The 45,587-nt window shown below is 69.7% G+C and carries 45 protein-coding genes; 19 read left to right on the forward strand and 26 right to left on the reverse strand.

Annotated elements, in window-relative coordinates; genetic code table 11:
• The 8 genes from N4P33_RS06755 to N4P33_RS06790 all read right to left on the reverse strand — a co-directional run.
• A partial coding sequence (locus tag N4P33_RS06755) for a histidinol-phosphate transaminase (RefSeq protein WP_260825357.1) occupies positions 1-1,245 on the reverse strand: 1,245 nt, incomplete at its 3' end.
• Between the two features lie 147 nt (positions 1,246-1,392).
• Positions 1,393-2,541 carry an aldose epimerase family protein gene (locus tag N4P33_RS06760; protein ID WP_260825358.1) on the reverse strand — a complete coding sequence of 383 codons (1,149 nt, stop codon included), beginning with the start codon at positions 2,539-2,541 and terminating at the stop codon, positions 1,393-1,395.
• A 133-nt stretch (positions 2,542-2,674) separates the two neighbouring features.
• On the reverse strand, positions 2,675-3,919 hold the full coding sequence (gene mmsB, locus N4P33_RS06765) for a multiple monosaccharide ABC transporter permease (RefSeq protein WP_260825359.1): 1,245 nt from the start codon (positions 3,917-3,919) through the stop codon (positions 2,675-2,677).
• Complete coding sequence (gene mmsA, locus N4P33_RS06770) at positions 3,916-5,466, reverse strand: multiple monosaccharide ABC transporter ATP-binding protein (RefSeq protein ID WP_260825361.1); 1,551 nt, start codon at positions 5,464-5,466, stop codon at positions 3,916-3,918. Before mmsA ends, mmsB begins: the two co-directional genes overlap by 4 nt.
• A gap of 43 nt (positions 5,467-5,509) precedes the next feature.
• The gene (chvE, locus tag N4P33_RS06775; protein WP_399028824.1) at positions 5,510-6,622 is read right to left on the reverse strand and encodes a multiple monosaccharide ABC transporter substrate-binding protein; all 1,113 of its coding nucleotides are present in this window, start codon (positions 6,620-6,622) and stop codon (positions 5,510-5,512) included.
• Between the two features lie 88 nt (positions 6,623-6,710).
• Entirely contained in the window at positions 6,711-7,679 is a 969-nt protein-coding gene (locus N4P33_RS06780; protein ID WP_260825363.1) for a hypothetical protein, read from the reverse strand.
• A gap of 172 nt (positions 7,680-7,851) precedes the next feature.
• Positions 7,852-8,856 carry a zinc-binding dehydrogenase gene (locus N4P33_RS06785; RefSeq protein WP_260825364.1) on the reverse strand — a complete coding sequence of 335 codons (1,005 nt, stop codon included), beginning with the start codon at positions 8,854-8,856 and terminating at the stop codon, positions 7,852-7,854.
• Positions 8,853-10,016 (reverse strand): mandelate racemase/muconate lactonizing enzyme family protein, encoded by a 1,164-nt coding sequence (locus tag N4P33_RS06790; RefSeq protein WP_260825366.1) that lies wholly within the window; start codon positions 10,014-10,016, stop codon positions 8,853-8,855. The genes N4P33_RS06785 and N4P33_RS06790 overlap by 4 nt, the downstream gene beginning before the upstream one ends.
• Before the next feature lie 459 nt (positions 10,017-10,475).
• Between N4P33_RS06790 and N4P33_RS35535 the strand changes: the two genes are divergently transcribed.
• Complete coding sequence (locus tag N4P33_RS35535) at positions 10,476-10,901, forward strand: hypothetical protein (protein WP_313904464.1); 426 nt, start codon at positions 10,476-10,478, stop codon at positions 10,899-10,901.
• 473 nt (positions 10,902-11,374) lie between these two features.
• On the opposite strand, the gene N4P33_RS06800 is transcribed toward N4P33_RS35535, so the two are convergent.
• Positions 11,375-11,806, reverse strand: a complete 432-nt coding sequence (locus N4P33_RS06800) for a MarR family winged helix-turn-helix transcriptional regulator (RefSeq protein ID WP_260825370.1) — start codon at positions 11,804-11,806, stop codon at positions 11,375-11,377.
• 103 nt (positions 11,807-11,909) lie between these two features.
• Here N4P33_RS06800 and N4P33_RS06805 point away from each other — a divergent pair, with 103 nt between their 5' ends.
• Positions 11,910-12,932: an NADP-dependent oxidoreductase gene (locus tag N4P33_RS06805; RefSeq protein ID WP_260825372.1), complete on the forward strand. Its 1,023-nt coding sequence runs from the start codon at positions 11,910-11,912 to the stop codon at positions 12,930-12,932.
• Positions 12,933-13,026: 94 nt separating this feature from the next.
• Complete coding sequence (locus N4P33_RS06810) at positions 13,027-13,446, forward strand: organic hydroperoxide resistance protein (RefSeq protein WP_260825374.1); 420 nt, start codon at positions 13,027-13,029, stop codon at positions 13,444-13,446.
• A gap of 49 nt (positions 13,447-13,495) precedes the next feature.
• Here the strand turns inward: N4P33_RS06810 and N4P33_RS06815 are convergent, their stop codons facing one another.
• Positions 13,496-14,647: a serine hydrolase domain-containing protein gene (locus N4P33_RS06815; protein WP_260825376.1), complete on the reverse strand. Its 1,152-nt coding sequence runs from the start codon at positions 14,645-14,647 to the stop codon at positions 13,496-13,498.
• 71 nt (positions 14,648-14,718) lie between these two features.
• Here N4P33_RS06815 and N4P33_RS06820 point away from each other — a divergent pair, with 71 nt between their 5' ends.
• Both N4P33_RS06820 and N4P33_RS06825 read left to right on the forward strand, forming a co-directional pair.
• Positions 14,719-15,510, forward strand: a complete 792-nt coding sequence (locus N4P33_RS06820; RefSeq protein ID WP_260825378.1) for an EI24 domain-containing protein — start codon at positions 14,719-14,721, stop codon at positions 15,508-15,510.
• Positions 15,507-16,121, forward strand: coding sequence for a LysE family translocator (locus N4P33_RS06825; RefSeq protein ID WP_260825380.1), 615 nt, complete (start codon positions 15,507-15,509; stop codon positions 16,119-16,121). Before N4P33_RS06820 ends, N4P33_RS06825 begins: the two co-directional genes overlap by 4 nt.
• On the opposite strand, the gene N4P33_RS06830 is transcribed toward N4P33_RS06825, so the two are convergent.
• The 3 genes from N4P33_RS06830 to N4P33_RS06840 form a co-directional block, all read right to left on the reverse strand.
• Entirely contained in the window at positions 16,093-17,346 is a 1,254-nt protein-coding gene (locus N4P33_RS06830; RefSeq protein ID WP_260825381.1) for a pyroglutamyl peptidase, read from the reverse strand. The genes N4P33_RS06825 and N4P33_RS06830 overlap by 29 nt on opposite strands.
• Positions 17,347-17,398: 52 nt before the next feature.
• Positions 17,399-17,980 carry a TetR/AcrR family transcriptional regulator gene (locus tag N4P33_RS06835; protein WP_260825382.1) on the reverse strand — a complete coding sequence of 194 codons (582 nt, stop codon included), beginning with the start codon at positions 17,978-17,980 and terminating at the stop codon, positions 17,399-17,401.
• 193 nt (positions 17,981-18,173) lie between these two features.
• Positions 18,174-19,091 carry an SGNH/GDSL hydrolase family protein gene (locus N4P33_RS06840; protein ID WP_260825383.1) on the reverse strand — a complete coding sequence of 306 codons (918 nt, stop codon included), beginning with the start codon at positions 19,089-19,091 and terminating at the stop codon, positions 18,174-18,176.
• Between the two features lie 259 nt (positions 19,092-19,350).
• Here N4P33_RS06840 and N4P33_RS06845 point away from each other — a divergent pair, with 259 nt between their 5' ends.
• A complete protein-coding gene (locus N4P33_RS06845) occupies positions 19,351-19,845 on the forward strand; it encodes a DUF3145 domain-containing protein (RefSeq protein WP_260825384.1) in 495 nt (164 codons plus the stop codon).
• A gap of 156 nt (positions 19,846-20,001) precedes the next feature.
• Here N4P33_RS06845 and fabF read toward each other — a convergent pair whose 3' ends face one another.
• The 5 genes from fabF to fasR form a co-directional block, all read right to left on the reverse strand.
• The gene (gene fabF, locus N4P33_RS06850; protein ID WP_260825385.1) at positions 20,002-21,273 is read right to left on the reverse strand and encodes a beta-ketoacyl-ACP synthase II; all 1,272 of its coding nucleotides are present in this window, start codon (positions 21,271-21,273) and stop codon (positions 20,002-20,004) included.
• Between the two features lie 87 nt (positions 21,274-21,360).
• Positions 21,361-21,609 (reverse strand): acyl carrier protein, encoded by a 249-nt coding sequence (locus N4P33_RS06855; RefSeq protein WP_004931691.1) that lies wholly within the window; start codon positions 21,607-21,609, stop codon positions 21,361-21,363.
• Between the two features lie 102 nt (positions 21,610-21,711).
• Positions 21,712-22,713 (reverse strand): ketoacyl-ACP synthase III, encoded by a 1,002-nt coding sequence (locus N4P33_RS06860; RefSeq protein ID WP_260825390.1) that lies wholly within the window; start codon positions 22,711-22,713, stop codon positions 21,712-21,714.
• Between the two features lie 22 nt (positions 22,714-22,735).
• Complete coding sequence (locus N4P33_RS06865; protein ID WP_260825391.1) at positions 22,736-23,659, reverse strand: ACP S-malonyltransferase; 924 nt, start codon at positions 23,657-23,659, stop codon at positions 22,736-22,738.
• Positions 23,660-23,748: 89 nt separating this feature from the next.
• Positions 23,749-24,954 (reverse strand): fatty acid biosynthesis transcriptional regulator FasR, encoded by a 1,206-nt coding sequence (fasR, locus tag N4P33_RS06870; RefSeq protein WP_260825393.1) that lies wholly within the window; start codon positions 24,952-24,954, stop codon positions 23,749-23,751.
• Positions 24,955-25,215: 261 nt separating this feature from the next.
• On the opposite strand from fasR, the gene N4P33_RS06875 reads away from it, so the two are divergent.
• The gene (locus tag N4P33_RS06875; protein ID WP_260825395.1) at positions 25,216-25,869 is read left to right on the forward strand and encodes a pirin family protein; all 654 of its coding nucleotides are present in this window, start codon (positions 25,216-25,218) and stop codon (positions 25,867-25,869) included.
• Here N4P33_RS06875 and N4P33_RS06880 read toward each other — a convergent pair.
• Positions 25,866-26,684 (reverse strand): serine hydrolase, encoded by an 819-nt coding sequence (locus N4P33_RS06880; protein WP_260825397.1) that lies wholly within the window; start codon positions 26,682-26,684, stop codon positions 25,866-25,868. The genes N4P33_RS06875 and N4P33_RS06880 overlap by 4 nt on opposite strands.
• 18 nt (positions 26,685-26,702) lie before the next feature.
• A complete protein-coding gene (locus N4P33_RS06885; protein ID WP_260825399.1) occupies positions 26,703-27,173 on the reverse strand; it encodes a GNAT family N-acetyltransferase in 471 nt (156 codons plus the stop codon).
• 97 nt (positions 27,174-27,270) lie between these two features.
• Here N4P33_RS06885 and N4P33_RS06890 point away from each other — a divergent pair, with 97 nt between their 5' ends.
• Both N4P33_RS06890 and N4P33_RS06895 read left to right on the forward strand, forming a co-directional pair.
• Entirely contained in the window at positions 27,271-27,738 is a 468-nt protein-coding gene (locus N4P33_RS06890) for a MerR family transcriptional regulator (RefSeq protein ID WP_260825400.1), read from the forward strand.
• Positions 27,735-28,751 carry an aldo/keto reductase gene (locus N4P33_RS06895; protein ID WP_260825401.1) on the forward strand — a complete coding sequence of 339 codons (1,017 nt, stop codon included), beginning with the start codon at positions 27,735-27,737 and terminating at the stop codon, positions 28,749-28,751. The genes N4P33_RS06890 and N4P33_RS06895 overlap by 4 nt, the downstream gene beginning before the upstream one ends.
• Before the next feature lie 77 nt (positions 28,752-28,828).
• Here N4P33_RS06895 and N4P33_RS06900 read toward each other — a convergent pair whose 3' ends face one another.
• The 3 genes from N4P33_RS06900 to N4P33_RS06910 all read right to left on the reverse strand — a co-directional run bounded on the left by N4P33_RS06900 (position 28,829) and on the right by N4P33_RS06910 (position 31,717).
• The gene (locus N4P33_RS06900) at positions 28,829-29,677 is read right to left on the reverse strand and encodes a DUF4429 domain-containing protein (protein ID WP_260825402.1); all 849 of its coding nucleotides are present in this window, start codon (positions 29,675-29,677) and stop codon (positions 28,829-28,831) included.
• 66 nt (positions 29,678-29,743) lie between these two features.
• Positions 29,744-30,973, reverse strand: coding sequence for an alpha/beta hydrolase family protein (locus tag N4P33_RS06905; RefSeq protein ID WP_260825403.1), 1,230 nt, complete (start codon positions 30,971-30,973; stop codon positions 29,744-29,746).
• A gap of 81 nt (positions 30,974-31,054) precedes the next feature.
• The gene (locus N4P33_RS06910; RefSeq protein ID WP_260825405.1) at positions 31,055-31,717 is read right to left on the reverse strand and encodes a TetR family transcriptional regulator; all 663 of its coding nucleotides are present in this window, start codon (positions 31,715-31,717) and stop codon (positions 31,055-31,057) included.
• A gap of 111 nt (positions 31,718-31,828) precedes the next feature.
• Between N4P33_RS06910 and N4P33_RS06915 the strand changes: the two genes are divergently transcribed.
• Together N4P33_RS06915 and N4P33_RS06920 are read left to right on the forward strand one after the other, a co-directional pair.
• A complete protein-coding gene (locus N4P33_RS06915) occupies positions 31,829-33,448 on the forward strand; it encodes an MFS transporter (RefSeq protein ID WP_260825407.1) in 1,620 nt (539 codons plus the stop codon).
• A gap of 280 nt (positions 33,449-33,728) precedes the next feature.
• Positions 33,729-34,037 (forward strand): small hydrophobic protein, encoded by a 309-nt coding sequence (locus tag N4P33_RS06920; RefSeq protein ID WP_260825408.1) that lies wholly within the window; start codon positions 33,729-33,731, stop codon positions 34,035-34,037.
• Here N4P33_RS06920 and N4P33_RS06925 read toward each other — a convergent pair.
• Positions 34,022-34,762 (reverse strand): potassium channel family protein, encoded by a 741-nt coding sequence (locus N4P33_RS06925; protein ID WP_260825409.1) that lies wholly within the window; start codon positions 34,760-34,762, stop codon positions 34,022-34,024. The two genes, N4P33_RS06920 and N4P33_RS06925, sit on opposite strands and share 16 nt — an antisense overlap.
• Positions 34,763-34,844: 82 nt before the next feature.
• On the reverse strand, positions 34,845-37,592 hold the full coding sequence (gene aceE, locus N4P33_RS06930) for a pyruvate dehydrogenase (acetyl-transferring), homodimeric type (protein ID WP_260825410.1): 2,748 nt from the start codon (positions 37,590-37,592) through the stop codon (positions 34,845-34,847).
• Positions 37,593-38,013: 421 nt separating this feature from the next.
• Between aceE and N4P33_RS06935 the strand changes: the two genes are divergently transcribed.
• The 6 genes from N4P33_RS06935 to N4P33_RS06960 all read left to right on the forward strand — a co-directional run bounded on the left by N4P33_RS06935 (position 38,014) and on the right by N4P33_RS06960 (position 42,375).
• Positions 38,014-38,451: a DUF3052 domain-containing protein gene (locus N4P33_RS06935; protein WP_016826463.1), complete on the forward strand. Its 438-nt coding sequence runs from the start codon at positions 38,014-38,016 to the stop codon at positions 38,449-38,451.
• A 121-nt stretch (positions 38,452-38,572) separates the two neighbouring features.
• Positions 38,573-39,031, forward strand: coding sequence for a peroxiredoxin (locus tag N4P33_RS06940; protein WP_260825418.1), 459 nt, complete (start codon positions 38,573-38,575; stop codon positions 39,029-39,031).
• Between the two features lie 113 nt (positions 39,032-39,144).
• On the forward strand, positions 39,145-39,720 hold the full coding sequence (locus tag N4P33_RS06945) for a calcium homeostasis/redox stress adaptation protein (protein WP_159532298.1): 576 nt from the start codon (positions 39,145-39,147) through the stop codon (positions 39,718-39,720).
• A 93-nt stretch (positions 39,721-39,813) separates the two neighbouring features.
• Positions 39,814-40,389, forward strand: a complete 576-nt coding sequence (locus tag N4P33_RS06950) for a TerD family protein (protein WP_260825412.1) — start codon at positions 39,814-39,816, stop codon at positions 40,387-40,389.
• Between the two features lie 50 nt (positions 40,390-40,439).
• Positions 40,440-41,579: a DUF475 domain-containing protein gene (locus tag N4P33_RS06955; protein ID WP_260825413.1), complete on the forward strand. Its 1,140-nt coding sequence runs from the start codon at positions 40,440-40,442 to the stop codon at positions 41,577-41,579.
• 58 nt (positions 41,580-41,637) lie between these two features.
• On the forward strand, positions 41,638-42,375 hold the full coding sequence (locus N4P33_RS06960) for a Tellurium resistance (RefSeq protein ID WP_260825414.1): 738 nt from the start codon (positions 41,638-41,640) through the stop codon (positions 42,373-42,375).
• Between the two features lie 118 nt (positions 42,376-42,493).
• On the opposite strand, the gene N4P33_RS06965 is transcribed toward N4P33_RS06960, so the two are convergent.
• Positions 42,494-43,288 carry a TerD family protein gene (locus N4P33_RS06965; protein ID WP_260825415.1) on the reverse strand — a complete coding sequence of 265 codons (795 nt, stop codon included), beginning with the start codon at positions 43,286-43,288 and terminating at the stop codon, positions 42,494-42,496.
• A gap of 155 nt (positions 43,289-43,443) precedes the next feature.
• Between N4P33_RS06965 and N4P33_RS06970 the strand changes: the two genes are divergently transcribed.
• The gene (locus tag N4P33_RS06970) at positions 43,444-44,610 is read left to right on the forward strand and encodes an HpcH/HpaI aldolase/citrate lyase family protein (RefSeq protein ID WP_260825416.1); all 1,167 of its coding nucleotides are present in this window, start codon (positions 43,444-43,446) and stop codon (positions 44,608-44,610) included.
• Between the two features lie 43 nt (positions 44,611-44,653).
• Positions 44,654-45,587 (forward strand): phosphoribosyltransferase domain-containing protein (locus N4P33_RS06975; RefSeq protein WP_399028846.1); only part of this gene is annotated, 934 nt, incomplete at its 3' end.

Raw genomic sequence — 45,587 nt, forward strand, 5'->3', positions numbered from 1 at the left:
GCCGGCACCGGCGGTCTGTGCGATGCCCCGCAGGCCGCCTCCGTTGGTCTCGCTCACCAGGCGGTCCACCGCCGCCGTGCCCGAGCTGTAGCCGGTCCCTGTGGCCGGCTCGGGCACGGCGGCTCCCCTCCTGGACGTCCCGTAGAGCACCTGTTCCAGGCCGGACACCAGGCGACGCACGTCCACCTGGGGGCGCACCACGAGCCGCAGGAAGCGACTGGAGGAACCGATCTTGTTGCCGCACTCGCGGACCAGGATCCGGTGCTCGGTGAGCATGCGGTCCCGGACCACCGTCCCCTCCGCGCCCACGGGCAGGCGTACGAAGAGGAAGTTGCCCTGCGAGGGGTAGACCGTCAGACCGGGCAGGGAGGACAGCTGCCCGGACATGTCCATACGGTCCCGGCGCACCTGGTGCAGGCTCTGCGCGTACTCGGCGCCGTGCTCCTTCAGCATGAACACCACATGCTCGGCGAAGGAGTTGAGGTTCCACTTGGGCAGCATCGAGCGCACGCGGCCCGCGAGGGCCGGGTTGGCGACCAGGTAGCCGAAGCGAACCCCGTGCAGGCCGAAGTTCTTGCCGAGGCTGCGCAGCACGATCACGTTGGGCCGCAGCATCGCCTCCTGCACCACCGACGGCTCCGCCTCAGCGTCGGCGAACTCCAGGAAGCTCTCGTCGATCACCACCAGATCGAGGTCGGCCATCGCGTCCATGAACTGCACGATCGCGTGCTTGTGCAGAAAGCCGCCGTCGGGGTTGTTCGGGTTGCAGATGACCGCGACCCGGGTGCCGCGCGCTCGGATGAACTCGGCGTACTGCGCGAGGTCGAGGGCGAAACCGCTGGACTCCTGGAGCGGGAACATGTCGACCCGCTTGCCGGTCTCCATGGGCTGGTCGGTCCAGCGGCCGAAGGTGGGGACGGGCACGGCGAGGGACTCCCGGACCAGCAGATGGTCGATCCAGGTGATCAGCTCCGTCGAGCCGTTGCCCATCGCCACGCACTGCGGCGGGAGTTGGAGCAGGCTGCACAGCTCGGCCGTGATGGTGTCGGCGCTGCTCGGGTAGTACGTGATGATGTCCCGCAGCCGGACCGCCATCTCCTCGAACATCGCCGGGGTGGGGAAGTACGGATTGCAGGGGATGCAGAAGTCCACCGGTCCGGCCCCGTCGCTCTCCCGTGCCAGCGCCGCCATCGACGGGCTGTGCGCCGCCGTGGTGCGGAACAGCGAGGTGACGTTGTCGGCCAAGGGAACCTCCGTGGGCGGCGGGCCCGCTGGGGAGGAACGGGCCCGTCATGCGTGGGTGGCCCGCGCGGGGGAGCACGGGCCACCCAGGAGTACGGAGTCGGCCGAGAAGCCGTTCAACTCATGTGAGGAAAATGTGACGGCCGTGGCTCACGAGCCGAACGCGTGAACCGTCGTCGTCCGGTACGTCTCGCCCGGCCGCAGCACCGTTGACGGGAACGACGGCTGGTTGGGCGAGTCCGGGAAGTGCTGCGTCTCCAGGCACAGCCCGTCGCCCTGCCGGTAGACGCGCCCGCCGGTGCCCACGAGGGTGCCGTCGAGGAAGTTGCCGGAGTAGAACTGCAGCCCCGGCTCGTTGGTGCTGACCCGCAGGGTCCGGCCCGAGGACGGGTCGCGCAGGGTCGCCGCGTGCTCCGGACGGTCGGTGATGCCCTTGTCGAGCACCCAGTTGTGGTCGAAGCCCTGCCCGTACAGCACCTGCTCGTGCGGGGTGCGGATGTCCCGGCCCACCGGCTTGGCCCGCCGGAAGTCGAACGGCGTGCCCGCGACCTTGGCCAGCTCGCCCGTGGGGATCAGCCCCTTGTCGACCGGCGTGAACCGCGACGCGGCGATGGACAGCTCGTGGTCGTGGATGGTGCCGCTGCCTTCGCCGGCGAGGTTCCAGTACACGTGGCTGGTGAGGTTGACGACGGTGACCTTGTCGGTGGTCGCCTCGTAGTCGATCCGCCAGTCGCCGTGCCGGGTCAGCGTGTACGTCACCGTCGCCTTCAGCGTGCCCGGGTAGCCCATCTCCCCGTCCACGCTGGTGTGGTGCAGCCGCAGCCCGACGTCCGCGCCCTCGGTGAACGGCTCGACGTCCCACACCCGCTTGTCGAAGCCCTGCGCCCCGCCGTGCAGGCTGTTCTCACCGTCGTTGACCGACAGCTGGTAGGCCGTGCCGTCCAGGGTGAAGCGGCCCTTGTCGATGCGGTTGCCGTACCGGCCGATCAGGGCGCCGAAGTACGGGCTGGAGGCGACGTAGTCCTCGAGGTTGTCGAAGCCGAGCGAGACGTTGGCGTACCGCCCGCGTCGGTCGGGGACCTCCAGCGACTGCACGATGCCGCCGTAGGACAGGACCTTCATCCGGGTCCCGCCGTTCTCCAGCGACCACCGGTACACCTTCGTACCGTCGCCGAGCTTCCCGAAGAGTTCCTTCACCGGCTTCCTGCCTCCAGAGGCGTATGCGGTGCCACCGAGGGTGGCAGCAGTGAGACCGGCGGCGGCTGCCCCGGCGATAACGGTGCGTCTGCTCAGTTCCATACGGCAGCTCCTAAAGAGGGAGTGGGACAACACCCCTAGGGGCGCGGGGCAGGGCCGATATGCGGCTCCGCCGCGTGGGCGCGACCAGCCACAACGGACCCGCAGTCACCCCACGACCGAAGCGACCTGCCCCCTATGAACCGACCTTGCGCTTGTTCCACACGTCGAACCCGACCGCCGCCAGCAACACAAGCCCCTTGATGACCTGCTGCCAGTCCGTGCCGATCCCGACGAGATTCATACCGTTGTTCAGCACACCCAGGACCAGACCGCCGATGATCGCCCCGAGCACGGTGCCGACCCCGCCGCTCATCGACGCACCGCCGATGAAGGACGCCGCGATCGCCTCCAGCTCGAAGTTCAGGCCGGCCTTGGGAGAGGCCGCGTTGAAGCGGGCGGCGAACACCAGCCCCGCCAGGGCCGCGAGCATGCCCATGTTCAGGAAGACCAGGAAGGTCACCTTCTTGTCCCGCACACCCGACAGCTTCGCCGCGGGCAGGTTGCCGCCGATGGCGTAGATGTGGCGGCCGATGACGGCGTTGCGCATCACATAGCCGAAGCCGACGAGCAGCACACCCAGGATCAGCAGCACGATCGGCGTGCCCTTGTAGCTGGCCAGCAGCAGCGTCACCGTGAGGATCGCCGCCCCGAGCGCGACCAGCTTCAGCAGGAACAGCTTGACGGGCAGCACCTCCAGCGCGAACTCCTGCTGCCGGCGCCGGTCCCGCACCTCCTGGAACACCACGAACGCGATCAGCGCGAAGCCCAGCAGCAAGGTGAGGTTGTGATAGTTGGTCTCCGGCCCGACCTCCGGCAGGAACCCGTTGGCGACCTTCTGTAGGCCCTTGGGGAACGGGCCGAGGGTCTGGCCCTCCAGGAAGATCTCCGTCAGACCGCGGAAGGTCAGCATGCCCGCCAGGGTCACGATGAACGACGGTATGCCGCCGTACGCGATGAAGAACCCTTGTATCGCGCCCGCGAGGGCGCCCACCGCCAGGCACAGCACCACGGCCACCGGCCACGGCATGTCGTTCCTGACCATGAACACCGCGGCCATCGAGCCGACGAACGCCGTCAGCGACCCCACCGACAGATCGATGTGCCCGGCGATGATCACCAGCATCATGCCGATCGCCAGGATCAGGATGTAGCTGTTCTGCAGCACCAGGTTGGAGACGTTCCGCGGCAGCAGCAGGTCACCGTCGGTCCACACCGCGAACAGCGCCACGATCAGACCGAGGGCGATCAGCATGCCGTACTGCCGCATGTTGCGGCGCATGCCGTCCAGCATCAGCCGCAGCAGGCCGTCGCCGCCGGCCGGCCCGCCCTTCCCGGCCGGCGCGGGAGCCGGCGTCTCGGCGGTCACATCCGTACTCATCGCGATACCTCTTTGTCCTTCGTCATCTGACGCATCAGCGCTTCCTGGGAGGCCTCGGCCCGCGAGAACTCACCCGTCAGCCGCCCGGCGGCCATCGTGTAGATGCGGTCGCACATGCCGAGCAGCTCGGGCAGCTCGGAGGAGATGAAGACGACCGCCTTGCCCTGGGCGGCCAGCTGGTCGATGACCGTGTAGATCTCGTACTTGGCCCCGACATCGATGCCACGCGTCGGCTCGTCGAGGATCAGCACATCGGGACCCGCGAAGATCCACTTGCTGAGGACGACCTTCTGCTGGTTGCCGCCGGACAGCTTGCCCACCGGCTCGAAGACCGTCGGCGCCTTGATGTTCATGGACTTGCGGAAGCCCTCGGCGACCTGCCGCTCCTCGTGCTCGTCCACCACGCCCCGCCGCGCGACCTTCTTCAGGGCGCTGAGGGAGATGTTGCGGTTGATGGTGTCGATGAGGTTCAGGCCGTAGTGCTTGCGGTCCTCGGTGACGTACGCGATGCCGTGCGCGACCGCCTCCGGGACGGTCTTCGTGCGGATCTCCCTGCCGTCCTTGAGGACCGTGCCCGCCGCGTACCGGCCGTAGGTGCGGCCGAAGACGCTCATGGCGAGTTCCGTGCGGCCCGCGCCCATCAGGCCCGCGATGCCGACGATCTCCCCGCGCCGGACGGTCAGCGACACGTCGTCGACGACCTTGCGCTGCTGGTCGATCGGGTGGTGCACGGTCCAGCCGCGGATCTCCAGCGCCGGGGCGGCGCCCTCCTCCGGGTGGTGCGGGGTGCGCTCCGGGAAGCGGTGCTCCAGATCGCGGCCCACCATGCCGCTGATGATCCGGTCCTCGGTGGTCTCCGGGGCCTTCACGTCCAGCGTCTCGATGGTCCGCCCGTCGCGCAGGATCGTCACCGAGTCGGCGACCCGGCGGATCTCGTTCAGCTTGTGGGAGATGATGATCGAGGTGATGCCCTGGTTCTTCAACTGCAGGATCAGGTCGAGGAGTTTGCCGCTGTCCTCGTCGTTGAGCGCCGCGGTCGGCTCGTCGAGGATGAGCAGCTTCACCTTCTTGGAGAGCGCCTTCGCGATCTCCACGAGCTGCTGCTTGCCGACGCCGATGTCGGCGACCCGGGTCTCCGGGTGCTCGTCGAGGCCGACGCGGCGCAGCAGTTCGGTGGCGTGCCTGAGCGTCTCGTTCCAGTCGATCAGGCCGCGGGTGGCGTGCTCGTTGCCGAGGAAGATGTTCTCCGCGATGGAGAGGTAGGGCACCAGGGCCAGCTCCTGGTGGATGATCACGATGCCGTGCTGCTCGCTGGCCCGGATGTCCTTGAAGTGACAGACCTCCCCCTCGAAGAGGATCTCCCCTTCGTAGGTGCCGTGCGGGTGGACGCCGGAGAGGACCTTCATCAGGGTCGACTTGCCGGCGCCGTTCTCCCCGCAGATGGCGTGGACCTCGCCCTGCCGGACGGTCAGGCTGACGTCCGACAGCGCCTTGACGCCGGGAAAGGTCTTGACGATCGAGCGCATGTCCAGGACGGGTCCCGCCATGGTCGTGCCTTCCAGTCAGTGGTGAATCGTCGGGTGGCGGCGGTTACTTGAGGTCCGACTCCTTGATGTAGCCGGAGTCGACGACGACCTTCTGGTAGTTCGCCTTGTCCACGGCGACCGGCTCCAGCAGGTAGGCGGGCACGACCTTGGCGCCGTTGTCATACGTCTTGGTGTCGTTGACCTCGGGCTTCTTGTCGTTGAGCAGCGCGTCGACCATGTTCGAGGCCACCTTGGCGAGTTCGCGGGTGTCCTTGTAGACGGTCATCGACTGCTCGTCGGCGATGATCGACTTCACCGAGGCGACCTCGGCGTCCTGGCCGGTGACGATCGGCAGCGGCTTGGCCTTGGAGCCGTAGTCGTCCGACTTCAGCGCCGACAGGATGCCGATGGAGATGCCGTCGTAGGGCGAGAGCACCGCGTCGACCCGGTCGGTCTTGTAGGCGGAGGTCAGGATGTCGTCCATGCGCTTCTGGGCGGTGCCGCCGTCCCAGCGCAGGGTGGTGACCTGGTTGAGCTCGGTCTGGCCGGACTTGACGACGAGCTGCTTCTTGTCGATGTAGGGCTGCAGGACCTTCATGGCGCCCTGGAAGAAGTAGCGGGTGTTGTTGTCGTCGTTGGAGCCGGCGAACAGCTCGATGTTGAAGGGGCCCTTCTCGCTGCCGTCCTTCAGGCCCAGCTTGTCGACGATGTAGTCGCCCTGGAGCTCGCCGACCTTCTCGTTGTCGAAGGAGGCGTAGTAGTCGACGTTCTCGGTGCCGAGGATCAGGCGGTCGTAGGAGATGACCGGGATGTCGGCGTCCTTGGCCTGCTGGAGGACGTTGTTCATCGACTTGTTGTCGATCGCGGCGACGATCAGCGCCTTGACGCCCTGCGTGATCAGGTTCTCCACCTGGGAGACCTGCTGGTCGGGGTCGTCCTCGCCGTAGACCAGCTTGGTCTTGTAGCCCTTGGACTCCAGGTCCTTCTTGACGTTGTTGCCGTCGGCGATCCAGCGCTCGGAGGACTTGGTCGGCATCGCGATGCCGATGGTCGCCCCCTCCGAGCTGCCCTTCCCCTCCTCGCTGCCGCCCTCACTGCTCTGGCCGCAGGCGGTCAGGGTGAGGGCGAGGGAGGCGGCGGTGGCTATGGCGGCGAGTGCGGCTCTGCGGTTGCGCATGGTCATCATCCTTGATGAGAGGCCGAGAAGAGATGTGTGGGATTGTGCGCGGCTGTGTCTGGTTCTGTGAAGTCCAGTTTCCGGAACGTTATGACGAGGTTCCGAACCTGCACAGGTCGCCCGGAAGCCGTGATCCGAGCGGGGCCATGTAGCCGTCCGCGCCGTGGCGGGCCAGCAGGTCCAGGGCGAGCCGGCCGCGCCGCACCCGCTCCTTCGCGGTCGCCAGCGTCAGCTCGCGCAGATGGTGGCCGTACGGGTAGATCCCGGGCGTCTTGGACAGTCCGAACTTCAGATACAGCGGCGCGCCCCGCCGGATGAGCTCGGCGACCTCGTACATCCGCACATAGCCGCCGAGGTCGTCCGGCGCCTCGATGTACATGTCCATCGGGGCGGCCGAGACGCGCCGGATCTCGGTGACATGGTCGAGCGTCAGATCGCTGGGCACATTGACCGAGTCGGCGCCGAGCCGCTCGTACACCGCGTACGCCGCCGGATTGACCGGGCCGACGAGCGCGGAGACCTTGAGAGTGGTGTCGGCCGGGATGAGCCCGGCCGTGCGCGCCCGGTGCAGCGTCCACAGCACGCCCTCGTCCGCCACGAGCAGGCACTTCACGCCCAGCTCCGTGGCCCGTACGGCGTCCTCCACGCAGCCGGCCACCGCGTCGTGGCCGCGGGCGCGCAGACCCGCGCCGCGCGAGTCCGTACGGGTCGAGCCGCCGATGTCCCAGGTGCCGCGCGGGCCGGTGAACAGGCACAGCTCGATGTCCCGTTCGGCGGTCGCCTCCACCATCTCGGTGATCTCGGCGTCGGTCAGCATCCACACACCGCTGCCCTGGCTGATCCGGTGGATCGGTACGTCCAGGCGAGAGGACTCCTTGAGCACGACGGCCAGCGCCTCGGGGCCCTCGCACGAGGGGATCTCGGTGCGCCAGCGGCCGCCGCCGGGGAAGGTGTGCGGCGAGGCGTCGGCGGGATCGGGGGCGGGGGCGCCCAGGCCGAGCGCGGAGAGCACCTGCTCACCGGGCCTGCGGGGCGCCGTGGCGGAAGGGTCGGTCACAGGGAGTCCTTCGTGGTCGTGTCGTCGATGTGCCGCGATCGGCCATGTTCGGTATGTCGGACGAGGTTCGTGGCTGCGGGTGCGCGGGTGCGCGGGTGCGCGGGTGCTGGGTGTACGCCGGTACGGAGGCCGTCAGGTCGCCCCCGTACCGGCGTACGGCTCGGGGTCGGAGCTACGGACGCAGCAGGACCTTGCCCACCTTCGGATCGCCCGACCCCACCAGCTCGATGGCGTGCGGGAACTCGGTGAGCGGCAGCTCGTGCGTGACGAGCGGCAGGGGGTCGAGGAGCCCCGCCGCGAACACGCGGACCGTGTGCGCCCAGGCGTCCGGCGGTGCGCCGAAGACGGAGTGCACCTCCAGCTGCCGTACGACCAGATCGGTGGGGTCGAGTCCGTCCGCGCCCGGGGCCGGGATGCCGGTGAGGACCAGCCGGCCGCCGCGGCGCAGCAGGGCGGCGGCGGTGCGGGCCGCGTCCGCGGAGCCGGCGGTCTCGACGACGACATCGAAGCCGCCCGGGAGATCCTCGTCCTTGGTACGGAAAGCCGTGGCGCCGAACTGGTGGGACAGGGGCTCGCGGTCGCGTCGGGTGCCTACGACCAGGAGTTCGGCGGGGGAGTTCGCCTTGAGGAACTGCACGGCGAACATGCCGAGGGTGCCCGTGCCGACCACGGCCACGCGCTCGCCGGGGCGGGCGTTCGCCTTCAGCGCCGCCGCCGCGATACAGGCGGCCGGTTCGAGGAGGGCGGCGGCGGTGAGGTCGGCGTCGTCGGGGAGGACGTGCAGGAGACGGGCCGGGAGGGTGAGCGTGGGCGCCATCGCGCCGGGCTGGGTGAAGCCGGTCTCCTCGTAGCCCGCGCCGCACAGGGTCGTCTCGCCCGCGTGACAGCGGTCGCAGACCTGGCAGTTGCGGAAGCCCTCGCCGACGACCTTGCGGTGCAGCAGGGTCGAGGGGACGCCGGGGCCGACCTTCTCGACGGTGCCGGACCACTCGTGGCCGGGGGTGAGCGGGTAACGGACGTAGCCCTCGGGGCGGTTGCCCTGGTACACCTCGCGGTCGCTGCCGCAGATGCCGGCGGCGTGCACACGGACCAGAGCCTCGCCGGGGCCCGGGTCGCGGGGGGTGTGCGGGGCGAGGCGGTGGACGCCGGGGGCCTCGATCAGGACCTGGGAACTCACTTCGTGCCCCTCGGCTTGCGCTGTTCCCAGCCCTCGGCCCACAGGTCGAAACGGGCCTGCTGCTGCGGGAACTCGGCGGCGGCGTCCACGTCCAGCTCCACGCCGAGGCCGGGGGCGTCGGAGAGGTGGAAGCAGCCGTCCTCCGGGTTCACCTGCGGGGCGCCCTTGACGACCTTCTTGATCTCCGCGTCCGCGAAGTCGTTGAAGTGCTCCAGGATCTTGAAGTTCGGGCTGGTGAAGCCGACCTGGAGGGAGGCGGCGGTGAGGACCGAGCCGCCTACGTTGTGCGGCGCGACCAGCATGTAGTGGGTCTCGGCGGTCGCGGCGAGCTTGCGGGTCTCCCAGATGCCGCCGATGTGACCGACGTCCGGCTGGATGATGTCGACGGCCTGGTTCTCGAACAGCTCGCGGAACTCGATGCGGTCGTGGATGCGTTCACCGGTGGCGATCGGCATGTCGACCTTCGCGGCGACCTTTTCGAGGGCCTTGAGGTTCTCCGGCGGGACCGGCTCCTCGAGCCAGGCCGGGTTGAAGGGGGCGAGCTCGCGGGCGAGGCGGACGGCCGTGGCGGGGGAGAAGCGGCCGTGCATCTCCAGCATCAGCTCCGCCTCGGGGCCGATGGCGTCGCGGACCGCCTCGATGAGGGAGACGGCGTACAGGGTCTGCTGGTGGTCGAGTTCGAAGTGGCCCGTGCCGAAGGGGTCGATCTTCAGGGCGCGGTAGCCGCGCTCCATCACCTGCTGGGCGGCCTTGTGATACGCCTCCGGGGTGCGCTCGGTGGTGTACCAACCGTTCGCGTACGCCTTGACCTTGTCGGTCACCCTGCCGCCGAGGAGCTGCCACACGGGGACGCCGAGCGCCTTGCCCTTGATGTCCCAGCAGGCCATCTCGACGACCGCGACACCGGACATCACGATCTCGCCGGCGCGGCCGTAGTCGCCGTACTTCATGCGCTTGACGAGGTCCTCGACGGCGAAGGGGTCGGAGCCGAGAATGTGGTTGACCTCGGCTTCCTTGAGGTAACCGAGGAGGGCGTCGGTGTGGCCGAGCATCCGGGTCTCGCCGACACCGGTGAGGCCCTCGTCGGTGTGCACCTGGACGTAGGTCAGGTTGCGCCAGGGCGTTCCGACCACGTGGGTGCTGATTCCGGTGATGCGCACGGTTGTTTGCCCCTTTGGGTGTTCGATATTTCGGCACACGTTCGAAATGCTGGCGTGACAGTAAGTCGGGGTGGTGGGGGTGTCAATGGGTCACGCGCAGAACGGTCGTCCCTACGAAACTTTCACAGCAGGGGCTAGGTGGGGGACGTGAGCGGAATCTAATCTTCCCGCGTCATGGACTACTGCCAGCCGTGCCGACGGCATCTGAATGGCGCGCTTGCCTGTCCGGGGTGTGGTGCGCCGGCGCCGGTTTCGGTTTATCCGACGGGGCCGGGGTATGAGCCGGTGCCGGATTTTGGGCGTGAGCCTGTTGTTGAGCCTGTGGCTGATGTTGAGCCGGAGCCGGAGTTGGAGCCTGAGCCCCGTGAGGGGGAGGGGCGGGCGTTCAGTCGGCGGGACCGGAAGGCGGCGGCGCATCGGCGTCGTCGTCGGCGGACAGCGATGGTGGCCGCGGGGTTTGTGCTGGCTGCCGGTGGGTTGAGTCTGGCGGAGCTGGGGATCGACGCGCCGGGGTCGTCGCCGGAGCCGGCGGCGGCGGGGGCGGACGAGACGGCGGACGGTGGAGCGGCGGAGGTGGACTCGGAGGAGTCGCCTTCGGCGGCGCGGGCGGGTGGACGCGCGGCGGAGGCGACGTCGGCTTCGCCTTCGGTGTCGGCGTCGGAGTCCGCGGAGGATGAGGAGTCGAAGAAGCCGGAGAAGGAAGCGCTGTCGGCTTCGCCGACGGTGGCGCCGGAACCGGTCCCGACGACGACGGCGCCGGCTCAGCCGCAGCCGACGGAGGCTCCGCCGGAGGCCGCACCGGAGCCGGACCCCACGACGAAGAAGCCGGACCCGAAACCGACCCCGACGGAGACGTGCGACCGCTTCCTGTGGTGGTGCACGTAGCCGCGGGTGCGGGTCCGGTGGGTGGATGCCTGCGGCGCCAGTGCGGGTCCGGTGGGGGCTTGTGTAGCGCCTACGGTGGGTGGGTGAGTCGGGGCCGGGGCGGTGGTGTCCGTCCTCGGTCTGGCGCGAAGTAGGTAACTCAACGGAGTACGGGCGCGGACGCGCCAGCCGCTGCGGGCAGACACCACCGCCCCGTCCCCTCCCCGCCGTGGGCGTCTGCGGCCCGCCCACGGTGCGCTGCGCTTGCACGCCGTACGCGTCTGCGGGCAGTCGACGTCGCTCATCCCGCGGGCAGTCGTGCCTCCCCCAGTGCCTTAAGGGCCTGGGAGGTGCCCCCAGGGCGATGGGGGTCCCCCCGCGCGAGCGAAGCCGAGAGTGGGGGAGGGTGGGCGCGGACGGCGCCCCGTTAGCGCCGGGCTGCGCGACCTGGGCCGGCCCGCACCAGCACCGGGGCGCCATGCGACCGGCGTTCACTACGACCCGGCCAGCATCCTCCGCAGCGCATCCCGCAGAGCAACCCGCTCTGCCTCCGACAACCCCGCCAACGGCTCCCGAGCGAACCGCAGTGACTCCTGCAGACTCCGCGCCACCCTCCGCCCCTCCTCCGTCGCCACCGCCACCTTCACCCGGCGGTCCGAAGGATCCGGCCGGCGTTCCACCAGACCCCGCGCCTCCAGGCGGTCCACGATCCCGGTGACATTCGACGGCTCACACTTCAGCCGCTGCGCCAGCCTCCGCATCGGCAGCGGCTCCAGCGACAGCAGGCTCAGCAACCTCGCCTGCGCCCCCGTCAGCGCATGTCCCGCCGCCGCCGACTCGTACTCCTCGTGGTAGCGGGCCACGACCGAGCCGATGAGGTCGACGACCTCCAGGGTGAGGGGATCGGGGATGCGTGATGTGGGCATGCTCTCCAGCGTACCCACTTACTTGACAGCATGAAATATTCAGGCGCATCGTTGTTTCAGGTAATGAAGTATCTGCGTGATCCGCTAGAGGAAGGCACCCCCCATGTCCGACAGCCCCGTACTCCCCGCCCGCGGCCGCGAATGGCACCTGCTGAGCCGGCCCGTCGGCTGGCCGAAGCCCGAGGACTTCGCGCTGGTCGAGGCGGAGATCCCCGCGCCCGGTGAGGGGCAGGTGCTGGTGCGGAACGCGTTCCTCTCGGTCGACCCGTACATGCGCGGGCGCATGAGCGCCGCCAAGTCCTACATCGCCCCCTTCGAGCTCGGCAAGGTCATGCAGGGTGGTGCGGTCGGCGAGGTCATCGCGTCCAACGCGGAGGGGATCGCCGTCGGCGACCACGTGCTGCACTTCTTCGGCTGGCGCGAGTACGCCGTCGTCGCCGCGAAGAACGCCGTCAAGGTGGACCCCGAGGTCGCGCCGCTGTCGGCGTACCTCGGTGTGCTCGGGATGACCGGGCTCACGGCGTATGCGGGGCTGCTGCGCACCGCCTCCTTCAAGGAGGGGGACTCGGTGTTCGTGTCCGGTGCGGCGGGGGCCGTGGGCAGTCAGGTGGGGCAGATCGCCAAGCTCAAGGGGGCTTCCCGGGTCATCGGGTCGGCCGGGTCCGACGAGAAGGTGAAGCTGCTGGTGGAGGAGTACGGGTTCGACGCCGCGTTCAACTACAAGAACGGACCGGTGAGCGAGCAGCTGCGGGCTGCCGCGCCGGACGGTGTCGATGTGTACTTCGACAATGTGGGCGGCGATCATCTGGAGGCCGCCATCGGCGCCCTCAACGAGGGTGGGCGGATCGCCGTGTGCGGGATGATCTCCGTCTACAACAACACCGAGCCGGCGCCGGGACCGCGCAACCTCGCCCGGCTCATTCAGACGCGCGGCCGGATCGAGGGCTTCCTCGTCGGGGATCACTACGACCTTCAGCCGCGGTTCGTGGAGGAGGTCGGCGGCTGGGTGCGGTCCGGGGAGCTGAAGTACCGGGAGACCGTGGTCGAGGGGATCGAGAACAACCTCGAGGCGTTCCTCGGTGTGCTGCGCGGTGACAACACCGGGAAGATGATCGTCAAGCTCTGACTGCTTCCCGGGGTTTTCGGTATGCGGTAAGTTCTTTCCGGAATCGTCGTGATCGTGGGCGCGAGTCACGGCGCACCTAGGAGGAACGCACCGTATGCCCATTACGCAGTCCGACGTCCTGTACACCGCCGTCGCCACCGCCGAGAACGGCCGGGACGGGCGGGTCGCCACCGATGACGGCAAGCTCGACGTGATCGTGAACCCGCCCAAGGAGATGGGCGGCAGCGGCACCGGCACCAACCCGGAGCAGTTGTTCGCCGCCGGATACAGCGCCTGCTTCCAGGGCGCCCTCGGCGTCGTCGCCCGCCAGGAGGGCGCCGACATCTCCGGCTCGACCGTCACCGCCAAGGTCGGCATCGGCAAGAACGACGACGGGTTCGGGATCATCGTCGAGATCGAGGCCAATATTCCGGGCGTGGACGCCGAGGTCGCTCGCGCGCTCGTCGAGAAGGCGCACCAGGTGTGCCCGTACTCCAAGGCCACGCGCGGCAACATCAGCGTCACGCTGGTCTGAGCGTGCGGTCAGGTGTGAGGGCCGCTCTCCGGGTATCGGAGGGCGGCCCTCATGTGTGCGCGACGGCCGCCCGGTGGATCGCCTGTGCCAGGCGGTCGTTCTCCGGGGCCGCGCCGGCCGGGTACGCGCAGCGGCGCCTGGTGTAGCCGTAGGCCAGGCCGCTGCGGGGGTCCGCGAAGGCCTGGGACCCCGCGGTGCCGCTGTGGCCGAAGGAGCCGGCGCCCAGGAACGGGTGCCAGGTCTCGGCGGTGGCCTGGAAGCCCAGGGCGTACGTCCGGTGCGTGCCGGCCACCAGGTCGTGGCCGGTCGCGTGCAGCTGGCCCAGCTCCGCGATCGTGTCCGGTTTCAGCAGCGGCTCCCGTTCCTCGGACGCGCTGATCGCCGCCGCGTACAGCCCCGCGAGCCCGCGCGCCGAGGCGACGCCGCCCACCGACGCCGGGCCGCGCGTGCGGATCAGCGGGTCGTTCGGGAGGGTTGCCAGGTCGGTGGGCAGGGGCGCGTTGCGGTTGTAGGCGATCGAGTTCAGGGTGTGGGGACCCCTCGGGCTCGCGTCGAGTTCGATCTGCTGGGTGGGCGTCGGGTCCAGGGGGCGGGTCGGGCGGAAGCGGGGCTCGTGGGCCGCGGGCAGGCCCAGGTGGAGGTCCAGGGCGTACGGGGTTCGTATGCGGTCCTCGTAGACCTGCTGGAGTGTGTGGCCCGTGGCGCGGCGCACGACCTCGCCGGCCAGCGCGCCGATGACCAGGGCGTGGTAGCCGAAGGCCGTGCCGGGGCGCCAGAACGGGCGCTGGTCGGCCAGGCGTTCGGCGAGGGCGCGGTCGTCGGCCAGCTCGGCGAGCGTGAAGCCGGTGTCCGTGCCGACCACGCCCGCACGGTGGGTGAGCAGGTCCCGCAGCGTGAGCATGCCCTTGCCCTCGGCGGCGAACTCCGGCCAGTAGTACGTCACCTTGCGGTCCAGCTCCAGCGTGCCGTCCTGGACGAGCACGGCGACCACCAGGAAGGCGGCCCCCTTGGTGGAGCCGTGGACGCCGTAGAGGGTGTCGGGCCCGCTCCCGGCCGACCACAGGTCGACCACTCTCCTGCCGTGCAGGTAGGCGCACAACTGGCCCTCGTAGTCCGGGCGTTCGGCCGCCACGACCGCCGCGAACTCCTCCCGTACCCCTTCGAAGCCGCCGGCCACGGTGCCATGGATCTCCTGCGTCATCCGCTACCTCCTGGGCTCTGTACACAGCGGTACGGAGGCGAGAGGCCGTTCGACTCACATATGGTTTGTCCATGCGCGATCTTGGGGTGGGTTTCGGGTATCTGCTCAGGGGCCAGCGGTGGGTGGCCCGGCACGGGAAGCAGTTCGGGTTCGGGCTGCTGCCCGGGCTGATCACCCTGGTGTTGTACGCGGCGGCGCTGGTCGGGCTGGCGCTGTGGGGCGAGGACTTCGTCGCCTGGGCGACGCCGTTCGCCGACGACTGGTCCAGCCCGTGGCTGGGGCTGTTCCGCGGTTTCCTCACCGCCGTGCTGTTCGCCCTGGGCCTGCTGCTGTCCGTGCTCACCTTCACCGCGGTGACGCTGCTCATCGGGCAGCCCTTCTACGAGAACCTGTCGGAGAAGGTCGACGAGGACGTGTCGCCCGACGGGCATGCCCCGGAGTCGGGGCTGCCGCTGTGGCGGGAGCTGTGGATCTCCGGGCGGGACAGCCTGCGGATCGTCCTGCGGGCGCTGCTCTGGGGGATGCTGCTCTTCGCGCTGGGCTTCATCCCTGTGGCGGGGCAGACGGTCGTGCCCGTGATCGGCTTCTTCGTCACCGGCTTCTTCCTCACCGAGGAGCTCACCTCCGTCGCCCTGCAGCGGCGGGGCGTCGAGCTGCGGGACCGGCTCGCTCTGCTGCGGGGCCGCAAGACGCTGGTGTGGGGCTTCGGTACGCCGCTGGCGCTGGCCTTTCTCGTTCCGCTCGTCGCCGTCTTCCTGATGCCGGGGGCGGTCGCCGGGGCCACGCTGATGGCGCGCGACCTGCTCGGTGAGGAGATCGCCGAGGACGCCGAGGAGGCGGAGGAGGAGGGGGTCGCCCCGTGACCGAGGTGCTCGCCGTCGCCGTCATCACCGTCCTGGCCGTCATCGCGCCCGGCGCCGACTTCGCCATGGTGGTGCGCAACAGCTACCTCTACGGCCGGCGGACGGGGCTGCTCGGCGCGGTCGGTGTCGCCGCCGGTGTCCTCGTGCACGTCACGTACACGATGCTCGGCGTCGGACTGCTGATCGCCTCGTCGACCTTCCTGTTCACGGTCATCAAGCTGGTCGGCGCGGCCTACCTGGTGTACATCGGCGTCCGCACCTTCCGGACCCGGGGTGAGGTCACCGTCGATCTGGAGGACAGGGGCGGGCTGACACCGTTCGCCGCGCTGCGCACCGGGTTTCTGACCAACGTGCTCAATCCGAAGACGACCCTGTTCGTCGTCTCCACGTTCGCGCAGGTCGTCAGCCCGGGCACGCCGGTCGTCCAGCAGGTGGGCTACGGGCTGTTCATGGCGCTGGCCCACCTGCTGTGGTTCGGTGTCGTCGCGGTGTTCTTCTCGCACGACCGCATGCGCACCCTGATGCTGCGCGGCCAGAAGGTCCTCAACAAGGTCATCGGATCCGCCCTGGCCAGCCTGGGCATCAGCCTCGCGTTCGCTCCGTCGCACTAGCCGACGCGGCCACGGTCACGATCGAGCGCACCTGCGCGATGATGTCGAGCCGGTTGCGCACGAACTCCGGGTCGGTGACCTCGGTCGTGTTCCCCGCGCCGAACTGCAGCACGGGCGTGTGCACATGGCCCCCTGGCAGCGTGGCGTGCAGACCGAGGCGGTCGCGCAGGAGGGTGGCCCGGTAGGCGATCTCGTTGGAGAGGTAGTCACCGCCGCCGCCCGCGCGGGCCGTCGAGCCGGGTGTGGGTCCGCCGGGGCGGACGACGGGTTCCGTGCCGCCCGCCGGGATCTCGGTCACGCTGGTGTTGTCGTAGACCGGGAAGCGGCCCGTGTGCGCGGCCGCGATGTCCGCGTACGGCAGGGTGGTCGTCGTCCACTGCGGCTGCGTGGCCGGGTCGGTGACCGGGATCGTCTCGGTGCGGGAGACGTTCTCGTTGTCCGGGAAGCCGCCCCGCCAGGCCCCGTTGGTGCGCTCCACGTCGAAGCGGCCGACCCGGCCCTGGCTGACCGTGGTGAACAGGTCCACGCGCGGCAGATACGGCCGCAGCGTCCGCTCCACGGTCCCTTCGGCGAAGTCCCGCCAGCGCACCGGGAACATGGCCGTCTCGATACGCGCCGGCCCTTGCGCCGTCTCCACCACGGTGCCGTCGAGGGCGAGCGCGGTGGCGCCGGACGGGTTGGAGATCCGGATGTCCCGGTCCAGGGTGAACGGGTCGAATCCGGTGAGCAGGACGCGGCGCATGCCGTCGCCGTGCGGGTAGCGGAGGGTGCTCTGCCCGCGCGAGGTGCGCTCCAACTCCTCGATCAGACGCGACCGCTGCTCGTCCGTGAGCCCGAAGCGCGGCTCCCACGTGCGTACTTCACGCGTCATGCTCAGCCGCGCCCAGTACAGCGGCCGGTCGTCGTCCCGGCTGAGGTCCCCGCCCGCCGGACCCCGCCCCTGCGCCCGCGCGACCGCCCGGCGCCACAGCTCCGTCCCCTCCCGTACGACGAGCCGGCGGGCCTCGGCGTAGGACGGCGCGCGGTCCAGCGCCCGCGTGAACTCCCGTGTCACCGCGTCGAATCCGGAGCGCCGCAGGATCTCCTGCGGGGCGGCTCGGTCCAGGCGCTGTTCCTCGACGGTGGGGGAGGGCGCGGCCGGCCGGGCGGCGGCGGTCGTGGGGGCGGTGAGCGAGGTCAGCAGGGCCAGGCCGAGCACACCGATGCCAACGCGCACGGATATCACGTCAGTTGGGCCTTCCGTCGTCGTGGGGTACGTACCGGAGGCCCGCAGTATGTCAGTCGCCCGGCTCCCCGAGCAGGGTCAGGAAGTCACGGAAGGCGCCGGGCATGTCCACCGACTCGGGGTCGAGCAGCCACTGGTACTGGAGCCCGTCCAGCAGGGCCACCAGCAGCGGCGCGGCCCGCTCCGGGGTCAGGCCGCTCGGGAGACGGTCGCCGTACTCGGCGCGCAGCACCTCCGCCATCCCGGCGCGGACCTGGACGTAGCGCTCGGTGAAGTACGCCCGCGCCGGATGTCCCTCGGTGACACTCTCGCCGAGCAGGGCGGAGAAGGTCTGGATGATGCCGGGGCGCATCGCGTTGTACTCGACGAGCGAGGCCAGCAGGTCCAGCCGGAACTGATGGGCGGGCAGCGCGTCCCAGCGGTCGCGTTCCTCCAGGACGGCGACGAGCAGCGCCTCCTTGGTGGGGAAGTAGTGCAGCAGCCCCTGCTGGGTGAGCCCGACCCGCTCCGCGACCGCCGCCAGACTCGCCGCCCGGTAACCGCGCTCGGCGATCACCTCCAGGGCGGCCTGCACGATCTCCGCACGCCGCGCCTCGCTCCTGGCCCTGGTCGTCATGCCGTCACCGTACGGCATTCCAGGACGGCCCATGTTACGCGTGCATAACGAAACCTACCGCCTCACTGTGGACATGTGTGTGAAGGGTTCGTACGGAGTCCCGGCCAGGACGCCGATCCCGGGCCGCGGGCCCCTGGCGGCGATTAACGTCGGAGCCCCGGGGGCATCCCCTGAGCAGCCCCGGTCCGGGACCCTGACCCCGGGCCGGGGCTCAGGGACGCGGCGGCTGCTTCGCCGTCACCGTGCGGTACGCGATCTCTGCGAGCCGCGCCTGGCCGTCGATGCTGGGGTGGAACCAGTCCCAGCGGCTCAATTGCGCCGTCCCGAAGCGGTACGCGTGCACCGCGCCGCCGTCGAAGCGGCACCGCCGGTCCTTCGCGCAGACCTCCGCCAGCACCTCGTTGTAGTCCTCCACCCGCTGGGCGACCGTCTCGCGCCGCGTGGTCGCCGCCGCGTCCAGCGCGTCCGGGTCGCCCAGCATCGACGGGCAGATGCCGAGCTTCCACACCTGCTTGCCCAGCGCACTGGTCCGCCCCTGCGACCACAGCCGCTTCAGATCGGGCACGCTCGCCACGTACACCTGCGCCTTGGGCAGCGCCTCGCGCAGCGTGCGCATCGCCTCCTCGAAGTCCGCGCGGAAGTCCGCCACCGGTGTCATCGCCGAGGTGCTCGCCCGGCAGGCGTCGTTCGCCCCGGCCATCACCGCCACCAGCTGCGGATCGCGCCGCACCGCCCGGGCCATCTGCGCGGGCAGATCCGCCATCCGCGCCCCGGTCACCGCGTAGTTCCAGCTCCGCTCGGCCGCCCCCGCCTTCCCCAGCAGCCGCACCGCCAGCGAGTCCACCCGCTCACTGCTGCCCGTCGCCCACGACACCTCCGGACAGTCCGTCAGCACCGCACAGGCATCAAAACCCCGCGTGATGGAGTCACCCACCGCCGCCACCGACGCCGGGCTGGTGTCCCACACCGGCGTCGGCTTCGGCGAGGGCCTGCCCCGCTTCGCCTCCGTACCCGACGGGGCCGGCGCGTCCCCGCCGACGGCATCGCAGCCCGCCACGCCCAGCACACCGGCCGTCAGCGCGGCGAGCACGGCCGCCCACGAGCGGCGCCTCCGCGTCCCCTGGTGCACTTCCGTCGCCTCCCCGCGCGTCGTGACATCACCGTCCCCCACCCATGAACAACGCACAGGGGTTCCCGCGCGACCGCAGGGAACGTCCCGCACCCGTACAAGCGTCCTGCCGGGTGAATGGTGAAAGTTTCCCGGCACCGGGACCGACGGTACGTCACACTCCTTGCGCCGCCGCAGGGTAGCCTCGCCATCAACGTGGCCTGCCCGGCCACCACCGTCCGCCCGTTGTCAAGATGTCCCGCTCAGCCCGGAGGTTCCGGTGACGACACGTGGAGTTCTGTACGTGCACTCCGCGCCGCGCGCGCTGTGCCCGCACGTCGAGTGGGCCGTCGCCGGGGTGCTCGGCACGCGCGTGAGCCTGGACTGGATCCGCCAGCCCGCCGCCCCCGGCACCTGGCGCGCGGAGTTCTCCTGGCAGGGCCAGCCCGGCACCGCCTCCAAACTCGCCTCCGCCCTGCGCGGCTGGCATCTGCTCCGCTTCGAGGTCACCGCCGAGCCGTCCCCCAGCGCCGAGGGCGAGCGCTACAGCTGCACCCCCGACCTCGGCATCTTCCACGCGGTCACGGGCATCCATGGCGACATCCTCATCCCCGAGGACCGCCTCCGCGCAGCACTGCAACGCTCCAGGACCGACGAAACAGACCTGGAAGCGGAGATCGCCCGCCTCCTCGGCAAGCCCTGGGACGACGAACTGGAACCCTTCCGCTACGCAGGCGAGGGAGCCCCGGTCCGCTGGTTGCACCAGGTGGTCTGACAGCCCCTCCTCAACAGGCGCGAGGTCAGCCCCCTAGGGGCGCGGGGAACTGCGCGACCAGTCACAAACGGCCCGCACTCGGCAGACCACAGACCCCCAACGGCGATGGCCCGAACTCCACCACGGAGTCCGGGCCATTCTCAGCCAACGGCGCTGTCACACAGTACGGAACGCCAGAACGACGTTGTGCCCACCGAAGCCGAACGAGTCATTGAGGGCAGCGATCCTGCCCTCAACCGGCAGCTTCCGAGCCTCACCGCGCACCACATCCGCATGCGCCTCAGCCTCAGGATCGATGTTCTCCACATTGATCGTCGGCGGAGCCACCCGGTGATACAGCGCGAGCACGGTCGCCACCGACTCGACACCCCCCGCACCACCGAGCAGATGTCCGGTCATCGACTTCGTCGCCGACACCGCCATGTGGTCGGCGTCGTCACCGAACACCTTCCGCAGCGCCTTCAGCTCAGCGATGTCACCCGCCGGCGTAGACGTAGCGTGAGCGTTGACGTGCACGATCTCCGCCGGATCCAGGTCGGTCCGCTCCAGCAGGTTCTGCAGGGCGTGCGAGATGCCCCGCCCCTCCGGCTCCGGCTGCACGATGTCGTGGCTGTCGGCGGAGATACCCTGCCCGACCGCCTCCGCGTACACCCGCGCCCCGCGCTTCGCCGCGTGCTCGGCGGACTCCAGGACGATCACACCGGCGCCCTCGCCGAGGACGAAGCCGTCGCGGGCCACGTCGTACGGACGCGACGCGCCCTGCGGGTCGTCGTTGTTCTTGCTCATCGCCATCATGTTGCCGAACGCGGCGATCGGCAGCGGGTGGATCGCCGCCTCCGTACCACCCGCGACGACGACGTCGGCGCGGCCGGTGCGGATCATCTCGATGGCGTAGCCGATGGCCTCCGCGCCCGACGCGCACGCCGAGACCGGCGTGTGCACGCCCGCGCGGGCGCCCACGAACAGGCCCACGTTGGCCGAGGGGCTGTTCGGCATGAGCATCGGCACGGTGTGCGGGGAGACGCGGCGGACGCCCTTCTCCTTCAGCACGTCGTACTGGTCCAGCAGCGTCGTCACGCCGCCGATGCCGGAGGCGATGACCGCGCCCAGACGGTCGGGGTCGACGTCCGCGCCCTCACCGGCCTTCGCCTCGAAACCGGCGTCGGCCCACGCCTCCTTCGCCGCGACCAGCGCGAACTGCGCCGAGCGGTCCAGGCGGCGGGCCTGCGGCCGGGGGATGACCTCGGTGGGTTCCACGGCCACGGGGGCCGCGATACGGACCGCCTGCTCGGCGGCCCACTCCTGCTCCAGGGGCTTGACGCCGGAACGTCCGGCGACCAGGCCCTCCCAGGTAGAGGCTGCGTCGCCACCCAGCGGTGTGGTTGCGCCGATACCGGTGACGACCACGGTGCGATTGGTCGAGCTCACGGGAATTCTTTCTCCAACGGATACGAGGATTCGTACGGCGCCACCGCCGGGTGGCGGGGCAGTCAGCCCAGAGGCTTGATCGGGTGATCAGGCCTGGTGCTTGAGGATGTAGTCGGTCGCGTCGCCGACGGTCTTGAGGTTCTTGACGTCGTCGTCCGGGATCTTGACGTCGAAGCGCTCTTCGGCGGCGACGACGACCTCGACCATGGACAGCGAGTCGACGTCCAGGTCGTCGGTGAAGGACTTGTCCAGCTGGACGTCCTCAACCGGGATGCCGGCGATCTCGTTCACGATCTCCGCGAGACCGGCGACGATCTCTTCCTGAGTGGCGGCCATGTCGGCGCTCCTTCGTTGTGATTCCAGAGGGTGTGGCGCCCGCCGCGTCAGCGGCAGGTGTTGCGGTGACCGTGCCGAACCGAATGATCCGGCACGGAGTGCCTAGGGGAGGGTAACGACAGTCGCGGCGTAGACGAGACCCGCCCCGAAGCCGATGACGAGCGCGGTGTCGCCGCTCTTCGCCTCGCCGGTCGCCAGGAGCCGCTCCATCGCGAGCGGGATCGAGGCGGCCGAGGTGTTGCCGGTGGTGCGGATGTCACGGGCGACCGTGACGTGCTCCGGCAGTTTGAGGGTCTTCACCATCGAGTCGATGATCCGCACGTTGGCCTGGTGCGGGATGAAGACGTCCAGGTCGTCCGGGGCGATACCGGCCGCGTCCAGCGCCTGCTGGGCGACCTTCGCCATCTCGAACACGGCCCAGCGGAACACCGCCTGGCCCTCCTGCGTGATCGCAGGGAACTTGTCGACCGTGCCGGTGCGGTAGTCCGTCCACGGAACGGTCTGCTTGATGGTGTCGGACTTGTCGCCCTCCGAGCCCCACACGGTCGGGCCGATCGCGGGCTCCTGCGAGGGGCCGACGACGACCGCGCCGGCGCCGTCACCGAACAGGAAGGCCGTCGCCCGGTCCTCCAGGTCGGTCAGGTCGCTCAGCCGCTCCACGCCGATGACGAGGACGTACTCCGCCGAACCCTCGACGATCATGCCCTTGGCGAGGGTGAGGCCGTAGCCGAAGCCCGCGCAGCCCGCCGAGATGTCGAACGCGGCGGCCTTGTCCGTGCCCAGCTTGTCGGCGATCTCGGTGGCGACCGCCGGGGTCTGCTGGAAGTGCGAGACCGTGGAGACGATCACGCCGCCGATCTGCTCGGCGGAGATGCCCGCGTCGGCGAGGGCCTTGCCGGACGCCTCCAGCGACATCGCGGTGACGGTCTCCTCGTCGGACGCCCAGTGCCGGGTCTCGATGCCGGAACGGGAGCGGATCCACTCGTCGGAGGAGTCGATCGTCTCGAGGATCACCTCGTTCGGCACGACCCGGGTGGGCCGGTAGCCGCCCACGCCGAGAATGCGCGCGTACGGGGCGCCCTTGCTGGGCTTGATCTTCGCCATGCGGGTGGGCTCCTTAAGGCGATCAGGCGGCGTGCTCGGCGATGAGCTCGCGGGCCGCGTCGAGGTCGGCGGGGGTCTTCAGGGCCAGCGTCTTCACGCCGGGCAGCGCACGCTTGGCGAGGCCGGTCAGGGTGCCGCCCGGGCAGACCTCGAGCAGCGCGGTGACCCCGAGCTCCTTGAACGTCTCCATGCACAGGTCCCAGCGCACCGGGTTCGCCACCTGGCCGACCAGACGCTGAAGCACCTCGGCGCCGGTCGCGACGGCCTGGCCGTCCTTGTTCGACACGTAGGTGACCTGCGGGTCGCCCGGGGTGAGGTCCGCGGCGGCCTTCGCCAGCGTGTCGACCGCCGGGGCCATGTGGTGCGTGTGGAAGGCACCGGCGACCTTCAGCGCGACGACCTTGCGCACACCCTCGGGCTTGTCCGCCTCCAGCGCGGCCAGCTGCTCCTTGGTGCCGGCCGCGACGATCTGGCCCGCGCCGTTGATGTTCGCCGGGGTCAGGCCCAGCTTCTCCAGATGCGGCACGGTCACCTCGGGGGCGCCGCCGAGCAGCGCCGCCATGCCGGTCTCCGTGATCGCGGCGGCGTCGGCCATGGCCAGACCCCGCTTGCGGACCAGGCTCAGCGCGGACTTGTCGTCCAGGACGCCCGCGAAGGCGGCGGCGGTGATCTCACCGACGCTGTGACCGGCGACGGCGCCCGGGGCGATCTGGGCGATGTCACCGAGTGCCGACGCCGACAGCAGTCCGGCCGCGACCAGCAGCGGCTGGGCGATTGCCGTGTCGCGGATCGCGTCCGCGTCGGCCCGCGTGCCGTAGTGGGCGAGGTCGAGGCCGATGACGTCGGACCACGCGGCGACGCGGTCGGCGGCGCCGGGGAGTTCGAGCCATTCAGTCAGGAAGCCGGGCGTCTGGGCGCCCTGGCCGGGAGCGACGAGTACGAGCACTCTCACACTCTCTCTTGGGGACGGCCGAAGCCGCCCGTGAGGACAAGGACGAAGAACACGAAGGGGTTTTGTGGAGCCCCGACAAAAGACTAGAGCTGGAGATCACCGTCGACCAGACGCCCCAGGATCAGGGCGATGCGCAGTGTGAAGGCAGAGCGTACGTCAGAGGGTGACCAGCCGGTGACGTCAGTCACACGTCGGAGCCGGTAGCGGACGGTGTTGGGGTGAACGAACAGCATCCGCGCGGCGCCCTCCAGGCTGCTCGCCTGCTCCAGATAGACGCTCAGCGTTTCCAGGAGCGCCGCCCCGGCCTCCTCCAGCGGTCTGTAGATCTCCTCCACCAGCTGCTCGCGGGCGCTCGGGTCTCCGGCGATCGCGCGCTCCGGCAGCAGATCGTCCGCCAGCACCGGGCGCGGGGCGTCCTGCCAGGCCGAACACGCTTTCAGGCCCGCGGCGGCGGCCTGCGCGGAGCGGGTCGCGGCCAGCAGATCCGGCACCACCGGGCCCGCCACGACCGGGCCCGGGGCGTACGGCCCGATCAGCGACTTGGCGACGGCCAGCGGATTGTCGCTGCCGCCCGCGATCACCACGAGCCGGTCGCCGAGCACCCCGGTCAGCACCTGGAGCTTGGCGTGCCGGGCGGCCCGCCGGATCGCCTCCACCGTCAGCTCCGAGTCACCGTCGGGTGCCGTGCCCAGCACCACGCACACGTGCTCGGGCGAGTTCCAGCCCAGCGCCGCCGCCCGCGACACGGCCCCCTCGTCGGCCTCACCGCTCAGCACGGCGTTCACGACCAGCGACTCCAGCCGCGCGTCCCAGGCACCCCGTGCCTCGGCGGCCTGCGCGTACACCTGCGCGGTGGCGAAGGCGATCTCCCGCGCGTACACGAGGAGGGCCTCGCGGAGGATGGACTCGTCGCCGGGGGCGGCGACCTCGTCGATGGCCGACTCCATGACCTCGATCGTGGTGCGCACCATCTCCACGGTCTGCCGCAGCGTGATCGCCCGGGTCAGCTCACGCGGCGCGGTGCCGAAGACGTCGGTGGAGATCGCCTGCGGGGCGTCCGGGCGCCGGAACCACTCGGTGAACGCGGCGATGCCCGCCTGGGCGACCAGCCCGATCCAGGAACGGTTCTCCGGTGGCATAGCCCGGTACCAGGGCAGCGTCTCGTCCATCCGCGCGATCGCCTGCGCGGCGAGAGAGCCGGACGACTTCTCCAGCCGCTTCAGCGTCGCGGCATGCGGATGAGCCGGGCGTGCGGCGCCATGAGTCTTGCTGGTTTCGGGTTCGGGCACGGGACAAGACTGCCTTATCGGGACGGCCGAGCGGATAGCAGGGCTGTGCTTGATGGCTCGGTCGCCTCCGGGGGCGCTTTGTGCCGGTGTCGAGACGGCGACCGTGCTCGACCCTTCGGGCCTCCGCGCGCTCACCGTCTCGACACCGGCGCGCCCCCTGCGGCTCCCTCGCGGCCGGCGCCGGGGGACAGCGGGCCTTGGTGGGCCCTTGCCCTATGGCGGTCCGGGCCGGGCCTCGGCGGGGCTACCGTGGGTCGGGTGATGGACGTATGGCGTGGGCGTGAGCGGTATCGGGGCGGGGATGCGGGGGCCGGGATCGAGTCCTGGCACGCGTTTTCCTTCGGGCCCCACTACGACCCGGACAATCTGCGGTTCGGGGCGGTGATCGCCTGCAACGAGGAGCGGCTGGCGCCCGGGGCCGGGTTCGACGAGCATCCGCACAGCCACACCGAGATCGTGACCTGGGTGGTCGAGGGGGAGCTGACCCACCGGGACTCCGCGGGGAACGAGAACGTGGTGCGCGCCGGGGACGTGCAGCGGCTCAGCGCGGCGTCCGGGGTGCGGCACGTGGAGCGCAACGACGGCACCGAGCCACTGACCTTCCTGCAGATGTGGCTGGCCCCGCTGGAGCCCGGCGGGGAGCCCTGCTACGAGGTCGTCCACGGCATCGCGGACTCCACGCCGTACGCCCTCCCCGAGGCCGGCGCCATGCTCCATGTGCGCCGGCTCCGGGCAGGGGAGCGGACCGCCGTACCCGATGCCGCGTACGTGTACGCCCACGTCGTACGGGGTGACATCCGCCTGGACGGCGAGACGCTGAGCGCGGGCGACGCGGCGCGCATCACCGACGCGAAAGACGTCGAGGCGGTCGGCGTGAGCGCTGCCGAGCTCCTGCTCTGGGAGATGCGCGGCTAATCGATCTCGGCCAGCACCGCGTCCGTGAACGGCGGCCACGCCTCGATCGCCCACGGCCCGAAGGCACGGTCCGTCAGCGCCACGCAGGCCGCGCCCGCGTCCGGGTCGATCCACAGGAACGTGCCCGACTGGCCGAAGTGCCCGAAGGTACGCGGGGAGGACGAAGAGCCCGTCCAGTGCGGCGACTTGGAGTCACGGATCTCGAAGCCGAGACCCCAGTCGTTGGGGTTCTGGTGGCCGTAGCCCGGCAGCACGCCCTTCGTGCCCGCGTACTGGACCGTCATCGCCTCCGCGACCGTCCGCGGATCCAGCAGCCGCGGCGCCTGCACCTCCGCCGCGAACCGCAGCAGATCCTCCACCGTCGACACCCCGTCCTTCGCGGGCGAGCCCTCGAGCGACGTCGACGTCATCCCCAGCGGCTCCAGCACCGCCTGCCGCAGATACTCGCCGAACGGGATCTCCGTCGCCTTCGCGACATGATCGCCCAGCTGCTCGAACCCGGCGTTGGAGTACAGCCGGCGCTCACCCGGCGCGGACGTCACCCGGTGCTCGTCGAAGGCGAGCCCCGAGGTGTGCGCGAGCAGATGCCGCACCGTGGAGCCCCGCGGCCCCGCCGGCTCGTCCAGCTCGATCGCGCCCTCCTCGTACGCCACCAGCACCGCGTACGCGGCCAGCGGCTTGGTGACCGAGGCCAGCGGGAAGCGCCGGCCGACAGGCCCGTGGCTGCCCAGGACGGTCCCGTCCGCCCGCACGACACCCGCCGCGGCGGCGGGAACCGGCCAGTTCTCGATCAAGGCAAGACTCTTCAGCGACATGCCGACGAGCCTAAGCGCTCACAGACGCAGCTCCAGCAAAGGGTCGGGCTTGGGCTCGAAGCCCATCGACACGTACAGCGGCTCCGCCGCCGCGGACGCGGTTAGACGCACCCGTCGCACCCCGCGTTCCCGGAACCACTCGAGAAGCGTCTCCATGCAGGCCCGCGCGTACCCCCGCCGCCGGGCGTCCGGATCGGTCGCCACGCTGAAGACGAAACCCGCCGAGCCGTACGGATCGCGGGCGTTCCCGATCCGGTAGTCGACCGTGCCCGCGACCAGCGAGGCCAGCGCCCCCACCCGCTCCGGATGGTCGACCACGAACGCCGCGAAACTCCCGTCCGCCTCCGCGAGCCTGGCCCGCAGTCCCGGCAGCGACTCGCTGTGCCACTGAGTGGACGTGTCCCCCCTCGCCATCGAGTCGAGCATCACCTGACGCAGCCGCAGCACTTCCTCCGCGTCCCCGGGCACCGCACGCCGTACAAGACTCATGCCCCGCACGGTAGCCACCCGGCGTCCGCCGGGTCCTGCCGATTTCTTACCGCCGTCGCTTGCTTGGAGTGCACTCAAGGGATCTAGCGTTGAGGTCATGACGGTGACGGAGACCACGGGTACCAGGACCGACACCTGCGCAGGACCGCCGGAGCGCGGCAGCCGACGGCCGGACGGCGCGGACAAGTACACGATCAGCGAGGTCGCCGCCCTCACCGGGCTCTCGGCGCACACCCTGCGCTGGTACGAGCGCATCGGGCTGATGCCGCACATCGACCGCTCCCACACGGGCCAGCGCCGCTACACCAACCGCGACCTCGACTGGCTCGCGCTCGTCGGCAAGCTCCGCCTGACCGGAATGCCGGTCGCCGACATGGTGCGCTACGCCGAACTGGTGCGCGAGGGCGACCACACGTACGCCGAGCGCTGCGCACTGCTCAAGGCGACCCGCGAGGACGTCCTCGCCCGGATCGCCGAACTCCAGGGCACCCTCGCGGTGCTCGACCACAAGATCAGCATCTACGCGGACGCCGGGCAGCCCCTGGCGTCGGAGAGGTCCCGATGACCGACGGCAGGATCAGCACGGCACGACTCGGCACCGACGGCCCCGAGGTGGGCGTACAGGGCCTCGGCTGCATGGGGATGAGCTTCGCCTACGGCCCCGTGGACACGGACGCCTCCCGCGCGACCCTCGAGCGCGCCCTGGAACTCGGCGTCACCCTCTACGACACGGCCGACATGTACGGCGCGGGCGAGAACGAGCGCTTCCTCTCCCCGTTCTTCAAGGCCCACCGCGACGAACTCCTCATCGCCACCAAGTTCGCCCTGTCCCTCGACCCGGACAACCCGACCCGCCGCGTCATCCGCAACGACGAGCCCTACATCCGCCAGGCCGTCGAGGCGAGCCTGAAGCGCCTCGACGTCGACGTGATCGACCTCTACTACATGCACCGGCGCGACGTGAACGTCCCGATCGAGGAGACCGTCGGGGTGATGGCCGACCTGATCCGCGAGGGCAAGGTCAAGCAACTGGGCCTGAGCGAGGTCACCGCCGACGAACTCCGCGCCGCCCACGCCGTGCACCCCATCGCGGCGGTGCAGTCGGAGTGGTCCCTGTTCAGCCGCGACATCGAGGCGAAGGTCGTCCCGGCCGCCCGCGACCTCGGCGTCACCCTGGTCCCGTACTCCCCCCTGGGCCGGGGCTTCCTGACCGGCTCCTTCACCAACGCCGAGCAGGACCTCACCCCCGACGACTTCCGCCGTCAACAGCCCCGCTACACAGGCGAGAACGCCACGACCAACGCGGCCCTGCTCGCTCCGCTGCGTGAGATCGCCGCATCCCACGGAGCCACTCTCGGCCAGATCGCCCTGGCCTGGGTCCACCACCAGTCCCAGCTCCACAACCTCCCAGTCATCCCCATCCCGGGCACCCGCAAGCCCCAAAGGGTGGAGGAGAACACGGCGGCAACCCACATCAAACTCACGCAGGAGGAACTGGCCCTCCTGGACCCGCTAGCAACAAAGGTCGCAGGCAACCGCTACGCAGACATGCGCTTCACTTCTGCCGGACGCGAGTGAAGAAGTTAGGGGCGCGGGGAACTGCGCGACAAGCCACAACGCACCCGCAGTCACAAACGCACCGAACCCGGCAGACGCTAAAGCTCCGCCAACAACTCCGCCTTCTTAGAAGCAAACTCCTCATCCGTCACCAGCCCCGCCTGATGCAGTTCCCCAAGGTGACGAATCCGTTCGGCAATATCCGCAGGATCACGCCGCACAGCCGCCGCAGGCACAGGCACCGGCTCACACGTCCGCACCGCCGCCAACACAGCCGCAGCAAACGGCAGTGACTCATGCACCGGCCCATACCCCAACCCGAACACCACCGCAGCCGGATCCTGATCGGCCTGCGCCGGCTGCGAGGCCCCCGCATCCCGGCGCAGCAGCCGCAGATGCCCCTCGAACACCTCCGGCGACCGCCACTCCACCCCGCTCAACTCACCCACGGGGAACCGCTGATCGCCCGCCTTCCACTTCGCCGACGACGCCCCCGTCCAGAACCACCGGAAGGACACCGCCGTACCGTCGAACGACGCCTTCCCGTCATACGCCTTGAACTGCAGCGGAGCCTCCGGCGCGGCCACCAGATGGCGTTCCGCGGGCCCGGACTCGGTCAGCGCCGCGCGCAACTCCTCGGCGTAGTACTCCGCGAGCGTCTCGCGCTCGGCCGGCAGCACCAGCCGGTACGGATCGCAGCTCTCCTTCAACTGCCCGGCCGCCGCCTCCATCAGCGGATCCGCGCCGGGCCGTGGCTCCATCCGCAGCACCACCGTGCCGCGCCTGCCCGGGGTGAGGGTCACCCCCTCGACGGCCTCCAGCGGCACACGCCGCTCCCCGAGGGCCGCGAACAGCTTGGGTGTTCGAATGCCCCGTTCGTAGCGGATGAGCACGGAGTCGGACTCGAACTCCCAGGCGGCATGAAATCCGGCCAGTACGTCACCCATGCGGCTCATCGTATGCGGCACGAGCTTCTTCGTCCCCTCCCCGCGCATACCGCAGTTTCTCCGTCTCTACGCGCGTCCGGACGCGGTCGTGGCGGACAAATCCGCACGGCAGCCCCCGTTGTCGTCGGCGCAGGCCACCGCGCGATACGCGCCGACCCCGATCTCGGCGAAGTTCCGCAGGCTGTCGGTGTTCGGGACGAAGTAGCCGCTGTGCCCCTTCGCCTCGCGCGCCGACAGCACCCGCGCCCCGAACCCGGCGGACACCGGATCCGCCCCGTGGCCCAGCCCGCCGACCTCCAGGTACGGCACGTCCTGGACCCAGTCGTCGGCGTCCCGCATCGCCCACACCCGGGCGGAGGTGTTCAGCTGGGCGGCCCGCTCGACGCGCATGCCGGGGCTGCCCGCCACGGCGATGTCGGCGACCCGGCCGGGCAGGTCGCGGGCGGCGAGCCCGCACACCACGGAGCCGTAGCTGTGGCAGAACAGCGAGACCGGTGAAGTACCGGGCAGTCCGCGCAGCATCGCGTTGAGGCGCACCGCGCCGTCCTCCGCGCGCATCGCGGTCGCGGCGTCCATGCCGAGACCGCTGGGCGCGGTGTAGTCGGCCCACGCGATCACGGCCGTACGGGTGCCGGGGTCGGCCTCGCGTTCGGCGGCGTGGAGGGACTTGGCCATGCCGACGGGCGCCGAGTACGCGCGGCGGGTGCGCTGGAAGGTGAGCAGGTCGGTGTCGACGCCGGGGACGACGACCGAGACCCGCTCGGCCTCGCGGAGGCTGCCGAAGACCTCGGCGACCCGGCCGGAGCCGGACGGGTCGAAGGCGAGGATGTGGCGGCCGGGGCTCATCAGCGCCTCCAGCCGGTCGAGCCGGCGGGCCGCCTGCCGCTGCCCGTCCGGGGTGAGGCGCTCGTCGTGGACGCGTTCGCGTTCGACGGCGCGGGCCTGCCCGAGGGCGATGCGGTTGGCGCGGTAGCGCAGCTCGACGGGGGCGCCGTTCATGTTGCCCACGGCGAGCGGGTAGCGGCGGGCGAGGGTGGCGCGCTGTCCTTCGGTGAGGGAGGCGAAGAACCGGGCGAGCCGGGCCGGTGCCGCGTCGGCGTCCGGCAGCCGGTGCCCCGCTATCCGGCCGCGCTCCCAGGCGCTCAGCGATTTCTGCAGCTCGGTGGCCTCGCGATGGTGCCGCATCGCGGTCCAGCCGGTGGTCGCCAGCATCACGAAGACGACGGCGAGCGCGAGCAGCGCGCGCCAGACGTTGAGGGAGGCAGGCCCTAGCGGGGTGGTGTCGAAGGAAGTCACTGGGAGGACACACTAGGAGAACGAGAGGGTCTCGCGTTAACCAAGTGACTGGGATCACGTTTCAGTGTGTCGATACGGGGATCAACTCGTACGCCAGTTCCCCGCGAGAGCCGGACCCACCTGGTCCAGGTACGTCGTCATCAGGTCCCGCATGGCGGCGAGGCTGAAGTCGTCGCCGGTGGACCACAGTCGTTCGGTGACCCGGATCACCCCGCCGAACGCGGCGACCAGGATGCGCGGCCGGGGATCGGCGTCCATGTCGAGCCCTTCGCGCTCGGCGATGATGCGCGCCAGTTCCTCCTCGAGCTCCGTCGCCCGGCGCAGATGGGCGGCGAACAGCGAGGGCGTCGACTCGATCACCCGGTAGACCCGTAGGTGCAGCTCCAGGGGGACGAGCTGTTCGACGGTGGCGTTGATGTCGTCCCAGCTGTCCAGCACCGCCCGGCGCAGCGACTCCAGGGGCGGCTCGCCGGGTGGGCGCCCGCGCACGGCCTCGACGACCTGAGACTCGGCGAGCCGCGGGACGAAGAACGCCACCTCCTCCTTGCTGGCGAAGTAGCGGAAGAAGGTGCGCTGGGAGACGTCGACGGCGGCGGCGATGTCGTCGACGGTCGTCCCCTCGTACCCGCGCGTGGCGAACAGTTCGAGCGCGGCCCGCACCAGGGCGTCCCGGGTGCGCTGTTTCTTGCGCTCCCGCAGATTCGGCCGCGGCAGTCCGCCCACGACGGTCCCGGCCGTCTCCATGGCTCCTCCTCGAACTGTTTCCCCAGTTCAGGCTATACGCGTATGTCGTGTCAGGTACCGACTAGTGAATTGGTTTGTCAACTGTCAGCGGCTGACATTAGCCTCGAACGCATGACTAGTCAGACCACCATCGACAAGACGGGGCCGGGGGACGAAGCACCGGTCGCCCCGTCGGACGCGAGCCCGCGCAAGGGGCTGCGCGGCCACCCCTGGTTCACGCTGATAACCGTCGCCGTGGGGGTCATGATGGTGGCCCTCGACGGCACCATCGTGGCCATCGCGAACCCGGCGATCGGCAAGGACCTGGGCGCCAGCCTGTCCGAGCTCCAGTGGATCACCAACGCGTACTTCCTCGCTCTCGCGGTCTCTCTGATCACCGCGGGCAAGCTCGGTGACCGGTTCGGCCACCGCCAGACCTTCCTCATCGGCGTCGTCGGCTTCGCCGCCGCCTCGGGTGCGATCGGCCTGTCCGACAGCATCGCGCTCGTCGTCGTCTTCCGTGTCTTCCAGGGCCTCTTCGGCGCCCTGCTGATGCCGGCCGCGCTCGGCCTGCTGCGGGCCACCTTCCCGGCCGAGAAGCTCAACATGGCCATCGGCATCTGGGGCATGGTCATCGGCGCCTCCACCGCGGGCGGCCCGATCCTCGGCGGTGTCCTCGTTGAGCACGTGAACTGGCAGTCGGTGTTCTTCATCAACGTGCCGGTCGGCATCCTCGCCGTCGTCCTCGGAGTGTGGATCCTGCTCGACCACCGCGCCGAGAACGCGCCGCGCTCGTTCGACGTCCTGGGCATCGCCCTGTTGTCGGCGGCCATGTTCTGCCTGGTCTGGGCGCTGATCAAGGCCCCCGAGTGGGGCTGGGGCGACGGCAAGACCTGGGCGTTCATCGGCGCCTCGGTCGTCGGCTTCGCGCTCTTCGCCCTCTGGGAGACCAAGGTCAAGGAGCCGCTGATCCCGCTGGCGCTGTTCCGCTCCGTGCCGCTGTCCGCCGGTGTGGTCCTCATGGTCCTCATGGCCATCGCCTTCATGGGCGGCCTGTTCTTCGTCACGTTCTACCTGCAGAACGTGCACGGCATGAGCCCGATCGACGCCGGTCTGCACCTGCTGCCGCTCACCGGCATGATGATCGTCGGCTCCCCGCTGGCAGGCGCGATGATCACCAAGGTGGGCCCGCGTGTCCCGCTGGCGGGCGGCATGGCGCTCACCGCGCTCGCCATGTACGGCATGTCCACCCTGGAGACCGACACCGGCAGCGGCGTGATGTCCCTCTGGTTCGCTGTCCTCGGCCTCGGCCTCGCCCCCGTCATGGTCGGCGCCACCGAGGTCATCGTCGGCAACGCGCCCATGGAGCTCTCCGGTGTCGCCGGCGGACTCCAGCAGGCCGCGATGCAGATCGGCGGCAGCCTCGGTACGGCTGTCCTCGGCGCCGTGATGGCCTCCAAGGTCGACAGCGACCTCGAGGGCAACTGGACGGATGCCGGTCTCCCGCCGCTCACCCCCGAGCAGGCCGGCCAGGCGTCCGAGGCCGTTCAGGTCGGTGCGGCGCCGGTCCCCCCGGGCACCCCCGAGGCGATCGCCACGAAGATCACCGACGTCGCCCACGACACCTTCATCTCCGGCATGAGCCTGGCGTCCCTGGTCGCCGCCGGAGTCGCCGCCGTGGCGGTGCTGGTCGCGTTCCTCACCAAGCGGGGCGCGAACGCGGAGGCCGGCGCGGGCGTCGGCCACATCTGACGGCCCCTCGGGACCGAGTTCGCCTATCAGGGTGAACGAGCGGTGATCCCTTCCTCGTGGAGGGCCCCGCAGGTCACAGTGGGTCAAGTCCTCCGCAGGGCTGGAGGACGACGGCTGCGGCGCGCTGCTGGAGGGGGGCAGCGCGCAAGCAGCACCCTTGCAGCAGCGCTGCCTGAACCTCTCCTGCCGTGCCCGGCGTGAATTCACCGCCGAAGCCGGGGTACCCGCCCTGTCAAGCACCCCGAAAAAACCTCAACCAACCACGGGGAGCAGGGAGTTGATGATGGCGAGCTTCGGACACGGCACGCGCAGGCACCCCCGCTCACGTGGCCGGACGTGGTCACGGACCGGGCCGGATCGCGCGACGCTGGGCATCATCGGACTCGTCTGTGCCGTCGCCGGATTCTTCGTCCTGGGGATCATTCTCGGCCCCGTGGCGATGGTCTGCGGCTGGCTCGCGATGGGCCGCACCTGGGCGGGCTCCCGCCCGGTACCGGCCCTGGTCGCCCTCGTCCTCGGTGCCATCGACACCCTCCTGGCCATCATCTGGCTGGCCGGAGCGGGCACCATGGGCTACGGGATGTTCTGACGCGCGGCCCTCAGCTCGGCCACCTCGGCCCTGAGGGCCCGTACCTCCTCCACCAGCACCTCGATGGCCTCCGTCTGGCGCCGCTCCTCCAGGTCGTCCTTCTCGAAGCGGGCGATGAACCACGCGGCGATGTTCGCGGTCACCACACCGAGCAGCGCGATCCCGGACAGCATCAGCCCGACCGCCAGCACCCGGCCAAGACCCGTCGTCGGGGCGTGGTCGCCGTACCCCACGGTCGTCATCGTGGTGAACGACCACCACACCGCGTCGCCCAGGTTCCGGATGTTCCCGTCTGGTGAGTCCCGCTCCACCGAGAGCACCGCGAGCGAGCCGAACATCAGCAGCCCGACCACCGACCCGGCGACATACGTCGTGAGCCGGATCTGCGAGGCCAGCCGGGCCCGCTGCCCGACCAGCAGCAGCGTGGACACCACCCGCAGCAGCCGCAACGGCTGGATCAACGGCAGCAGCACGGCGACCAGATCCACCCAGTGCGTCCGCACGAACAGCACCCGGTGCTCGGACAACCAGAGCCGCACCAGATAGTCCAGCGCGAACGCCCCCCACACCACCCACTCCACGGCGGTGCACAGCTCCACCACATCGGCGCTGGCATCCGGCTCCACAATCGGCACGGCATAGGCAACGGCAAAGGCGAGAGCGAGACAGAGAAGCGGCCGCTGAGTCCGCCGCTCCCAGCGCACCTGCGCGGTCGTTTCCTTCATGCGGGAATCGTAGGCCGCCTGCAACGCGCCCCTTCAGGGGCGCGGGGAACTGCGCGACCAGCCCCCGAGCCCCCGCAGACGGCTACGCGTCCCCGCCCGCCACCCCCGGATCCGCCGAGGCAACATCCAGCAACTGATACCGATCAATGGCCTGCTTAAGCACAGACCGATCGACCTTCCCCTCCTTCGCCAACTCCGTCAGCACCCCCACCACAATCGACTGCGCGTCAATGTGGAAGAACCGCCGCGCCGCCCCCCGCGTATCCGCGAACCCGAACCCGTCCGCCCCCAGCGACTGATACGCCCCCGGCACCCAGCGCGCGATCTGGTCCGGCACCGCCCGCATCCAGTCGGACACCGCGACCACCGGCCCCTGCGCCCCGCTCAGCTTGCGCGTCACATACGGCACCCGCTGCTCCTCCTCCGGATGCAGCAGGTTGTGCTCCTCGCAGGCCACCGCCTCACGCCGCAGCTCGTTCCAGGAGGTCGCCGACCAGACGTCCGCCTTGACGTCCCACTCCTCGGCGAGGATCTTCTGCGCCTCGATCGCCCACGGCACCGCGACTCCGGAGGCGAGGATCTGCGCCGGGATCGATCCGGACGTGCCCTCGCTGAAGCGGTACAGGCCCTTGAGGATGCCCTCGACGTCGACGTTCTCCGGTTCCGCCGGGTGCTGGATGGGCTCGTTGTAGACGGTCAGGTAGTAGAAGACGTCCTCGCCGTGCGGGTTCTCCTCGTCCGAGCCGTACATCCGGCGCAGCCCGTCCTTCACGATGTGCGCGATCTCGTACCCGAACGCCGGGTCGTACGCGACACAGCCCGGGTTGGTCGACGCCAGCAGCTGCGAGTGGCCGTCCGCGTGCTGGAGCCCCTCGCCGGTCAGCGTCGTACGGCCCGCCGTCGCGCCCAGCACGAAACCGCGCGCCAGCTGGTCGGCCATCTGCCAGAACTGGTCGCCGGTGCGCTGGAAACCGAACATCGAGTAGAAGACGTACACCGGGATCAGCGGCTCGCCGTGCGTCGCGTACGCCGAGCCCGCCGCGATCAGCGACGCCGTGCAGCCGGCCTCGGAGATGCCGTCGTGCAGCATCTGCCCGTTCGGCGCCTCCTTGTAGGCGAGCAGCAGATCGCGGTCCACCGCCTCGTACTGCTGGCCAAGCGGGTTGTAGATCTTCGCGCTCGGGAAGAACGAGTCCATGCCGAACGTGCGGTACTCGTCCGGCGCGATCAGCACGAACCGCTTGCCGATCTCCTTGTCCCGCATGAGGTCCTTCAGCAGCCGGACGAACGCCATGGTCGTGGCGATGGACTGCTGACCGGAGCCCTTCTTCACGGTCGCGTACGTCTTGTCGTCGGGCAGCGCGAGCGGCTTCGACCGCACCACCCGCGTCGGCACGTAACCGCCGAGCGACTTGCGGCGATCGTGCATGTACTGGATCTCCTCGCTGTCGCGCCCCGGGTGGTAGTAGGGCGGCAGTCCGGACTCGAGGTCCTTGTCGGAGATCGGCAGGTGCAGCCGGTCCCGGAAGCGCTTGAGGTCGTCGACCGTCAGCTTCTTCATCTGGTGCGTGGCGTTGCGGCCCTCGAAGTTGGGGCCCAGCGTCCAGCCCTTGATGGTCTTGGCGAGGATGACCGTCGGCTGGCCCTTGTGCTCCACGGCCGCCTTGTACGCCGCGTAGATCTTCTTGTGGTCATGACCGCCGCGGCCCAGGTGCAGGATCTGGTCGTCGGTCATGCCCTCGACCATCGCGCGCAGCCGGTGGTCGTCGCCGAAGAAGTGCTCGCGGATGTACGCGCCGGTCTCGGTGGCGTACGTCTGGAACTGGCCGTCCGGCGTGATGTTCATCTTGTTGACCAGGATCCCGTCCCGGTCCTGCGCGAGCAGCGGGTCCCAGGTGCGGTCCCAGATCAGCTTGATCACGTTCCAGCCGGCGCCCCGGAAGACCGACTCCAGCTCCTGGATGATCTTCCCGTTGCCGCGCACCGGGCCGTCGAGGCGCTGCAGGTTGCAGTTGACGACGAAGGTCAGGTTGTCCAGGCCCTCGCGCGCGGCGAGGGTGAGCTGGCCGAGCGACTCCGGCTCGTCCATCTCGCCGTCGCCGAGGAACGCCCACACATGCGACTTGGAGGTGTCGGCGATCCCGCGCGCGTGCATGTAGCGGTTCATCCGCGCCTGGTAGATCGCGCCGATCGGGCCGAGGCCCATCGACACGGTCGGGAACTCCCAGAAGTCCGGCATCAGCCGCGGGTGCGGATACGACGACAGCCCGTACGGCGCCTTCGACTTCTCCTGGCGGAAGCCGTCCAGGTGCTGCTCGCTGAGCCGGTCCAGCAGATACGCGCGAGCGTAGATGCCGGGGGAGGCGTGCCCCTGGAAGAAGACCTGGTCGCCGCCGTCGCCCTCGTCCTTGCCGCGGAAGAAGTGGTTGAAGCCCACGTCGTACAGCGAGGCGGAGGACGCGAACGTGGCGATGTGGCCGCCGACGCCGATGCCGGGGCGCTGGGCCCTGGACACCATCACCGCCGCGTTCCAGCGCGTGGCGTTGAGGATCTTGCGCTCGATCTCCTCGTTGCCCGGGAAGAACGGCTCCGCGCGGGTGGGGATCGTGTTGACGTAGTCCGTGCTGCGCATCTCGGGCACGGCCACGCGCTTCTCGCGGGCCCGCTCGATCAGCCGCAGCATCAGATAGCGGGCCCGCTCCCGGCCGCGCTCGTCGACGGCGGCGTCGAGGGAGTCGAGCCACTCCTGCGTCTCCTCGGGGTCGAAGTCAGGAACCTGACTCGGAAGGCCGCCAATGATGATCGGGTTGCGATCGGATGCGGAAGCCACGCTGTTCCTTACCTGTCAGAGGGCCGAAGGACGGCCGCTGCTTCGCTGTTGTCGCCGGACGGGCCGGGTCTGCGCCGCTCCCATGGTCCACCTCGGGGCCGTAAACGTCATCTCTACTGCGAGGTAACCCGCGGTGCGAGCGGGCGGGGAGCGGTGTGGGAACGTAAGGGGCGAACTCATTCGAGTCTCGTACCCACAGACGGTTCCCAAACGCCCAAACGGGGCACAAAGGTGTGGTGTATGTCACCGCGGGCCATGATGGTGTGCCTGGAGTTGCGGTGACCCGGCCCCAAACGTCACCGTTTCGGCGGTCTGGACGGCCGGGTACTTGCGCGATCCGTCCCGCCCGTGTGGACTACGGCCAATGCTTCGCGCACGCGCGTGGCTGAGTTATTCCCAAGACATGATCAGGAGGCAACCCGTGAGCGCGACCGCGGACCACGCGGAGGAGCGGACGAACCCTGCCGCCAGGCTGGGGTTCCAGCCCGGGCAGGTGGTCCAGGAGATCGGCTACGACGACGACGTCGACCAGGAGCTCCGCGAGGCCATTGAGGGCGTCATCGAGAGCGACCTCGTCGACGAGGACTACGACGACGTGGCCGACGCCGTTGTGCTGTGGTTCCGCGACGACGACGGCGACCTGACGGATGCGCTGGTGGATGCCACCACGTACATCGAAGAGGGCGGCGCGATCCTGCTCCTCACGCCGAAGACCGGCCGTGCGGGGTACGTGGAGCCGAGCGACATCTCGGAAGCCGCCACCACGGCGGGCCTGACGGCGTCCAAGAGCGTCAGCGTCGGCAAGGACTGGAGCGGCAGCAGGCTGGCCACGCCGAAGGCGGCCAAGTCGAAGCGGTGACCGTTCCTCACACGTGACGACCGGACGGGCTGATCTTCATCAGCCCGTCCGGCGGCTTTTCCTTCCCGCTGCGTAAGGTGGTCATCGTCCGTACGGCCCACCGAAGGGGATGAACACGACGATGGCGATCCAGGTCGGCGAAAAGGCTCCCGACTTCGAGCTGAAGGACAACCACGGCGCGACCGTGAAGCTGTCCGACTTCCGCGGGCAGAAGAACGTGGTCCTGCTCTTCTACCCCTTCGCCTTCACCGGCGTGTGCACCGGCGAGCTGTGCGAGCTGCGCGACAACCTGCCGCAGTTCTCCGACCGCGACACCCAGCTCCTCGCGGTCTCCAACGACTCCATCCACACCCTGCGCGTCTTCGCCGAGCAGGAGAACCTCGAGTACCCGCTGCTGTCGGACTTCTGGCCGCACGGCAACGTCTCGCGCGCCTACGGCGTCTTCGACGAGGACAAGGGGTGCGCCGTGCGCGGCACCTTCATCATCGACAAGGAGGGCGTCGTGCGCTGGACGGTCGTCAACGGCCTGCCGGACGCCCGCGACCTCACCGAGTACGTCAAGGCGCTCGACACCCTGTAATTCTTCGGCCTGCGGGCCTGCGGGGGCCGGGAACCCCTCACTAGGATCGACTCGTTGATCCGACATCGAACGCACTACGGGGCTTCCCGCCCCTGGACACCAATGGAGGACTCGTGGGAGTCAGCCTCAGCAAGGGCGGCAACGTATCGCTGACCAAGGAGGCGCCGGGCCTGACGGCGGTCATCGTCGGACTGGGGTGGGACGTCCGCACCACGACCGGCACCGACTTCGACCTGGACGCCAGCGCGCTGCTGCTGAACAACTCGGGCAAGGTCGCCAGCGACCAGCACTTCATCTTCTTCAACAACCTCAAGAGCCCGGACGGCTCCGTGGAGCACACCGGTGACAACCTCACCGGTGAGGGCGAGGGCGACGACGAGCAGATCAAGGTCAACCTCGCCACGGTCCCGGCGGACGTCGAGAAGATCGTCTTCCCGGTCTCCATCTACGACGCCGAGAACCGCCAGCAGTCCTTCGGCCAGGTGCGCAACGCGTTCATCCGCGTCGTCAACCAGGCCGGCGGGGCCGAGATCGCCCGTTACGACCTCTCGGAGGACGCCTCCACCGAGACCGCGATGGTCTTCGGCGAGCTGTACCGGCACGGCGCGGAGTGGAAGTTCCGCGCCATCGGCCAGGGCTACGCCTCGGGCCTGCGCGGCATCGCGCAGGACTTCGGTGTGAACGTCTGAGGCCATAGCCTCGCAACGTCCGGCGCCGCACGGTTTACGTGCGGCGCCGGACGCGCAGGACCACCTGAGAAAGCAACCCGGGGAGGGACCAGCATGGGCGTCACGCTCGCCAAGGGAGGCAATGTCTCCTTGTCCAAGGCCGCACCCAACCTCACGCAGGTGATGGTCGGGCTCGGCTGGGACGCGCGCTCCACCACCGGAGCCCCCTTCGACCTCGACGCCAGCGCCCTGATGTGCAGCGGCGGCCGGGTCATGGGGGACGAGTGGTTCATCTTCTACAACCAGCTCAAGAGCCCGGACGGCTCGGTGGAGCACACCGGTGACAACCTCACCGGCGAAGGCGACGGCGACGACGAGTCCCTGCTGGTGAACCTGCCCAAGGTGCCGCCGCAGTGCGACAAGATCGTCTTCCCGGTCTCCATCCACATGGCCGACGAGCGCGGCCAGACCTTCGGCCAGGTCAGCAATGCGTTCATCCGCGTCGTCAACCAGGCCGACGGCCAGGAACTCGCCCGCTACGACCTGAGCGAGGACGCCTCCACGGAGACCGCGATGATCTTCGGCGAGCTCTACCGCTACCAGGGCGAGTGGAAGTTCCGTGCGGTGGGACAGGGGTACGCGTCGGGGCTGCGCGGCATCGCTCTAGACTTCGGAGTCAACGTTTCGTAAAGCCGAGTACGGCAGCGGGGGAGACCCGTGCTTACACGATGGGGTAGCCAGTGGTTCTGAAAACCTTCGGCTGGTCGTTCGCGGTCACCGCGCTCGGCCTGGTCGCGGCGGTTCTCTTCGGGGGGTGGACCGCCTTCGGCATCGTGGCGATCCTCTCCATCCTGGAGATCTCGCTGTCCTTCGACAACGCGGTGGTCAACGCCGGAATCCTGAAGAAGATGAATGCCTTCTGGCAGAAGATCTTCCTCACCATCGGCATCCTGATCGCCGTCTTCGGTATGCGGCTGATCTTCCCCGTCGTCATCGTCGCGGTCAGCGCGCAGCTCGGCCCGATCGAGGCCGTCGACCTCGCGCTCAGCGACAAGGACCGCTACCAGGAACTCGTCACCGACGCCCACCCGTCGATCGCCGCGTTCGGTGGCATGTTCCTGCTGATGATCTTCCTCGACTTCATCTTCGAGGACCGCGACATCAAGTGGCTCGGCTGGCTGGAGCGCCCGCTGGCCAAGCTCGGCAAGATCGACATGCTGTCGGTCTGCATCGCGCTGATCGTGCTGCTGATCTCCGCGACGTTCTTCGGCGCCCACGCCCACCAGCACGGCGGCGCCCACGCCGACAAGACCGAGACGGTCTTCCTGTCCGGCATCGCCGGCCTGATCACCTACATGATCGTGGGCGGTCTGTCCGGCTTCTTCGAGGACAAGCTCGAAGAGGAGGAGGAACGCGAGCACGAGGAGGAGGAGAAGGCCACGCGCGAGGGCAAGCCCAAGTCGGCGATCGCCCTGGCCGGCAAGGCCGCGTTCTTCATGTTCCTCTACCTGGAGGTCCTGGACGCGTCGTTCTCCTTCGACGGCGTGATCGGCGCCTTCGCCATCACCAACGACATCGTCCTGATGGCCCTCGGCCTCGGCATCGGCGCCATGTACGTCCGGTCGCTCACCGTGTACCTGGTCCGCCAGGGCACCCTCGACGACTACGTCTACCTGGAGCACGGCGCGCACTACGCGATCGGCGCCCTGGCGATGATCCTGCTCGTCACCATCCAGTACGAGATCAACGAGATTGTCACCGGCCTCATCGGCGTCGTCCTGATCGGCTGGTCCTTCTGGTCCTCCGTGCGCCGCAACAAGGCGCTCGCGGCGGCCGAGGGAAACGCGGACACGAAGACTGAGGTCTCCTCCGGGGTGTGACAGCCTCCCGGGTGAGGAACGCTCTGGGCGGGGTTCGACAAGCGGACTGGGGGCGGGAATGGGCTTGCTGGACGGGCTGTGGCGCGGACGAGGGACGGACTTCGACTCGGGCAACGCGGCCACCAACGCCATCGAACTGACCAAACGGCACAGTCAGGTCTCCCTGACGAAACAGGGCGCGGCCACCGGCCATCTGCGCATCAACCTCAGCTGGCGGATGCGCACGTCCGACCTCGGCGGCTCCCAGCGCGAGAGTCTGCTGCGGCATCCCTTCAAGGCGCTCAAGCCTCCGGAGGTCGTCGGGCACAGCCAGAGCATGGTCAACGTCGACCTCGACCTCGGCTGCCTGTACGAGCTCCAGGACGGCAAGAAGGGCGTCGTCCAGCCGCTGGGCGGCTTCCTCGGCGACGTCAACGCACCGCCGTACGTCAAACTCAGCGGCGACGACCGCTTCGGCTCGGCGTCCGGCGAGACGATCTACGTCAACCTCGACCAGCGCGAGAACATCAAACGCCTGCTGGTCTTCGCCTACATCTACGACCAGACCCCGGCGTTCGACCGCACCCACGCGGTCGTCACCCTCTACCCCAGCAACGGCCCCCGCATCGAGATCGGCCTCGACGAACGCCAGCCGCAGGCGCGGTCCTGTGCGGTCGTGATGATCGAGAACGTGAAGAACGAGATCATCGTCCGCAGGGAGGTCAAGTTCGTCTACGGCTTCCAGGCCGAGATAGACCGCCTGTACGGGTGGGGCTTGCAGTGGGGCCGGGGCTTCAAAACAAAGGTGCAGAGATAGTCCCTAAGGGGCGCGGGGAACTGCGCGACCAGCCACGACGCAGCCGCACCCGCACGACCACATGGCGCCCCGAGCTGCTAGGCGCCCACCGCGCAGTTCCCCGCGCCCCTGAGATAGCTCATCGTCCGATGAATTGCGGCCCTTGGGGCGGTAGGCGGAAGTCCGGGTCCGGGGTGGCGGCGGCAGCCGGAGGGTAGCCGTAGGCGGGGCTGGTCGGCTGGGGGTAGCCGTACGCCGGTTGCGTCGAGGGGGGCTGCTGGGGGTAGCCGTACGCCGGCGGGGGCGGTACCTCCGGCGGCAGCGGCGCGGCCACCTGCACCTGGGTCGGCGGTTCGGCAACCGGCGCTTCAGGCGCCGCAGGCTCCGCCTCCGACTCGTCCACCGAGATGCCGAAGTCCGTTGCCAGGCCCTTCAGTCCGTTGGAGTAGCCCTCGCCCAGCGCGCGGAACTTCCAGCCCTTCCCGCGCCGGTACAGTTCGCCGCAGATCAGCGCGGTCTCCTGCCCCGTCTCCGGCTTGACGTCGAAGTACGCCAGCGGCTCCCCCTCCGTGTCCTGCGCGTCGTACAGCAGGATGCGCAACGCCCGTACGCGGTCGAAGGTGACGCCGTCCGCCGACGCGACCAGCAGAATCCGGCCGACGCCGGACTCGACACCGGCGAGGTCTGTCTGGATCGTGTCGGTGAGGCCCTCGGCAACCCGCTTCTTGCCGAGCCGCCAGACCTTCCCCGACGGATGCCGGGGCTGGTTGTAGAAGACGAAATCCTCGTCGGATCGCACACGACCGTCGGGGCCGAGGAGCAGCGCGGAGGCGTCGACGTCCGGCACCCCTTGACCGGGCGACCAGCGCAGCACAGCACGTACCGTGGTGACCTCGAGCGGGACGTTGGACCCCTTCAGCATCGCGTGCGTCATGCGGTCATCCTGCCTTCTCCGTCCTGGTCACGACAATGCGGGGTAGGCGGTGGACACGGCGGGGTTACGTGAAGTTCATGCCCGCTGGGAACCCCGGACATCGATCTCTACGTACTATTACCGGCCACCTTCCGACACTTCACACGGGGAGTTCAATGCGTCATTTCGGGCACATCGCCCCTGAGGTGCGGAAACGTCTCTTCTTCCAGGAGCCCGGGGTCTTCACGCCGGACTCGCCCGCCCGGCTGCTCTCCGCGGCCCTCGGCGCGACCCTCTACAGCCCCGCGACCCGCCCCCGCCTCGCCGACGACATCGTCAAGCAGGCCGGACGGGGTGTGGTCTCGATGGTGCTGTGCCTGGAGGACTCCATCGACGACGCGGACGTGTGCGCCGGCGAGGAGAACCTCGTCCGCCAGTTCGCCGACCTCGCCGGGCGGCCCGACGCGGACCTGCCGCTGCTGTTCATCCGCGTGCGCACCCCCGAGCAGATCGCCGACCTCGTACGGCGCCTCGGCGCGGCCGTCCGGCTGCTGTCCGGATTCGTGCTGCCGAAGTTCACCGAGGAACGCGGCATGCCGTTCCTGGAGGCCCTCGCCGTCGCCGAGGCGGCCGCCGGACGCCGGCTGTTCGCCATGCCGGTCCTGGAGTCCCCCGAGCTGCTCTACCGCGAGTCACGCGTGGAGACCCTGGAGGGCATCGCCCGCGCGGTCGGCAAGTACCGCGACCGGGTCCTCGCGCTGCGCCTCGGCGTGACCGATTTCTGCTCCTCCTACGGGCTGCGCCGCGGCCCCGACATGACCGCCTACGACATCCAGATCGTCGCCTCCGTCATCGCCGACGTGGTCAACATGCTGGCCCGCGCCGACGGCAGCGGCTTCACCGTGACCGGGCCCGTGTGGGAGTACTTCCGCGTCCAGGAGCGCATGTTCAAACCCCAGCTGCGGCAGAGCCCCTTCCTGGAGCTCCAGGCCGTCGAACTGCGCCAGAAGCTGATCGAACACGCCATGGACGGCCTGCTGCGCGAGATCTCCCTCGACCAGGCCAACGGCCTGCTCGGCAAGACCTGCATTCACCCCTCCCACGTGCTGCCCGTGCACGCGCTGTCCGTCGTCAGCCACGAGGAGTTCACTGACGCCCAGGACATCCTGCGGCCGGAACGCGGCGGTGGGGGTGTACTGAGATCGGCGTACACGAACAAGATGAACGAGGTGAAGCCGCACCGCGCCTGGGCGGAGCGGACCCTGCTGCGCGCGGAGGTCTTCGGCGTGGCCAACGAGGACATCGGCTTCGTGGAGCTGCTCGCGGCCGGGCTGGCGCAGTGACGCGGACAATGACAGAGAAGACCGAGAAGGCTGAGCAAGCACTGTGAACGAGGGGGTGCACCGCGGGGTGCGTCGGGAAACGCGGGCCGGAGACGTCTGGTCCGGCAGCTGGGTCACCGAGCGGCTCGGAGTCGAGCTGGTCGGGGACGAGAACCTGACCGAGCTGCTGGGACTGGCGCTGCGCCGCAACCCCAAGCGGGCGCATCTGCTGGTGTCCAACGTCCTCGGCAAGCACGTACCCCAGTCGCCGTCCGTGGTCTACGGCCACGGCGTGCGCCTCGGCCGCCGGGTGCGCGAGCTTTTGGGCGACGAGGCGCGGCGGGCCGTGGTCCTCGGCTACGCGGAGACCGCGACGGGGCTCGGCCACTCGGTCGCCGACGGCCTGGCCGTCGCCCCCTACCTCCACTCCACCCGCCGCCCCGTCCCCGGCGTCGACCCGGCGGGCGGCTTCGAGGAGTCCCACTCCCACGCGACGTCCCATCTGCTGCTGCCGGAGGATCCTGGGCTGCTGGCGGGTGAGGGGCCGCTGGTCCTGGTCGACGACGAGTTCTCGACGGGGAACACGGTGCTCAACACCGTGCGCGATCTTCATGAGCGGTATCCGCGGCGGTGGTATGTCGTGGTCGCTCTGGTGGACATGCGGTCGGCTGCGGATGCGGGTCGCTTGCGCGAGTTCGCCCGGGAGATCGGTGCGCGGGTGGATCTCGTGGCGGCGGCTTCGGGGACGGTGCGGCTGCCTGAGGGGGTGCTGGAGAAGGGGCAGGCGTTGGTGGCGCGGTACGAGGAAGAGAGTGCCGGGTCCGGTGCTTCGTCGTCTGCGGCGCCGTCGTGGCCGGTCGCGCAGTTCCCCGCGCCCCTGGGTAAGTCCTCCGAGCGTCGGCAGCGTAGTCCCCTAGGGGCGCGGGGAACTGCGCGATCAGCCCCCACCCAGCCGCAGTCGCCACCCCACCGCACCACTCCCATCGATCTGCGCTGGC

The organism is Streptomyces sp. 15-116A (assembly GCF_025290915.1).
GTDB lineage: Bacteria > Actinomycetota > Actinomycetes > Streptomycetales > Streptomycetaceae > Streptomyces.

Bases quoted from the DNA above. Each gene is read 5' to 3' on its own strand.
- N4P33_RS06760 (WP_260825358.1), bottom strand. From the start codon at position 2,541: ATGGAACTGAGCAGACGCACCGTTATCGCCGGGGCAGCCGCCGCCGGT.
- mmsB (WP_260825359.1), bottom strand. From the start codon at position 3,919: ATGAGTACGGATGTGACCGCCGAGACGCCGGCTCCCGCGCCGGCCGGG.
- mmsA (WP_260825361.1), bottom strand. From the start codon at position 5,466: ATGGCGGGACCCGTCCTGGACATGCGCTCGATCGTCAAGACCTTTCCC.
- chvE (WP_399028824.1), bottom strand. From the start codon at position 6,622: ATGCGCAACCGCAGAGCCGCACTCGCCGCCATAGCCACCGCCGCCTCC.
- N4P33_RS06800 (WP_260825370.1), bottom strand. From the start codon at position 11,806: ATGCCCACATCACGCATCCCCGATCCCCTCACCCTGGAGGTCGTCGAC.
- N4P33_RS06805 (WP_260825372.1), top strand. From the start codon at position 11,910: ATGTCCGACAGCCCCGTACTCCCCGCCCGCGGCCGCGAATGGCACCTG.
- N4P33_RS06810 (WP_260825374.1), top strand. From the start codon at position 13,027: ATGCCCATTACGCAGTCCGACGTCCTGTACACCGCCGTCGCCACCGCC.
- N4P33_RS06815 (WP_260825376.1), bottom strand. From the start codon at position 14,647: ATGACGCAGGAGATCCATGGCACCGTGGCCGGCGGCTTCGAAGGGGTA.
- N4P33_RS06820 (WP_260825378.1), top strand. From the start codon at position 14,719: ATGCGCGATCTTGGGGTGGGTTTCGGGTATCTGCTCAGGGGCCAGCGG.
- N4P33_RS06835 (WP_260825382.1), bottom strand. From the start codon at position 17,980: ATGCCGTACGGTGACGGCATGACGACCAGGGCCAGGAGCGAGGCGCGG.
- N4P33_RS06855 (WP_004931691.1), bottom strand. From the start codon at position 21,609: ATGGCCGCCACTCAGGAAGAGATCGTCGCCGGTCTCGCGGAGATCGTG.
- N4P33_RS06860 (WP_260825390.1), bottom strand. From the start codon at position 22,713: ATGGCGAAGATCAAGCCCAGCAAGGGCGCCCCGTACGCGCGCATTCTC.
- N4P33_RS06875 (WP_260825395.1), top strand. From the start codon at position 25,216: ATGGACGTATGGCGTGGGCGTGAGCGGTATCGGGGCGGGGATGCGGGG.
- N4P33_RS06880 (WP_260825397.1), bottom strand. From the start codon at position 26,684: ATGTCGCTGAAGAGTCTTGCCTTGATCGAGAACTGGCCGGTTCCCGCC.
- N4P33_RS06885 (WP_260825399.1), bottom strand. From the start codon at position 27,173: ATGAGTCTTGTACGGCGTGCGGTGCCCGGGGACGCGGAGGAAGTGCTG.
- N4P33_RS06890 (WP_260825400.1), top strand. From the start codon at position 27,271: ATGACGGTGACGGAGACCACGGGTACCAGGACCGACACCTGCGCAGGA.
- N4P33_RS06895 (WP_260825401.1), top strand. From the start codon at position 27,735: ATGACCGACGGCAGGATCAGCACGGCACGACTCGGCACCGACGGCCCC.
- N4P33_RS06900 (WP_260825402.1), bottom strand. From the start codon at position 29,677: ATGGGTGACGTACTGGCCGGATTTCATGCCGCCTGGGAGTTCGAGTCC.
- N4P33_RS06910 (WP_260825405.1), bottom strand. From the start codon at position 31,717: ATGGAGACGGCCGGGACCGTCGTGGGCGGACTGCCGCGGCCGAATCTG.
- N4P33_RS06915 (WP_260825407.1), top strand. From the start codon at position 31,829: ATGACTAGTCAGACCACCATCGACAAGACGGGGCCGGGGGACGAAGCA.
- N4P33_RS06920 (WP_260825408.1), top strand. From the start codon at position 33,729: ATGATGGCGAGCTTCGGACACGGCACGCGCAGGCACCCCCGCTCACGT.
- N4P33_RS06925 (WP_260825409.1), bottom strand. From the start codon at position 34,762: ATGAAGGAAACGACCGCGCAGGTGCGCTGGGAGCGGCGGACTCAGCGG.
- N4P33_RS06940 (WP_260825418.1), top strand. From the start codon at position 38,573: ATGGCGATCCAGGTCGGCGAAAAGGCTCCCGACTTCGAGCTGAAGGAC.
- N4P33_RS06950 (WP_260825412.1), top strand. From the start codon at position 39,814: ATGGGCGTCACGCTCGCCAAGGGAGGCAATGTCTCCTTGTCCAAGGCC.
- N4P33_RS06960 (WP_260825414.1), top strand. From the start codon at position 41,638: ATGGGCTTGCTGGACGGGCTGTGGCGCGGACGAGGGACGGACTTCGAC.
- N4P33_RS06965 (WP_260825415.1), bottom strand. From the start codon at position 43,288: ATGACGCACGCGATGCTGAAGGGGTCCAACGTCCCGCTCGAGGTCACC.
- N4P33_RS06970 (WP_260825416.1), top strand. From the start codon at position 43,444: ATGCGTCATTTCGGGCACATCGCCCCTGAGGTGCGGAAACGTCTCTTC.